Below are 56,570 nucleotides of genomic sequence, written 5' to 3'. Positions count from 1 at the left end.
CTAGCCTGTCCGTGTAGATAATTAAAATAAACAACTATTCAATTTTCTCATAATTTTAGATTTCTAATAATTATCAAGAGACTATAGAACTTAAAATTATTTTTGAAAATCAATATTTATTATAAAATTTTATAAGACTGTTTAATTTTTAGAAAAATTATGATAGAATAAAACCTATAAAAATTTTAAGGAGATTATTATGAAAACAAATACACTTGCTCGTGTCAATGCTATTTTTGGTCTTATTTCAGGAATTGTATTGCTTTTAGCGCCAGCTATCATGTTTATGATGGCTGTTGGAGCTGCTGCGGCAACTGAAGATGCAGATGTAGCAGTTGGGACATTGACAGGGCTCTCAATTATTTTGTTATTGGTTAAAATTGCTGTTTTGGTATTGGGAATTGTTGCTATTGTTTATTATAAAGATGATGAACGTGTTACGAATGCACCTTCTGTTTTGCTCATTGTAGGTGGTGCGGTCGGCTTGATTCCATTTTTGGGATGGGTAGGTGGAATTCTAACCATTATTGGTGGTTCACTCTACTTTGGAACATTGAAAAAATTTGTAATTGAAGAGTAGTAGTTTTTTAATTATTTAGGAGAGACTGCTTCATTTTCTGTTGAGAACAATTATGATAATATAATAAAGAGAAGGCTGAGAAGCTCTTCTCTTTTTCGTTGATTTTCACTAGCTTTTTTGTGAAAAATTGTGTAAAATGGAATAGATAAACGAGGACAACCTCGAAAAATAAAAGGAGAATCCATCTAATGGTAAAATTGGTTTTTGCTCGCCACGGTGAGTCTGAATGGAACAAAGCTAACCTTTTCACTGGTTGGGCTGATGTTGATTTGTCTGAAAAAGGAACACAACAAGCGATTGACGCTGGTAAATTGATCAAAGAAGCTGGTATCGAATTTGACCAAGCTTACACTTCAGTATTGAAACGTGCGATCAAAACAACAAATTTGGCTCTTGAAGCTGCTGACCAACTCTGGGTTCCAGTTGAAAAATCATGGCGCTTGAACGAACGTCACTATGGTGGTTTGACTGGTAAAAACAAAGCTGAAGCTGCTGAACAATTTGGTGATGAGCAAGTTCACATCTGGCGTCGTTCATACGATGTATTGCCTCCTGCAATGCCTCATGATGACGAATACTCAGCTCACACTGACCGTCGTTACGCTTCACTTGACGACTCAGTCATTCCAGATGCTGAAAACTTGAAAGTGACTTTGGAACGTGCCCTTCCATTCTGGGAAGATAAAATCGCTCCAGCGCTTAAAGATGGTAAAAACGTATTCGTAGGTGCTCACGGTAACTCAATCCGTGCCCTTGTAAAACACATCAAACGCTTGTCAGATGACGAAATCATGGACGTGGAAATCCCTAACTTCCCACCATTGGTATTCGAATTTGACGAAAAATTGAACGTAGTTTCTGAATACTATCTTGGAAAATAATCTATAAACAGAAAGCCTAGATTACTAGGCTTTTTTGTTTTTGCTTCCAGTTTCCAACTAGTTGAAAAAGCGTTATAATGATAGTAAAGAGTGACTTAATTGTAAGAAAGAGAGAAGGGCGATGGCTTATATTGAAATGAAACACAGCTACAAGCGTTACCAGGTTGGGGATACGGAGATTGTGGCTAATCGCGATGTGAATTTTGAAATCGAAAAAGGGGAGCTGGTTATTATCCTTGGTGCTTCTGGTGCTGGAAAATCAACCGTTCTCAATCTTTTAGGAGGTATGGATACCAATGATGAGGGGGAGATTTGGATTGATGGTGCCAATATTGCTAACTATAGTTCGTACCAACGAACAAACTATCGTCGTGAAGATGTAGGTTTTGTTTTTCAATTTTACAATCTGGTCTCTAATCTGACAGCCAAGGAAAATGTGGAACTGGCTTCAGAAATCGTGACAGATGCCTTGGATCCAGAGCAAGTGCTCAAAGACGTAGGGCTAGGTCATCGCCTCAATAACTTTCCAGCCCAGCTTTCTGGAGGGGAGCAACAGCGAGTCTCCATTGCACGCGCTGTAGCCAAAAATCCTAAAATTCTCCTCTGTGATGAACCGACAGGTGCCTTGGATTACCAGACGGGGAAGCAAGTCTTGAAGATTCTCCAAGACATGTCTCGTCAAAAAGGAGCGACGGTGATTATCGTGACCCACAATGGCGCGCTAGCCCCTATTGCAGATCGGGTGATTCACATGCGCGATGCCACGGTTAAGAGTATGACGATCAATGAACGTCCACAGGATATCGAAACATTGGAGTATTAGCATGAAAAAAACATATCGAAAAGACTTGCTCCAGTCAGTGACGACTTCAAAGGGACGCTTTGTTTCTATCTTAACCTTGATGATGCTGGGTTCTTTAGCCCTAGTTGGCCTCAAAGTAGCCAGTCCAAACATGGAACGTACGGCAGAAGATTATCTCCGTAAAGCCAATACTCTGGATTTGGCCGTGATAGCTGATTATGGCTTGGATAAAGAAGACCAAGACGAACTAAAGACACTTCAAGGAGCAAGTGTTGAGTTTGGCTATATGGCTGACTTAACCGTTGAAAATAGTGAAGAAGCGGTTCGACTTTATTCCAAACCCGAGAGCATTTCAACCTTCCAAGTGACAGAAGGGCGACTGCCAGAAGCTAATGAGGAAATTGCCTTGGCTGATTTCTGGAAAGACCGCTATCAGATTGGACAGACTATCACCTTTAGCAAGAAAGAAGAAGGGAAGTCCGTCATAAAATCTCAAACTTTCACAATTACTGGATTTGTTCAGTCGGGTGAGATGCTTTCTCAAGAAGACTTGGGAGGGGCTAGTAGTGGAAATGGAAGTTTGACTGGTTATGGAGTAATTTTACCTAGTCAGTTTGACTCAGATGTGTATAGTATTGCGCGTGTACGCTATGATGATTTAAAAAATCTGGATGCTTTTTCATCAGACTATAAGACCAAACGATCCCAACATCAGGAAGAGTTGCAAGACTTACTTGCCGATAATGGTCAAAAAAGATTGGCAAGTATCAAAGCAAATGGGCAAAAGAGCTTGGAAGATGGGAAAGAACAGCTCCAAACTGCTGAAAGCAACCTTGAAAATGGCAAGAGTCAGTTAGAGCAGGCCGAAAGTCGCTTGAAAACGCAAGAAGAACAAGCGACTGCTTTACCAGAACCGCAAAAGAGTCAAATCGAGGGACAGCTGACAAAAGCTAAGGAAGAATTGGCGACTAAAAAAGAAAAACTGGCTCAGACAGAGAGTGATCTATCTAAGGAAAAAGAGAAGCTAGAACAGCGCCAGAAAGAGCTTGATGAACTGGCAGAGCCGAAATACCACGTATACAATCGCCAAACCATGCCAGGTGGTCAAGGTTACCTCATGTACAGTAATGCATCGTCAAGCATTCGATCAGTCGGAAATATCTTCCCAGTGGTGCTTTATATGGTCGCCGCAATGGTGACCTTTACAACGATGACTCGCTTTGTAGATGAAGAGCGTACCAATGCTGGTATTTTCAAGGCCCTAGGTTACCGTAACCGAGATATAGTTGCCAAGTTTGTTCTCTATGGTTTTCTTGCAGGAACTGTGGGAACCGTTATAGGAACGTTTCTTGGACATTATCTCCTTGCAGGCGTGATTTCGGATGTTATAACAGCTGGACTGGTCGTTGGGAAAAGTCAGGAGTATTTTTACTGGTCTTATAGCCTCCTTGCCCTAGCCTTGAGTTGGGTATCCAGTGTCTTGCCAGCTTATCTGGTGGCGCGGAGGGAATTACATGATGAAGCAGCCCAACTTTTGCTTCCCAAACCTCCCGTTGAAGGATCAAAGATTCTGCTGGAACGGTTGAGCTTTATTTGGAGTCGTTTGAGCTTCACTCATAAGGTTACAGCGCGAAATATTTTCCGTTATAAGCAACGAATGTTGATGACCATTTTTGGAGTTGCGGGTTCGGTTGCTCTCCTATTTGCAGGTCTTGGCATTCAGTCTTCTGTGGGAGGAGTTGTGGAGCGTCAATTTGAACAAATCCAGCAATACCAGATGATTGTGGCAGAAAAGAGCAGTGCGACGGAGCAAGAAAAAGCAGATTTAGAAAGTGCCTTGCAAGCGGACCGTATCCATGCTTATCAAAAGATTTACTCTAAATCCATTGAAAAAGATTTCAAAGGAAAAGCAGGACTGCAGACTATCACCATAATGGTCACAAGCAGAGAAGACTTCAAGCCCTTTATCACATTAGAGGAAAATGGGCGAGAGATGCAGGTCACTGATGGAGCCGTCGTGAGTCAAAAACTAGCTCAACTAGCAGGTGTTAGGGTTGGAGACAAGCTGGAGCTTGATGGGAAAGAAATCAAGGTATCAGCTATTTCTGAAAACTATGTTGGACACTTTGTTTATCTCAACCGAGCGACTTACGAACAAGTCTACGGTACCAGTCCGAAAGACAATACCTACCTAGTAAAATTAAAAGAGCCAACACCATCCAATACGGAGAAAGAAGCTGCCGCCTTTATGGAAAAAACTGCTGTTTCAGGGGTGGTCCAAAATGCAACGGCCATCCATCTCTTTGAATCCGTGGCCAATTCTCTCAATAAAACCATGGCAATCCTTGTCCTTGTTTCCGTCTTGCTAGCCATTGTCATTCTTTACAACCTCACCAATATCAATGTGGCAGAACGTATTCGTGAACTTTCCACTATCAAGGTTCTCGGTTTCCACAATAAAGAAGTGACCCTCTATATCTACCGTGAGACCATGGTGCTGTCCCTTGTTGGGATTGTTCTCGGTTTGGTAGCTGGCTACTATTTACATCAATTTTTAATTCAAATGATTTCACCTACCACCATACTTTTTTATCCACGAGTAAGCTGGGAAGTCTATGCTCTTCCAATCGTCGCAGTGACTGTGATCTTAGCCTTACTGGGTCTCTTTGTCAATCACCACTTGAGAAAGGTGGATATGCTCGAAGCCCTGAAATCAGTAGAGTAATTCAAGGTTTTAAACAGTAAATTAGTTGACAAAGTCTCTGCTTCTTGGTAGAATAAGAACTGTCGTAAAGACAAATAACTTCTTCTTGGTTACAGGCATGCCAACCTGTCACTCGGATGAAGCCAAATAAAAAGGAGAAACATCATGGCAATCTCAAAAGAGAAAAAAAATGAAATCATCGCACAATATGCACGTCACGAAGGTGATACAGGTTCAGTAGAGGTTCAAGTTGCTGTCCTTACTTGGGAAATCAACCACCTTAACGAACACATCAAACAACACAAAAAAGACCACGCTACATACCGTGGATTGATGAAGAAAATCGGTCGCCGTCGTAACTTGCTTGCATACTTGCGTAAGAACGACGTTAACCGTTACCGTGAGTTGATCAACTCTCTAGGACTTCGTCGCTAATCATGATGCTAAGGGCGTAAGAAATCCGTATGAAAATAGGGAAACGACACCGTGTTCGATGAACACAAGGAGTTTCATCTTTTTCACTAGGATTTTAGCCCGAGCTCAAATCAGCTCTCTGACTTCAGAGAGCTTTTTGTTTTTATCCGCTTACTTAGGCCGTGTTCAGTTGAGCATATCTTGATAATGAAGCTACTCTAAATTGGGTAGCTTTTTTACTTTTGTCACCTTACCTCGATATACTCAAGTATAATCTTCGGTTACGGTTCCTAGCACTGTAAGGTAAAATAAACCAGATTTTCTCCCTTCGGGGAGATTTTTTATTTCGCTAAAATTTTCGTACAATCTTCGGCTTGTCGCCTAGTCTATAAACGTTTTAGCCCGAGCTCAAATCAGCCCTCTGATCTCAGAGGGCTTTTTCTATATATATTTCCATCCTTGTTCATTTAATGAAAATATGGTATACTTTTTATGAGAATTTTCTAAATTTTTAAGATTCTATCAAAGGAGGTTTGCATGCTTTCCAAATTTTCTGGAAGCCGACGGGACCTGCAATTCGTGTTACTTTTAGGTGTTTTGCTAGCTGTTTTAGGGTTTTCGCTCTTTCTAGCTGTTTCTATGGGATCCGTTGCGATTGATCTAGGCGATACCTATCGGATTATTTTGAGCAGGTTGGGGTTTCCTCTTGAGATAGGAGAGGTTTCCAAGTCCACTCTTGCCATTGTATGGAACATGAGATTCCCCCGAGTGTTGCTGGGTCTGATAGTAGGGGCTGGTCTTTCCATGTGTGGTAGCGTAATGCAGTCTACAGTGAACAATCCCATCGCTGAGCCCTATGTCTTAGGCATCTCTGCGGGTGCAACTCTAGGGGCAACCTTGAGCATCATTCTTGGTTTAAAAGTGATGATTAACCTTGGAGCTTTTCTTGGAGCTATTTTGGCAACAATTGCTGTCCTCATCATTGCCTCTATGCAGGGAAGGATGACGACTTCTAGTCTGATTTTATCAGGAACAGTGGTCAATGCTCTTTTTCTGGCATTTTCCAACTTTATTATCTCAGTTGGTGCTAATGCTGACAGTGTGATGACCATTAAGTTTTGGACCATGGGCTCGCTTGCTGGGACTTCCTGGTCTGACTTAGTCCTGCCAACTATAGTAGTAGGAGTGGCCTTTCTATTTTTCTCTACTCAGTATCGTGTTTTTAATGCGATGATGATGGGAGATGAGGCTGCTTTAACTTTGGGAATTCCCTTACGCTTTTATTGGTATCTTTATGTGACCATGGTGGCTGTGCTGACAGCAGTCTTGGTGGCTACTTGTGGGATTATTGGATTTGTTGGTCTAATTACTCCTCACTTAGCTCGAGGGTTAGTGGGAACGAATTACAGGAGGCTTTTTCCTATTGCGACCTTACTGGGGGCCCTCTTTGTTGTCTGGGCAGATGTACTTTCTCGTGTCATCATTCCAAATGCTGAGCTTCCAATTGGTATTTTCACAGCCTTGGTAGGTGCTCCCTTCTTTATCTACATTGTTGGAGGTAGGCGAAGGGAGGTGAGGGTCTGATATGGACTTGATTTGTAATGATGTTCACTTTGGACTAGGAGAGAAAAAAATCTTAAAAGGAGTTTCTCTTAAGGTTGAGGGGCATCAATTTCACACGATACTGGGACCAAATGGAAGTGGAAAAACCAGCCTGCTTAAACTCCTCTATCGTCAGGAAAAGGCGGACAAAGGCTTGATAAGCCTAGATGGAAAGCCGCTGGAGCATTGGTCACTCAAAGAAACAGCCAAGCAGATGGCAGTTGTAACCCAGTTCAATCAATTGCAGTTTGATTGTACAGTTGAGGAAATCGTCTTGCTGGGAAGAACTCCCCACCTCTCTTTTCTACAGAAGGAAAGGGAAAGGGATTATGCTCTCGTTCAAGATGCTCTCGTCAAGGTGGATATGCTTGAGAAGAAAACTCGTCTCTATTCGTCCTTGTCAGGGGGGGAGAAACAACGAGTTTTATTAGCCCGCGCCTTGGCGCAAGAACCGACTCTCTTGCTCTTGGACGAACCAACCAATCACCTAGATATCAAGTACCAGCTAGACTTGCTGGCCATTGTGAAGAATCTCAAGGTCAATGTTCTAGCTGTCCTGCATGATATTCAACTTGCTTGTCGCTATTCGGATTATCTCTATCTGATGAAAGAGGGAGAAATCCTTTACCAAGGGACTCCAAAGGAGATCATCACCCCTGAGTCATTGAAAACTGTATACGGAGTTCAAAGTCAGGTTACTTGGACCGAGGATCAGCAAGCCATGATTCACTATTTATAAAAATGAAAAGGAAAACAAGATGAAAAAAACACTAAGCATTTTACTCGTAACAGTAGCTACCCTAACCATGGCAGCTTGTGGTAACACTACTACAGAAAAAGCTACCACACAGTCCAGCACAGAAACAAGTCAAAAGGCTAGCACAGAGACGACTTATCCACTCACGGTCAAGACCTATGATGCTAAGGGGAATGAAGTCGAACAAGTCTTTGACAAGGCACCTGAAAAAGTTATCACCAACAATCTTTCAACAACTGAAATCTTGTTAGAGTTAGGCTTGAAGGATAAAATTGCTGGCATGCTCAACCCTGACAATGCTGTAACAGACAAATACAAGGACGCGATTGCGACTATTCCTCAAATTGGCGATAAAAAAACAGTCTCACAAGAGACAGTGCTTTCTTATGAACCAGATGCTGTGATGGGTCGAAACATGATGTTTTCTGAAAAATCTTTGGGGACAGTTAGCACTTGGAATGAAAACAAAATCCCAGTTTATACACAAAAAGCTTCTCTCTCAACGATTCAGCAAGATTTGGGAAATATTGTAGAAGACGTTAAAAATCTTGGAATGATTTTCAATGTTCAGGACAAGGCCAATGAATACGCAGCCCAATTACAAGCTAAAATTGACGCTGTTAAGAAAGCAAACCCAGCAAGTCAAGGTGAAAAGAAAAAGGCTTTGATAATGGTTGCTTATAATGACGACACCTTCGGTGCCTACAAGTCTGCTTTGCAAGAAAGCCTGCTAAATCAACTTGGTTATACAAACGTTGCAACGGGAACATCAGGCTTGACCTTGGAAAATCTCGTGTCAATGGATCCTGAATTGATTATCTATGTAACCAGCGACCGCAATAAAAAGTTGGATGCTAACGCAGTAGAGTTGATGAAGAAAAATGCTGTTTTGGAAAACGTTCCTGCAATTAAGAATCAAAAGATCATGACCATCTCTTATGATGAGTTGATGGATTATGGTCCAGCAGTGATTGATTCCCTTGAGAAAATCAATGACTTTATCAATAAATAATGAGTTTGATTGGGAAGGAATCCAAGTTAGGGTCAGTCTTCCTTCGACCTATGATCCCAACCAAACCTATCCAGCTATTCTCCTGAATGATGGAAACTTGGATTTTCTATCTTCCCTTTCAGAATCTGTGATTTTAGTGGGCTTGACCTCCAAAAATCGCCTAGACGACTACACTCCCTGGAAGGCATCGGCTCTGAGAGAGGGGGCTCCAGATTTTGGTGGTCAGGCAAATGCCTATCATGGTCATTTATTTGGAGGTCTTTTAGACAAGTTGCAGTCGCTTTATCGCCTGGACAAAAATCGCCTTGCTTATGGGGGTTACTCACTAGGTGGTTTGGCGGCTGTATACAGTCTTTTCCATTTTGACAAGGTCTCCTGTATCTTCTCTATCTGCGGTTCCTTTTGGTATCCTGATTTTACGACTTATTGCAGAGATGAAAAGGTGAAAAATTTGGACTGTTTGCTGTATTTACAGAACGGTCAAACAGAAGGAGCCCATCATACCAATCGCTTGGCTCAAGCACCAGCCTATGCTGAGCAGATCCATACCAGTCTTCAGCAACGCTATCCGACTGGTCAGTTTGTCTTTGATCCTTATGGGCATCATGAGCAAGTAGCTGAGCGATTTGTGTCTTTTTCTAACTGGTTGGCAAAGAAATGGGAGATTGAATAAAGTAAGAGAAGAGACAAGGCAAAAATTAAATTTGAGGGGAAAATTCAGTAAAACTTTCTATAATAAAACGCATAATATTGAACTCTCTGAATTTCTTATATTATGCGTTTTTATGATTTTAGAGTTTCTTTGAATGCAGAAAAATACATGTTCTATAATGAAAAGTGACTGGATTGTCATTGGAAAGAAGCAGACGAGATTTATTAAGAATATTATAGGATTGATGAAATGATAGATATTTGTAGAAAATCACACACTTTAATCTCAGTCATTTTTATATTACTAACACTAGGAATATGTATTTTTGAAGACTGATATTTTTATCATGAATTTATTCGATAAAAGAAAATATTCCTTTATTTCTAAAGAAAGAGGGACAAAATCTTTTTGGGATGATAGAGTAGAATATGAAATTTGCTCTTAATATATTAAAAGAGAAGACCAAGAGGCCCTCTCTCATTGTTAACTATTTTTCTCTTATTAGAGTTGGCAAAGAGTCTAAATGGTGCAAAACTCCTTTCCTCTACCTTCTATATGAAAAGGATCTCCTTAATCTTTTTTCTTAACACCAACAGTCAAACCAGAGGCTACTGCAATTAAGGCAACTCCAAGTACGGATAAATTAGAAGATGCCTTTTCACCAGTTTTGGGTAATTCAGATACTTTATTAGAAAGCGTAGAAGTATGATAAACTGCCTTTGTGCTTCCGATAGGTTTTGGTTTAAGTACGACATGCGCCTCTGTTAAGAAGTCATATTTCTCTGTTACGATGCGGTAAACACGTCCTTCTTGGACAGTCTTAACAACATGATTTGTAAAATCACGATTTAAAAGACTAGAAAATTCTTGATTAATATTAAGATAAAGCCCTTTTGTCCCCTCAACTAAAGGTTTGAAGGTCGATTCTGTGTATCTCATCCCTACAACTGATAGAGAAATATCTGCTGCTTTAAGAGCTTTCAGAGTCTCTTCTACTGTTGGAATGCCTGGAGTACGGAAATCAATACTTTCATCAGTAATTAAGAATGCAAAACGACGATTATTAGAAGCTGTAGACCAATCATAATCTTTTGAGGTTGCAATATGATGTAGAGGGACTGTAGGCTCTTCTGTTCCGCCGTATGTTCGAATAGATCTAAGCGCCTTAATATACTCCTCTACATTCTTAGTGAATTTAGATCTATTAAAATCGAAATATTGAACATTGTCAGCAGCCTCATACGCGATTAAGCCAAGACGAGCATCAACTTTTTTATTAGCCAAATCACGGACAAAGTTCTCGATATTCTGTACAACATTTTGAATAGAAGAATCCATTGAAACTGACTTATCAATAGTAAAGACGATATCTGCAGAACCAGCCGCTTGTTTAGTAATTATTACATCTGCTTCTTTCAAAACTTTTTCAAATGTAGTTTTCTTGATAGTTTGAGTAACATTAGCTACATAGTCATCTGTATTAACGTGATCTGTAACAGTCTTTGTTGTTGTAACAGGTGTCTTTTCTCCAACGGCAGTTCCCTTAGCAGCTAAATGAGTTGTTTCAACACTTACAGAAGTCTCTGCTTTGGCAGTTGCTTCTGTACCAGCTGTGTTTTCTTTAGTATCTACCTTGGCGTCCGTTGAAGTAGTAGTTACTTTAACTATATCACCAGGTTGAGCTTTATCAAGTGGTACTACAGAGACATTAACTTTATCTTGAATCTCCTTAACTGTTTCGGAAATTTGTTGATTAGTTTGAGTAGTTTTAGTGGAAAGTTCATTTGAACCTACTTGAGCAAGATCATTAGCAACTTGACTTGGATTCTTTACCTCATCAGCATCAACTTGTCCCATTGCTGTAAAGGCAGACGCTAGAGCAACCGTCAATAAAACAGACTTGCACTTCCCGAATAAAGAATGTTTATGATTCATTATAAAAATCCTCCCCTTTTTAATAATATAATATCAAAATCAAAGTAATTTGTCAAAAAAATTTCTATATAGAATGTAGAGTTTTCTTCTGATTATACAGGGATAAAGATCATAAAAATGCATAGCAACAAGTGTCCAAAAACATTGATGCTATGCATTTCTTATGGAAAGGCTTGCTGGATTTTCTCTTAAAATCGAGTTTTTGTGCAGCGGTTCTCATTGTCTTAACCAAGAGCCTCTCTCTTCTTATCTGGATTCCAGATAAAGCTTGCAACGAAGGTAAAGATAATCGTTAGAATACCCACAACCACAGCAAGGATGAGGGCAGGGATTCGGACAAACCACCAGAGTGGGTTTGGTTTTTTATCATTGTGCCATTGCTTGGTTTCTTCGTCCAAACGTTGGAATTCTGCTTGGATACGGTCTGCAACCATTTCGATTCCTTCATCATTCATTTTCTTGATGTCTGAGATGTCAATAGGATTTCCAAAGTTCATATCCACACGCTCACGGCTAACCAAGCCCTTCAAGGTCATGGGACCGGTGTAGGTAACAGGCATGATACGAACCTTGGCCATTTTGGCAATCAAGGCAACTCCACCCTTAACATCGTTTGAGTGACGGCTCCCACTTGGAAACATGATGAGAGAGCGGTCGCTTTTTTTGAGGACGTTGATAGGGTACTTGATGGCAGAAGCGCTAGGATTTTCCCGGTCGATAGGAAAGGCGCCACACATACGGATCCACCAGCCAAAGATACGGTTGTTAAACAGCTCTTTTTTGGCCATAAAGATGAACTGTTTTGGCTTGGTCGCAAAGGCCATGTAAACAGGATCCCACCAGGTACGGTGAGGTGCGACGAGGATATAGTTTTCGTCTCGGCTAGGGATTTTATCAGTATTGTGATAGTGGGCATTGCCATTGATGGACCACAAGATCAGCATGACTAGTCCACGCAAATAAGTATAAAACATGAGATCTCCTTCGATTGTATTGCTTTTATTATTATACCTTATCAAAAGACTACTGGCAAACTTTTTCAGTTGTCAGCCAACAGTTTTTGGATGAGATTAGAATTCTGCTAGAAAAAATGATATGATAGAATTTATGGATAAAAATAAGATAATGGGATTAACCCAAAGAGAAGTCAAGGAAAGACAGGCTCAAGGTTTGGTCAATGACTTTACCGCTTCGGCCGGTACCAGTACTTGGCAAATCTTTAAACGAAATGTTTTTACACTTTTTAACGCTTTAAACTTTGCTATTGCTTTGGCGCTAGCTTTTGTGCAGGCTTGGAGCAATCTGGTCTTCTTTGCCGTTATTTGCTTTAACGCTTTTTCTGGAATTGTGACAGAGCTACGGGCCAAACACATGGTGGACAAGCTCAATCTCATGACCAAGGAAAAGGTCAAAACCATCCGTTATGGCCAGGAAGTCGCCCTTAATCCAGAAGAATTGGTCCTAGGAGATGTCATTCGTTTGTCTGCGGGAGAGCAAATCCCTAGTGATGCTCTGGTTCTGGAAGGATTCGCAGAAGTCAATGAAGCCATGTTGACGGGGGAGAGTGATTTGGTGCAAAAGGAAGTGGATGCTCTGCTTTTATCAGGGAGTTTCCTAGCCAGTGGCGCAGTTTTGGCTCAAGTCCACCATGTCGGAGCAGACAACTATGCTTCCAAACTCATGCTGGAAGCTAAGACAGTGAAACCCATTAACTCCCGTATCATGAAATCGCTGGACAAACTAGCTGGTTTTACTGGGAAGATTATCATTCCCTTTGGTTTAGCTCTCTTGTTAGAAGCCTTGATGTTAAAAGGTTTGCCCCTCAAGTCATCCGTTGTAAATTCATCGACAGCCCTTTTGGGAATGTTGCCCAAGGGAATTGCCCTTTTGACCATTACTTCGCTTTTGACAGCGGTGATCAAGCTGGGCTTGAAAAAGGTTTTGGTGCAGGAGATGTACTCTGTTGAGACCTTGGCGCGCGTGGATATGCTCTGTCTGGACAAGACGGGCACCATAACCCAAGGAAAGATGCAAGTGGAGGCTGTTCTTCCACTGACGGAAACTTATGGTGACGAGGCTATTGCCAGTATTCTAACCAGCTACATCGCTCATAGTGAGGATAAAAATCCAACAGCCCAAGCCATTCGTCAGCGTTTTGTGGGAGAAGTTGCTTATCCTATGATTTCGAATCTTCCCTTCTCAAGCGACCGCAAGTGGGGTGCTATGGAATTGGAAGGTCTAGGAACGGTTTTCTTAGGGGCGCCTGAGATGTTGTTGGACTCTGAAGTCCCTGAAGCCAGAGAGGCCTTGGAGAGAGGGTCACGAGTCTTGGTCTTAGCCCTCAGTCAGGAAAAACTAGACCATCACAAACCACAGAAACCATCTGATATTCAGGCTCTGGCCTTGCTGGAGATTTTGGACCCCATTCGAGAAGGAGCAGCTGAGACGCTAGACTATCTCCGTTCTCAGGAAGTGGGACTCAAGATTATCTCTGGTGACAATCCCGTTACAGTGTCCAGTATTGCCCAGAAAGCTGGTTTTGCCGACTATCACAGCTATGTAGATTGTTCGAAAATCACGGATGAGGAATTGATTGCCATAGCTGAGGAAACAGCAATTTTTGGTCGTGTTTCCCCTCATCAAAAGAAACTCATCATCCAAACGCTGAAAAAAGCAGGGCATACAACAGCTATGACAGGGGACGGAGTCAATGATATTCTGGCTCTTCGTGAGGCGGATTGTTCTATCGTGATGGCTGAGGGAGATCCTGCGACTCGTCAGATTGCCAATTTGGTTCTCTTGAACTCAGACTTCAACGATGTTCCTGAGATTCTCTTTGAAGGTCGTCGTGTGGTCAATAACATTGCCCATATCGCACCGATTTTCTTGATTAAAACTATCTATTCCTTCCTGTTAGCAGTTATCTGTATTGCCAGTGTTTTACTAGGACGGTCTGAGTGGATCTTGATTTTCCCTTTCATTCCGATTCAGATTACCATGATTGACCAGTTCGTGGAAGGTTTCCCGCCATTTGTCTTGACTTTTGAGCGAAATATCAAGCCTGTTGAACCAAACTTCCTCAGAAGATCCATGCTTCGCGCCCTACCAAGTGCCCTCATGGTCGTGTTTAGCGTCCTTTTTGTGAAAATATTTGGAGCGAGTCAAGGTTGGTCTGAGTTAGAAATCTCAACCCTCCTCTATTATCTCTTGGGGTCAATTGGTTTCTTATCTGTATTTAGAGCCTGTATGCCATTTACCCTCTGGCGTGTTCTCTTGATTGTCTGGTCTGTAGGAGGCTTCCTAGCCACAGCTCTCTTCCCAATGATTCAAAAGTTGCTTGAAATTTCAACCTTAACTGGACAAACGTTGCCTGTTTATGGGGCCATGATGCTGGTATTTACGGTGATTTTCATTCTAACTAGTCGTTACCAAACTAGAAAATAAAGAAAGACTGCAATCTGTGGATTGCGGTTTTTTTAGGTACAAGATTGCTAGCTGAAATATGGTATAATAAGAGGTAATAGAGTTTTGGAAAGTGAGAGAAGATGATTTCAAAGAGATTAGAAATGGTAGCTTCCTTTGTACCTCAGGGGGCCATTCTACTAGATGTTGGAAGTGACCATGCTTATCTACCGATCGATTTGGTAGAGAAAGGCCATCTAGAGCATGCCATTGCAGGTGAGGTTGTGGAAGGACCCTACCAGTCTGCGGTCAAGAATGTTGAATCTCATGGGTTAAAGGAGAAAATCCAAGTCCGTTTAGCCAATGGCTTGGCAGCCTTTGAAGAGGAAGACCAAGTGTCGGTCATCACCATCGCTGGTATGGGAGGTCGTTTGATTGCTACCATACTGGAAGAAGGTTTGGAAAAGTTAGCTAATGTAGAACGTTTGATTCTACAGCCTAATAATCGTGAAGACGACTTGCGCATTTGGTTGCAAGATAACGATTTTCAGATTGTGGCAGAAAGCATCCTAGAAGAAGCTGGCAAGTTCTACGAGATTTTGGTGGTGGAAGCAGGACAAATGAAGTTGTCAGATATCGATATCCGTTTTGGCCCCTTCTTGTCCAAAGGAGTCAGCCCAGTCTTCGTCAAAAAATGGCAAAAAGAAGCTGCTAAGTTAGATTTTGCCCTTAGTCAAATCCCAGGAAAAAATCTGTCAGAGAGACAGGTTCTAATAGATAAAATTCAAGCCATCAAGGAGGTTCTCCATGCTAGCAAGTGAAGTGATTAACGCGTATGAAGGCTTTTGCCCTCAGGAATTTTCTATGGAGGGAGACAGTCGTGGTCTGCAAATCGGTACTCTAGACAAGGAGATCCAAAGGGTTATGGTTGCTCTCGACATTCGTGAAGATACGGTGGCAGAGGCCGTTGAAAAGGGTGTGGACTTGATTATCGTCAAGCACGCGCCGATTTTCCGTCCTATCAAGGACTTGGTAGCTAGTCGTCCGCAAAATCAGATTTACATTGACCTAATCAAGCATGACATCGCAGTTTATGTCAGCCATACCAATATTGACATTGTTGAAAATGGTCTCAATGACTGGTTCTGTCAGATGATAGGTATTGAGGAGACGACTTATCTTCAGGAAACAGGCCCAGAACGTGGGATTGGGCGGATTGGAACGATTCAGCCTCAGCCTTTTGGGGTATTGGCCCAGCATGTCAAGCAAGTCTTTGGTCTAGATAGCCTTCGAATGGTGCATTATCAAGAAAGTGATTTGCAGAAGCCTATTTCAAGAGTGGCCATCTGTGGCGGTAGTGGTCAATCTTTCTATAAGGATGCTTTAGCTAAGGGGGCAGATGTCTACATTACTGGTGACATCTACTACCACACTGCCCAGGATATGTTGTCTGATGGCTTGTTGGCCTTGGACCCAGGTCACTATATAGAAGTGCTTTTTGTGGAAAGAGTCGCAGCACTTCTTACTCAATGGAAGGAAGAGAAAGGCTGGGACATTGATATTTTACCTAGTCAAGCATCGACCAATCCTTTCCACCATATCTAGTTAGAAAGTGAAAACAATGAAAAAAGTTGCTATTATCGGAGCAGGAATTGTGGGAGCAACAGCAGCCTACTACCTCTCACAAGAAAGTGACCTAGAGGTGATTGTTTTTGACCATGGACAAGGTCAAGCTACCAAGGCCGCGGCGGGAATTATCAGTCCTTGGTTTTCCAAACGTCGTAATAAAGCCTGGTACAAGATGGCACGCTTGGGGGCTGACTTTTATGTGGATTTGTTGGCTGATTTAGAAAAGTCTGGCCAGGAAATTGACTTTTACCAATGTTCGGGAGTTTTTCTCTTGAAAAAGGATGAATCCAAGCTAGAAGAACTCTATCAACTAGCCATAGAGCGAAGAGAAGAGTCTCCCTTGATAGGCCAGTTAGCCATTTTAGACCAAGCGTCTGCAAATGAGTTTTTTCCTGGTCTGCAAGCATTTGACCGCCTGCTCTATGCTTCTGGTGGAGCGAGAGTAGATGGTCAACTCTTAGTGACTCGTTTGCTAGAAGCTAGTCAGGTCAAACTGGTCAAAGAAAAAGTAACTCTGACACCTTTAGCATCAGGTTACCAGATTGACGAAGAGGTATTTGATCAGGTTATTTTGGCGACGGGAGCTTGGTTGGGACATCTGTTAGAGCCTTTAGGTTATGAAGTAGATATTCGTCCCCAAAAAGGACAACTCCGAGATTATCAACTTACCCAAGACATGGAAGCTTACCCTGTTGTCATGCCAGAAGGGGAGTGGGATTTAATTCCTTTTGCAGGCGGGAAATTGTCCCTAGGAGCTACTCATGAAAATGACATGGGATTTGACTTGACAGTGGATGAAAGCTTGCTCCAACAAATGGAGGATGCGGCCTTGCCTCACTATCCAGCCTTGGCAGGAGCGAAATCATCGGGTGAGCGTGTGGGAATCCGTGCCTACACCAGTGATTTCTCACCTTTCTTTGGACAGGTGCCAGGCTTAGCAGGTGTCTATGCGGCTAGTGGACTAGGTTCATCAGGCCTCACAACGGGTCCTATCATCGGTTACCATTTAGCTCAACTGATTCAAGACAAGGAGTTGACCTTGGACCCTCTAAACTACCCAATTGAAAACTATGTCAAACGAGTAAAAAGAGAATAGAATTTTACTGAAATTTTAGCCTCCCCTCTAGGATGGCAAATGACATTCCCTATCAAAAATGGTAAAATAAGAAAAAATAATCCGAGAATCGAGGAAAGAAGATGCAAGAAAAGATTTTGGTGACGGGTGGAGCAGGTTTTATCGGAACCCACACAGTTATTGAGTTAATCCAAGCAGGTCATCAGGTTGTTGTGGTGGATAACCTTGTCAACAGCAATCGAAAAAGTTTAGAAGTTGTTGAAAGAATTACAGGAGTTGAAGTGCCTTTCTATGAGGCAGATATCCGTGATACAGATACTCTTCGTGACATTTTCAAACAAGAAGAACCAACAGGAGTCATTCACTTTGCTGGCTTGAAGGCTGTCGGTGAATCTACCCGTATTCCTCTTGCCTACTATGACAACAATATCGCTGGAACTGTTAGTCTTTTGAAGGTCATGGAAGAAAACAACTGTAAAAACATTATTTTCAGTTCTTCTGCGACAGTTTACGGAGATCCTCATACAGTGCCAATCTTGGAAGATTTCCCACTTTCAGTGACCAATCCATATGGCCGCACTAAGCTTATGCTTGAGGAAATTTTGACGGATATTTACAAAGCAGACTCGGAATGGAATGTGGTCTTGCTTCGTTACTTTAACCCAATCGGAGCGCATGAAAGTGGAGACTTGGGAGAAAATCCAAACGGTATTCCAAACAACCTCTTGCCTTATGTCTCACAAGTAGCAGTGGGCAAACTAGAGCAAGTGCAAGTATTTGGAGATGATTACGATACAGAAGATGGAACCGGGGTTCGTGACTATATCCATGTCGTAGACCTAGCCAAAGGTCACGTTGCAGCTCTTAAAAAACTCCAAAAAGGTTCAGGTCTTAATATTTATAACCTTGGAACAGGTAAAGGTTACTCTGTTCTTGAAATTATCCAAAACATGGAAAAAGCGGTGGGACGTCCTATTCCTTACCGCATCGTAGAACGTCGCCCAGGTGATATCGCTGCCTGCTACTCAGACCCAGCAAAAGCCAAAGCCGAACTTGGCTGGGAAGCAGAACTCGATATTACTCAAATGTGTGAAGACGCATGGCGTTGGCAAAGCAAGCATCCAAATGGATTTGAAGACTAAGATGATGATTTCAATCATTGTCCCATGTCTAAACGAAGAGGAAGTACTTCCTCTTTTTTATCAGTCTGTTGAAGCACTCCTTCCAGAATTGGGGGCAGAAGTCGAATATGTCTTTGTAGACGATGGTTCAAGCGATGGCACTTTGGAGCTTTTGAAGGCTTATCGGGTGCAAAATTCTGCGGTACATTATATCTCTTTCTCGCGAAATTTTGGGAAAGAAGCAGCTCTGTATGCAGGCTTGCAGCATGCAACTGGAGACTTGGTGGTCGTGATGGATGCAGACCTTCAGGATCCTCCCAGTATGCTACTTGAGATGAAAGCCTTACTAGACCAGGATGCGAACTTGGACTGTGTTGGGACACGGAGAACCAGTCGGGAGGGTGAACCCTTTTTTCGCAGTTTCTGCGCTGACATCTTTTACCGCCTCATGCAAAAAATCAGTCCAGTGGCTCTGCCCTCAGGTGCCCGTGATTTTCGCATGATGAGAAGATCTGTGGTAGATGCTATTTTATCCTTGACAGAGTCCAATCGTTTTTCTAAGGGACTCTTTGCTTGGGTCGGTTTTCGAACATACTACCTAGACTATCCAAATGTCGAAAGACAGGCTGGCAAGACCAGTTGGAGTTTTAGACAGCTCTTTTTCTACTCGATTGAAGGGATTCTCAATTTTTCAGATTTTCCCTTGAGTATAGCCTTTGTAGCGGGACTCCTATCTTGTTTTATTTCTTTTATGATGACTGTTTTTGTGGTGTTTCGAACCCTTATCTTGGGGAATCCGACATCTGGTTGGACCTCTTTGATGGCTGTCATTCTCTTTCTTGGAGGGATTCAACTCCTGACCATTGGGATTTTGGGAAAATATATCAGTAAGATCTATATGGAAACCAAAAAAAGACCACTCTATCTCGTCAAAGAAAAAAGTGATCTTTCTGTTTTTAAAGGAAAAAATAACCGGAAAAGACTATAATTTTACCTTGAAATATGCTAAACTAGTAGATGTGGGAATAAAGAGAAAAAATCATCAACATTCATTCCCTGTACATTACGATGGATCTTTGAGAAGTGCTCGTGTAGGACAATGTTTGATGGCCTCCAGAACATCGCTGGTCTCAGCGATTTCTCTTTGTAATTCAACAGGATCATCGTAAAAGCGAACAATACCATTATCATGGTAATCAAAGAGTTCAGAATAGGTTTGGCAAAGCCCGCAGGCGATGCAACGTTCAGGTATAAGTGTGAGTTTCATATTTATATTGTAATAAGAAAATGAAAAAAATACAAGGAGTAAGGTATGGCAAAAGAACCGTGGCAAGAAGATATTTATGACAACAGAGAAGAAGAAACAAGATTAGAGCGTCGTCACCGTAAACAAAAAGGAAAAGGTGTTGTTGCCAATCGTGTCTTGACCATTCTAGCTAGCCTCTTCTTTGTAATCGTTGTAGCGATGGTTGTCGTATTGATTTACCTTTCTACTGGAGGAAGTAACCGCACGGCAGCTTTGAAGGATTTTTATGATTCTTCAGCTCCATCGTCAACCTCTAAAGTGGAAGAGTCTACTTCCTCTACTAGTAAAGCTCAAGAAACGAAAGAATCAACTCCTTCAGAAAGTAGTTCTGAAGAACACACAGATGGAGAAGGAACGCTTACTGTGCAACCTGGAGAAGGAGAAGCAGCTCTTGCTCAGCGTGCAGGAATTTCCATTGCCCAGCTAGAAGCTCTGAATCCTTCTCATATGTCATCAGGAACTTGGTTTGCCAGCCCTGGTGATGTCATCAAGACTAGATAGGAGTCGGAAATGAAGACAATTCAAATTGCTATTGATGGTCCTGCTTCCAGTGGTAAGAGTACGGTTGCAAAGATTGTCGCCAAGGATTTTGGTTACACTTATCTCGACACGGGCGCTATGTACCGTGCTGCAACTTATATAGCACTCAAGCACCAGTTGGATGCAGGAAATGTAGACCAACTTCTTGAGCTTCTTAACCAACACCCTATTAGTTTTGGACGTTCGGAGGCAGGCGAACAACTTGTTTTTGTAGGAGATGTTGATATTACTCATCCGATTCGTGAAAATGAAGTGACCAACAAGGTTTCAAGCATCGCTGCCATTCCTGAAGTGCGTGAGAAATTGGTTTCTCTCCAACAGGAAATTGCTCAGCAAGGTGGTATCGTCATGGATGGGCGTGATATCGGGACAGTTGTTTTACCACAAGCTGAACTCAAGATTTTTCTAGTAGCCTCTGTTGAAGAAAGAGCAGAGCGTCGCTACAAGGAAAATATTGCTAAAGGGATTGAGACTGACTTGGAAACGCTGAAAGAAGAGATTGCGGCACGTGATTACAAAGATAGTCATCGCGAAACATCTCCTCTCAAACAAGCGGAGGATGCAGTTTACCTTGACACAACTGGATTAAGTATCCAAGAAGTGGTCGAAAAAATTAAATCAGAAGCAAAAAAACGCATGTCCGAGTGACAGGTGAAGCAGGCTAAGGCTAGCCTGCTTCTTTTCTCTCTTTGGGAGCATTTGAAAACAGTCTTTTTGGGAGATTTTTGATAAAATAGTAGTATCAATGAAAAGGATGGAAGCATGACAAAGAAAATCATAGCCATTTGGGCCCAAGATGAGAAAGGTGTGATTGGTAAAGAAGATCGTCTTCCTTGGCATTTGCCAGCAGAATTACAGCATTTTAAGGAAACAACTTTAAATCACGCCATCTTGATGGGGCGAGTGACCTTTGATGGAATGGGACGTCGTCTGCTTCCCAAACGCCAAACCTTGATTTTGACACGAAACAGTGACGAAGTCGTGGATGGTGCGCTCGTGTTTCAAGATGTGAAGTCTGTTTTAGCTTGGTATCAGAGTCAGGACAAGAATCTCTATATCATAGGTGGAAAACAGATTTTTCAGGCTTTTGAGCCTTATTTAGATGAAATCATCGTGACACAGATTCATGCTCAGGTGGAGGGAGATACCTATTTCCCTGAGGAGTTTAACTTGTCTCGTTTTGAGACAGTCGCAAGCAAATCTTATACCCGAGATGAGAAAAACGACTATGATTTCACCATCGAATACCGAGAAAGAAAGGAAGTCTAATGGAGCGCAGTATATTTGGATTTTTTACAGCTTTTTTGTGTGTAATCTGTATTTTGACTGGAGCACAGGCTTTTCGTAAGAAGCGCTATGGACTATCTGCCTTACTCTGGTTGAATGCTTTTACCAATCTGGTAAACAGTGTCCATGCTTTTTATATGACCTTATTTTAGATAGAAAGAAAATATAGAACGGAAGGAAATCATGCCTACAAATAGGAAAAATGATATGATGGTTTATTGCTCATTTTGTGGCAAAAGCCAAGAAGAAGTAAAGAAAATAATCGCTGGGAACAATGCCTTTATCTGTAATGAATGTGTGGAATTGGCTCAGGAAATTATTCGGGAGGAGTTGGCTGAGGAAGTCTTGGCAGACTTGTCTGAAGTACCAAAACCAATCGAGCTCCTCAATATCTTGAACCATTATGTGATCGGTCAAGATCGTGCCAAACGTGCCTTGGCAGTAGCAGTTTACAACCACTACAAACGTATCAATTTCCATGATACGCGTGAAGAGTCAGAAGATGTGGATTTGCAGAAGTCAAACATCTTGATGATTGGCCCAACTGGTTCTGGGAAAACTTTCTTGGCCCAGACTTTGGCTAAGAGCTTGAACGTGCCTTTTGCTATTGCAGATGCGACAGCTCTGACTGAGGCTGGTTATGTGGGTGAGGACGTGGAAAATATCCTCCTCAAACTCTTGCAGGCAGCTGACTTTAACATCGAACGTGCAGAACGTGGGATTATCTACGTTGATGAAATTGACAAAATTGCCAAGAAGAGCGAGAATGTGTCTATCACACGTGACGTTTCGGGCGAAGGGGTACAACAAGCCCTTCTCAAGATTATTGAGGGAACTGTAGCCAGCGTACCGCCTCAAGGTGGACGCAAACATCCGCAACAAGAGATGATTCAGGTGGACACTAAAAATATCCTCTTCATCGTGGGTGGTGCCTTTGATGGCATCGAAGAAATCGTTAAACAACGTCTGGGAGAAAAAGTCATCGGTTTTGGCCAAAATAACAAGGCGATTGACGAAAACAGCTCCTACATGCAAGAAATCATCGCTGAAGACATTCAAAAATTCGGTATTATCCCTGAGTTGATTGGACGCTTGCCTGTCTTTGCTGCTCTTGAGCAATTGACAGTAGATGACTTGGTTCGCATCTTGAAAGAACCAAGAAATGCTTTGGTCAAACAATACCAAACCTTGCTTTCTTATGATGACGTTGAATTGGAATTTGACGATGAAGCCCTTCAAGAGATTGCCAATAAGGCTATAGAGCGTAAAACTGGTGCGCGTGGTCTTCGCTCCATCATTGAAGAAACCATGCTAGATGTTATGTTTGAAGTGCCAAGTCAAGAAAATGTGAAATTGGTCCGCATCACGAAAGAAGCTGTCGATGGAACGGAAAAACCAATCCTAGAAACAGCCTAGAGGTGACTATGGGAATCAATACACACAATGCTGAAATCTTGCTTAGTGCGGCCAATAAGTCCCACTATCCGCAGGATGACCTGCCAGAGATTGCCCTTGCAGGGCGTTCAAATGTTGGCAAGTCTAGCTTTATCAACACCATGCTCAACCGCAAGAATCTGGCCCGTACATCTGGGAAACCAGGTAAAACCCAGTTGCTCAACTTCTTTAATATTGATGACAAGATGCGTTTTGTGGATGTACCAGGTTACGGCTATGCCCGCGTTTCCAAAAAGGAACGTGAAAAGTGGGGGCGCATGATTGAGGAGTACCTGACAACTCGTGAAAATCTCCGTGCCGTGGTCAGTCTGGTAGATCTCCGTCACGACCCGTCAGCAGATGATGTGCAGATGTACGAATTTCTCAAGTATTATGAGATTCCGGTTATCATCGTTGCGACCAAGGCGGACAAGATTCCTCGTGGTAAGTGGAACAAGCACGAATCAGCAATCAAAAAGAAATTAAACTTTGACCCAAGTGACGACTTCATCCTCTTTTCATCTGTCAGCAAGGCAGGGATGGATCAGGCTTGGGATGCAATATTAGAAAAATTGTGAGGGAAAGAAATGGCAAAAACAATTCATACAGACAAAGCTCCAAAAGCAATCGGACCATATGTTCAAGGAAAAATCGTTGGCAATCTTTTGTTTGCGAGCGGTCAAGTTCCCCTATCTCCTGAAACTGGAGAAATTGTAGGAGAAACGATCCAAGAACAGACAGAACAAGTCTTGAAAAATATCGGTGCTATTTTGACTGAAGCAGGAACAGACTTTGACCATGTTGTCAAAACAACTTGCTTCTTGAGCGATATGAATGACTTTGTTCCTTTTAACGAGGTTTACCAGACTGCCTTTAAAGAGGAATTTCCAGCTCGTTCAGCTGTAGAGGTTGCACGTCTTCCTCGTGATGTAAAAGTCGAAATTGAAGTGATCGCAGAGATTGGATAAGCTAGTTGAAGTTTGGCTCTGCCAAACTTTTTTTGATATAAGGAGAGATAGATGACAAAGAAACAACTTCACCTGGTAATTGTGACAGGGATGAGTGGCGCAGGGAAAACGGTAGCCATTCAGTCCTTCGAGGATTTGGGATATTTCACTATTGATAATATGCCGCCAGCCCTCTTGCCAAAGTTTTTGCAGTTGGTTGAAACTAAAGATGATGATCACAAACTGGCCTTGGTAGTGGACATGCGTAGCCGTTCCTTCTTTTCAGAGATTCAGTCTGTTTTGGATGAATTGGAAAACCAAGACGATTTGGACTTCAAAATCCTCTTTTTAGACGCAGCAGATAAGGAATTGGTGGCACGCTATAAGGAAACTAGACGAAGTCACCCTCTAGCAGCTGATGGTCGGATTTTAGATGGCATCAAGTTGGAACGTGAACTCTTAGCACCTTTGAAAAACATGAGTCAAAATGTAGTGGATACAACAGAACTCACTCCGCGTGAACTGCGTAAAACCATTGCAGAGCAATTTTCAGACCAAGAGCAAGCTCAGTCTTTCCGTATCGAGGTCATGTCTTTTGGATTCAAGTATGGTATCCCTATTGATGCAGACTTGGTTTTTGATGTCCGTTTCTTGCCAAACCCATACTACCTCCCTGAACTTCGTAATCAGACAGGTGAGGATCAAGCAGTTTATGACTATGTGATGAATCATGAAGAGTCTGAAAATTTTTATCAGCACTTACTCGCCTTGATTGAGCCCATTTTGCCAAGTTACAAAAAAGAAGGCAAGTCTGTTTTAACCATTGCAGTAGGATGTACAGGTGGACAACACCGTAGTGTTGCCTTTGCAAAACGAATCGCTGAGGACCTTGCTAAAAACTGGCCTGTCAATGAAAGCCATCGTGACAAAGACCGAAGAAAGGAAACGGTAAACCGTTCATGAGAAAACCAAAGATAACGGTAATTGGTGGAGGAACAGGTATCCCCGTCATTTTGAAAAGCTTGCGAGAAAAGGATGTTGATATCGCAGCCATCGTAACGGTAGCTGATGATGGTGGATCTTCTGGTGAGCTAAGAAAAAATATCCAACAGCTGACACCACCAGGTGATCTTCGCAATGTTCTGGTAGCCATGTCGGATATGCCTAAATTTTATGAGAAAGTTTTTCAGTACCGCTTCTCAGAAGAGGCTGGAGCTTTTGCGGGTCATCCGCTAGGAAATATTATCATTGCTGGCCTATCTGAAATGCAAGGATCCACTTATAATGCCATGCAGCTGCTAAGTCTCTTTTTCCACACAACAGGAAAAATCTACCCATCGAGCGATCAGCCTCTGACACTGCATGCAGTCTTTAAAGACGGTTCTAAGGTGGCAGGTGAGAGCCACATTGCAGATCATCCAGGTATGATCGACCATGTCTATGTGACCAATACCTTGGATGATGAAACACCCCAAGCCAGCCGTCGAGTGGTCAATACTATCCTCGAGAGTGATATGATCGTCTTGGGGCCTGGTTCCCTCTTTACATCGATTTTGCCAAATATTGTCATTGAGGAGATTGGGCAGGCTCTCTTGGAGACCAAGGCGGAGATAGCCTATGTCTGCAATATTATGACCCAGCGTGGGGAAACAGAGCACTTTTCAGACAGTGACCACGTGGAAGTTCTCCACCGTCATCTAGGGCGTCCCTTCATTGATACGGTTCTGGTGAATATCGAGCAAGTTCCTAGAGAATACATGAATACCAACCGTTTTGATGAATATTTGGTTCAGGTAGAGCATGATTTTGCTGGTCTTTGCCAGCAGGTCCCTCGTGTGATTTCATCCAACTTCCTTCGTTTGGAAAATGGAGGAGCCTTCCACGATGGGGATTTGATTGTGGATGAATTGATGCGAATTATACAGGTGCGAAAATGAGTTTTACAGTTGCAGTAAAAGAGGAAATTCTTGGTCAACATCATCTAAGCAGCCATGAATTGTCTGCCATCATCAAGATGTCTGGCAGTATCGGTCTCTCTACTTCAGGCTTGACCTTGTCAGTCGTGACTGAAAATGCCAAGTTAGCTCGTCATCTCTATGAGTCCTTTCTCCATTTTTATGACATCAAGTCAGAGATTCGTCACCATCAGAGAAGCAATCTTCGTAAGAATCGTGTCTACACGGTCTATACCGATGAGAGAGTGCAGGAGCTTTTAGCTGATTTGCGGCTTGCGGATTCCTTCTTTGGTTTGGAGACGGGTATCGATCCCGATATTTTAGCAGATGAGGAGGCTGGACGTGCTTACTTATGTGGGGCCTTTCTGGCAAATGGTAGCATCCGAGATCCGGAGTCTGGCAAGTACCAGTTGGAGATTAGTTCCGTTTATATGGACCATGCCCAAGGATTGGCCTCTCTCCTTCAGCAGTTTTTGCTGGACGCTAAGGTTATTGAGCGAAAGAAAGGTGCAGTTACCTATCTCCAGCGGGCAGAAGACATTATGGACTTCTTGATTGTCATCGGAGCCATGCAGGCGCGTGATAATTTTGAGCGCGTTAAGATTTTGCGAGAAACTCGTAACGATCTCAATCGGGCTAATAATGCCGAGACAGCCAATATCGCTCGAACGGTTTCTGCCAGTATGAAGACCATCAACAATATCAGTAAAATCAAAGATAGAATGGGTTTGGAAAATTTACCAGTGGATTTGCAGGAGGTAGCTCAGTTGCGAATCCAGCACCCAGACTATTCTATCCAGCAGTTGGCAGATAGCCTGAGCAATCCCTTGACCAAAAGTGGCGTCAACCACAGACTGAGAAAAATAAACAAGATTGCAGATGAATTATAAAACCACGGATTATTCTATCCGTGGTTGTTTTTTATAAACTTGTTGAGTGTTTTGGTTGCACTTTTTGCTCAGGGTCTATGTAGTTGATGGCATTGTTCACAGCTGTTGGTGCTTCACCCAGTCCTGTCGCAATCAGGTCAATTTTTCCGTCATAGTAGCAACAGTCCCCAATGGCGTAGATACCTGCTTGACTGGATTCTTGTTTGCTATTGACGATAATCTTGTGACGGTTGAGGTCCAGACCCCAATTTTTAAGATTACCGACAGATGATTTGAAACCATAGTTGACAAAGAGGTGGTCTACCTCGATAGTTTCAGTTTCATCTGATTTAACTTTTGTGATTTCCAGTTTATCGAGTGTTTTTCCATCTCCAAGGAGTTGGCTAGGAACGAACGGTGTCTTAATGGTTACAGATGATTCTTGCAGGGCTTGCACACTGTGTTCCAAGGCGCGGAAGTTATCTCTGCGGTGAACGAGAGTGGTTGGGGCAATTTTTTCAAAAGCTAGAGCCCAGTCCACTGCTGAATCTCCCCCACCAAGGATGGTTACTTTCTTCCCAGCGTATTGCTGAATGTTGGAAACGTGGTAGTGGATGTTTTCATAGTCCTCAACACTCTCTAATTCAAGCGGTCGTGGTTTAAAGGCGCCACCACCCATGGCAATGATGACGGTTTTAGTCAGGTGGCTTCCTTTGTTGGTTTGAATTGTAAAACCTTCTTCTTGTTTCTCGATTTCAAGAACGGTTTCGTTGAGGTGAACAGGTGTTTCAAAGCCGTTTAGCTGCTCAATCAAGCGATTGGTCAACTCTTCTCCAGTAAGGTTTGAGAAACCTGGCACATCAAGGATTTGCTTTTCAGGGTAGAGGATGGCTGGTTGACCACCGAGCTGGGGAAGGGAGTCGATGATTTGGACTTTGGCTTGGCGTAGGTGGGCGTAAAAAGCAGCAAAGAGGCCGACGGGACCGCCACCTACAATGGTAATATCATAGAGTTGAGACATGATTTCTCCTTCGTTTTTTCTAGTCAGTTTATTTTATCATATTTTTAATCAAATTAAAATGAAGTGGGATAGGGAAAAAATTGTTAGAAAATGGTATAATAGAACGGAACGTGTTTTGATAAGGAGGGAACCAGGGATGAATTTTCAGCAATTTTCCAACTTGCAATACTGGACGAGTTTGTTTTCAAGCCCTTGGAGTATCGTCATCAATCTGATTGATATTTTGATTGTGACTTATATTTTGTATCATTTTACAAAGGCCATTGCAGGTACTAAAATCATGATCTTGGTGCGGGGAGTTTTGGTCTTCATTCTAGCTCAAATTCTCTCCAATATGATTGGTTTAACAACTATTTCTTGGTTGATCAATCAAATCATCACCTATGGGGTTATTGCAGCAGTAGTCATCTTTTCACCAGAGATTCGGACGGGTCTAGAGCGGTTGGGTCGGGCAACGGATTTCTTTACCAATGCTCCGATTAGTGCAGAAGAGCAGATGATTCGTGCCTTTGTCAAATCAGTCGAGTACATGAGCCCGCGTAAGATTGGTGCGCTAGTAGCAGTGCAGCGAGTGAGAACCTTGCAGGAATACATCTCGACGGGGATTCCCCTAGATGCAAAGATTTCAGCTGAATTGCTCATCAATATTTTTATTCCTAACACTCCCTTGCACGATGGAGCGGTCATTATCCGAGAAGATCGGCTTGCTGTTACCTCAGCTTACTTGCCACTAACTGAAAATACAGAGATTTCCAAAGAGTTTGGAACGCGTCACAGGGCGGCGATTGGTTTGTCGGAAGTATCAGATGCTCTTACCTTTGTGGTTTCGGAGGAAACAGGTGGCATCTCAATCACCTATAATGGAGTCTTTAAGCACGATTTGACCTTGGAAGAGTTTGAATCTGAATTGAGAAGAATCCTACTTCCAACATCAGAGGAAAAACATGGTCTGAAAGAGCGTTTGCTAGGAGGATTGAAACATGAGAAAAAATAGTCTTTATATTATTTCTTCCTTCTTTTTCGCTTGCATCCTCTTTATCTATGCGACTTCTACAAACTATCAGAATAATAATAGTGCTAGACAGGTACGGACGGAAACCTATACTAATACAGTACTCAATGTACCGATCGATATTCAGTATGACAGTGATCAGTACTTTATTAGTGGTTTTACATCTGAAGTGACGGTCTTTCTGACAGGGTCAAACAGAGTTGCATTGGCGAGCGAAATGCAGGAAAGTACGCGCAAATTCAAGGTGACAGCTGACTTGACAAATGCTGGTGTTGGAACAATAGAAGTTCCTCTAAACATAGAAAATCTACCAAGTGGTTTGACCGCTGTTGCGACACCACAAAAGATAACAGTGAAGGTCGGTAAAAAAGCAAAACGAGACAATGTAATCGTTGTGCCGGAGATTGATCCTAGCCAGATTGATTCTCGTGTGAAAATCGATACAGTTACTGTGTCAGATGAAAGAGTAACGGTTATTAGTGATGAAGAGACTCTCTCTAGAGTAGATCGTGTCATTGCCATCTTGCCTACAAGTGAACGGATAACAGGTAACTACTCGGCCTCTGTTCCACTACAAGCAGTTGATAAAAATGGAAATGTTTTGCCAAGTGTCATTATGCCATTTGATACGACTATGAAAATTACAACAAAAACAGCAGCGTCTAGTTCGAGTAACTCGTCAACAAGTTCCTCAGAGGGAAGTTCGTCTTCAACGAGTTCAGAAACGAAATCAGATTCGTCTAAACAATAATAAATAATAGAAAAGGATGATAAATAAAATGGGTAAATATTTTGGGACCGATGGAGTCCGTGGAGAAGCAAACGTAGAACTGACGCCAGAATTGGCCTTTAAACTGGGACGTTTTGGTGGATATGTTCTTAGCCAACACGAAACAGAAGCCCCTAAAGTCTTTGTAGGACGTGATACACGTATCTCAGGAGAAATGTTAGAATCTGCCTTGGTGGCAGGTCTCCTCTCTGTAGGGATTCACGTCTACAAACTCGGTGTCCTTGCAACACCAGCAGTAGCATACTTGGTCAAAACTGAGGGAGCCAGTGCAGGTGTCATGATTTCCGCTAGCCACAACCCAGCCCTTGATAATGGAATTAAATTCTTTGGTGGGGATGGCTTCAAACTTGATGACGACAAAGAAGCAGAAATCGAAGCCTTGCTAGATGCTGCTGAAGATACTCTTCCTCGTCCAAGTGCAGAAGGTTTAGGAACCTTAGTGGACTATCCAGAAGGCTTGCGTAAGTATGAAGGCTACCTTGTTTCAACTGGAGCTCCTCTTGAGGGAATGAAAGTGGCCTTGGACACAGCAAACGGTGCAGCATCTACAAGCGCCCGTCAGATTTTCGCTGATCTTGGAGCTCAGTTGACAGTTATCGGTGAGACACCAGATGGTCTTAATATCAACTTGAATGTGGGTTCTACACACCCAGAAGCTCTTCAAGAAGTGGTCAAAGAAAGTCAGTCAGCTATTGGTTTGGCCTTTGACGGAGACAGTGACCGCTTGATTGCTGTTGATGAAAATGGCGACATCGTCGATGGTGATAAGATCATGTACATCATCGGAAAATACCTTTCTGAAAAAGGCCAGTTGGCTCAAAACACCATCGTGACAACGGTTATGTCTAACCTTGGGTTCCATAAGGCCTTGGAAAGTGCTGGCATTAACAAGGCAGTGACTGCTGTTGGTGACCGCTATGTCGTTGAAGAAATGAGAAAATCAGGCTACAATCTTGGTGGTGAACAGTCTGGTCACGTTATCTTGATGGATTACAATACAACAGGTGATGGTCAATTATCAGCTGTCCAATTGACCAAAATCATGAAAGAAACAGGCAAGAGCTTGTCTCAACTAGCATCAGAAGTGACGATTTACCCACAAAAACTGGTCAATATCCGAGTGGAAAATGCCATGAAAGAAAAAGCCATGGAAGTGCCAGCCATCAAGACAATCATCGAGAAGATGGAAGAAGAAATGGCAGGGAACGGCCGTATCCTTGTCCGCCCAAGTGGAACAGAACCCCTCTTGCGCGTCATGGCAGAAGCCCCAACAACAGAAGAAGTGAACTACTACGTAGATACGATTGCGGATGTAGTTCGAGCTGAAATCGGAATTGACTAAAGCCTAGAAAACTAGATGAAAAGATAAAAATGTGGTACAATTGCATAGTAAATTGTAGCAATGGGAGAGAAAAATGAATCTTAAACGAGAACAAGAATTTGTTAGCCAGTATCATTTTGATGCTCGCAACTTTGAATGGGAAAATGAAAATGGAGCCCCTGAAACCAAGGTAGACGTGAACTTTCAGTTGCTCCAACATGACCAAGAAAACCAAGTGACTTCGCTTGTTGTTATCTTGAGTTTTATGATTGTCTTTGACAAATTTGTCATCAGCGGAACAATTTCTCAAGTTAACCATGTGGAAGATCGAATTGTCAACGAACCAAGCGAATTTAACCAAGAAGAAGTCGAAACCTTGGCACGTCCATGTTTGAACATGCTCAATCGTTTGACGTATGAAGTAACAGAAATCGCCTTGGATCTTCCAGGGATCAATTTGGAGTTTTAGTCATGAAATTAGCTGTCATTACAGATTCTTCAGCCTATTTAGAGGAGAAGACGCTGCAAAGAGAGAATCTTTTTATCTTGGATATTCCTGTCAATATCGATGGAGAGGAGTATGTAGAAGGTTTTAATCTGACTGCTGAGGAATTTTATCAAAAAATGGCTCAGTCTGCAGAATTGCCTAAAACTAGTCAACCAAGTATTGCTAAACTGGATGAGATTCTAAGTTCCTTGAAAGATGAGGGCTATACCCATGTCTTAGGACTCTTTCTTTCGTCAGGAATTTCAGGCTTTTATCAGAACATCCAATACATGTTGGATGAGTATGATGGTTTGACCATTGCCTTTCCAGATACCCATATCACAAGTTCCCCTCTAGGATTTATGGTGGAGAGTGCCTTTGAATGGGCAGAACAAGGCGATGATTTTGCTCAGATTCAGGAGAAGTTGGCTATCCAAATTGCTGATAATTCAGCCTTTATCATAGTAGATGACCTTGATCATTTGGTTAAGGGAGGACGTTTGTCAAATGGGGCAGCTATCTTAGGGAATCTCCTCAGTATCAAGCCTATCCTTTACTTTAATGACCAAGGAGTGATTGAAGTTTACGAAAAAGTTCGTACGGAAAAGAAGGCAATCAAACGTTTGGTAGAAATCATCAAGGATTTGACAAAAGATGGGGACTACCGTATAACAGTCATTCATGGGAACGCTCCTCAAAAGGCGGCAGATTTGCGCCAACTCTTAATTGAGAGTGGTGTGGCTTCTGAGCTTCCAATTGTTAGCTTTGGTAGTGTCATTGGAACCCACCTTGGAGAAGGTAGTATCGCCTTGAGCTATACACCAATCGTTTAGATTGTTCTTACAGGCTTTGTATCTTAGACAGGAGTAGAGATGAGTATTCGAGTAATTATTGCCGGTTTTAAGGGAAAAATGGGCCAAGCTGCCTGCCAGATGGTCTTGGCTGATCCAGACTTGGACTTGGTCGCAGTTTTGGATCCTTTTGAGTCTGAGTCAGAATGGCAGGGAATTCCTGTCTTCAATGATAAGGCTGACTTGGTTGGTTTTGAAGCGGATGTTTGGGTAGATTTTACCACACCAGCCGTTGCCTACGAAAATACACGCTTTGCTCTCGAAAATGGCTTCGCTCCAGTAGTTGGAACAACTGGATTCACTAGTGAGGAAATTGCAGAACTAAAAGCATTTTCTCGTAAGCAAAATTTAGGTGGCTTGATTGCCCCTAACTTTGCCTTGGGAGCTGTCTTGCTCATGCAATTTGCGGCGCAGGCTGCCAAATATTTCCCAAATGTGGAGATTATCGAGCTCCATCATGACAAGAAAAAAGATGCTCCGAGTGGAACAGCCATTAAAACGGCTGAGTTGATGGCGGAAGTTCGGGAATCAATCCAGCAAGGTGCGCCTGATGAGGAAGAATTGATTGCAGGTGCTCGCGGTGCTGACTTTGATGGCATGCGCATCCATTCGGTCCGTCTACCAGGCTTGGTAGCCCATCAGGAAGTCATCTTTGGCAATCAAGGAGAAGGATTGACCCTCCGTCATGACTCCTATGATCGCAGCTCCTTCATGACAGGGGTGAATTTGGGAATCAAAGAAGTTGTCAAGCGTCATGAGCTTGTCTATGGATTAGAACACTTATTATGAGATTAACGCAAATGCCTTCTGAATTTCAGAAGGCTTTACCAGTATTAGAAAAAATTAAAGAAGCAGGCTTTGAAGCCTATTTTGTTGGGGGCTCTGTTCGAGATGCCCTCCTCAATCGTCCCATCCACGATGTGGATATCGCAACCTCTTCTTATCCAGAGGAGACCAAGCAGATCTTTCCGAGAACAGCCGATATCGGAATCGAGCACGGAACCGTCTTGGTTTTAGATGGGGACGAGGAGTATGAGGTGACGACCTTTCGGACAGAGGATGTCTATGTAGACTATCGCAGACCCAGTGCGGTTTCCTTTGTGCGTTCGCTAGAAGAAGACCTCAAGCGTCGTGATTTCACAGTTAACGCCTTTGCCTTGGATGAGACGGGAGAAATCATTGATTTGTTCGATGGTCTCAAAGATTTGAAAAACCAAGTCTTGCGAGCAGTTGGAGTGGCTAGTGAGCGTTTCAATGAAGATGCTTTGCGGATTATGCGTGGTTTCCGTTTTCAGGCCAGTCTTGGCTTTGAACTTGAGACAGAAACATTTAAAGCGATGAAGACTTTGACGCCGCTCTTGGAGAAGATTTCTGTGGAGCGTATCTTCGTTGAGTTTGATAAACTCTTGCTGGCACCTTTTTGGCGAGTTGGTCTGGCTTCCATGATTGAGAGTCGAGCTTATGACTATCTTCCAGATATGGCAGGAAGCCAAGACAAGCTCAACAGACTGTTTGATTTAGAGGCGGATTTCACTTTTGAATCTTCCGAACAAGCTTGGGCGGCTCTATTGTGGACTTTGGAGATTAAAGATGCGCAGCCATTTTTGAAGGCGTGGAAAACCTCACGCCAGTTTGCCAAGCAAGTACAAGATTTGCTGACTATTTTGGCTTTGCGAGAAGAAGGAGAGCTGAGCAAGCGCGATTGTTACCGCTTTGACTTGGATTCCCTTCTACAGGCTGAAAATCTTCGTCAGGCTCAAGGAAAAGCAGTCAACCCACAAGCCATCACAGAAACTTACCAGAGTTTGACCATTTATGATAAGAAAGAAATCCAGATCAACGGTGGTATTTTAATCAAGGAATATGGTTATCAACCTGGGCCAGATTTGGGAGAGGTTTTAACAGAGATTGAGTTTGCCATTGTTGATGGAGAGTTGGAAAATGACCGTCAAGCCATCCATGCTTACCTGAGGGAGAAAAAATGAGTGATTTTATCGTTGAAAAACTAAGCAAATCCGTTGGTGACAAGACCGTTTTTAAGGATATTTCCTTTATTATTCATGACTTGGACAGAATAGGTCTAATTGGTGTCAATGGAACGGGTAAGACCACCCTTTTAGATGTTCTTTCGGGTGTTTCTGTCTTTGATGGTGATGTCAGTCCCTTTTCGGCAAAGAATGACTATAAGATCGGTTACTTGACTCAGAATCCAGATTTTGATGATAGCAAGACGGTCTTGGATACGGTTCTATCCAGCGACCTCAAGGAAATCCAGTTGATTCGTGAGTATGAACTCCTCCTGCTCAACTACAGTGAGGACAAGCAGGCTCATTTGGAACGGGTCATGGCAGAGATGGACTCTCTCCAAGCTTGGGAAATTGAAAGCCAGGTCAAGACGGTTCTCAGCAAGTTGGGGATTCAGGACTTATCAACTCCTGTTGGCGAATTGTCAGGTGGTCTGAGAAGACGGATTCAGTTGGCGCAAGTTCTCCTAGGAAACCACGACCTCTTGCTTCTGGATGAGCCGACAAACCATTTGGATATTGCGACTATTGAGTGGCTGACCCTCTTTTTGAAAAATTCCAAGAAGACCGTTCTCTTCATCACACATGATCGTTATTTCCTAGACGCTTTGTCAACACGAATTTTCGAGTTGGACCGAGCAGGCTTGACCGAGTATCAGGGCAATTATCAGGACTATGTTCGCCTTAAGGCGGAACAGGATGAGCGCGATGCGGCTCTTCTCCACAAAAAAGAACAACTTTATAAGCAAGAATTGGCCTGGATGCGCAGACAACCGCAGGCGCGTGCGACCAAGCAACAAGCTCGTATCAATCGTTTCCACGACTTGAAAAAGGAAGTTTCAGATAATCCTACTGAGACAGACTTAACCATGAACTTTGAGACCAGTCGGATTGGTAAGAAGGTCATCGAGTTTAAAGATGTTTCCTTCGCTTATGAGAACAAGCCCATTTTACAAGATTTTAACCTCTTGGTGCAGGCCAAAGACCGTATCGGTATCGTTGGGGACAACGGTGTGGGAAAATCCACCCTGCTTAATCTGATTGCAGGAAGTCTTGCGCCGACTGAAGGTCAACTTATCATCGGTGAGACGGTTCGCATCGCCTATTTCTCTCAACAAATCGAAGGCTTAGACGAGAGCAAGCGCGTTATCAATTACCTGCAGGAAGTGGCAGAAGAAGTCAAGACCAGTGGTGGTTCTACGACTTCCATTGCAGAGTTGCTGGAGCAGTTCCTCTTCCCACGTTCGACGCATGGAACCTTGATTGAGAAATTGTCAGGTGGAGAGAAAAAACGCCTCTATCTCCTCAAATTACTCTTGGAAAAACCAAATGTTCTTCTTTTGGACGAGCCGACCAATGATCTAGACATTGCAACTTTGACAGTTTTGGAGAATTTCTTGCAGAGTTTTGCCGGCCCTGTCTTGACAGTTAGCCACGACCGTTATTTTTTGGATAAGGTAGCGACCAAGATTCTCGCCTTTGAGAATGGCAAGATTCGTCCTTTCTTTGGTCATTACACCGACTACCTTGATGAAAAAGCCTTTGAAACAGAGATGGCCAATCAAGTGCAAAAGGCAGAAAAGGAAAAAGTGGTCAAGGTCCGTGAAGACAAGAAACGCATGACCTACCAAGAAAAGCAGGAGTGGGCAAGCATTGAAGGTGATATTGAAGCCTTGGAAAATCGTATCGCTGCTATTGAAGAGGAGATGCAGGCAAATGGCTCTGATTTTGGTAAACTTGCGACACTTCAGAAAGAGCTCGATGAAAAAAACGAAGAACTCCTTGAAAAATACGAACGCTATGAATACTTAAGTGAGTTTGATAATTAGAAGAATAGAAAAATCCTATCGCAATGACAGGATTTTTCTATTCTTTTTTTGTCTCTTGATGAAAGATATTTTGCCAAGTCTCATGGCGACGCCAGATACTAGTGTGGACGATGCCATCTAACTCATAGCAAATGAGCTTGGTTTTCTGACTAATGGAGGTGATTTGAATATCCTTAATCGCAGCACTAAGTTCTTTTTCAGACTTATAAGCCTCTTTATCCATCTGCTCTCCATCTTGACGGATATAGCGAAAGTCCTCAGCAAGGAGTTCTTCTAGCTGATTTCCTTGGTCAATCAACTGCTCACGCATGAGAAGTTTTTTATAGACATTGTCCAAAATCTCGTCCTCAGGTATGGGAGCTGGCTCGATATGGACATCGGTATCAAAGACTCCAAAACGCTCTTCCAGCATGGACTCGACTTGGTCTGCAATTTCGTGACTTTCATAGACTGATAAGTCAGGATTCATCTCCAGAGTGATATCAAGGTAGATATTGCTACCGTAGGTACGCCCTCTTTGGGACTTGACCTTACTAATCTTTGGAATCTCCATGATGGCCTTTTGGTAGTCCTCTAGAAGACGGTCATCAAAGCCATCTGAAAGACTGAAGGAAGACTCGATAAAGATATCGTAGGCTGTCTTTAAGATAAAGAAAGTGATGATGATAGCGACCAATTTATCTACGATCGGATAATTGAAACTGCTGGCTAGGATAGCAATGGAAGTCCCAAGCGAGGTCACAGCATCGGAAAGATTGTCCTTGGCAGCTGCCTTGAGAGCCTTGGATTTGGATTTCTTACTGAGGCGAGTATTATAGAGATAAACGGCAAACATGACCGCTGCAGAAATGATTCCTAGAAATGCTCCCAGAGGATCGATAATTGTTTGTTCCCGACTGAGAATTTTTTGAATGGTGTCCCGAAGCACATCAAAGCCAACGTAGAACATGATGATGGAAGTAATCAAACTAGCCAAATCTTCAATCTTCCAGTGACCGAAACGATGGTCACGGTCTGCGGGTTGGCGAGCCATACGAATGCCAATCAGAAGAGCAACATTTCCGATAATATCTGATACGTTGTTGAAACCATCCGCTACCAAACTGGAAGAATGTAGGAGGTGGCCAGTCGCTAATTTTGTCGCAGACAAGAGGAGGTAGGTCGAAATGCTGATAATGGCACCACGTTCCGCCAACTTGAGATTTGACATGGATTGATTCATCGGACTTCCTTTCATATGATTCGATTATTCTTTCATTATACTGGTTTTCATGGGAAAATTCAAATTTAGTCTTGTTCCATCGGATTTTAATGATTGAAAACTTTTCAAAATTTGGTATAATAGTACTACTCAAGGGAGTAGCTGGCAGAAACCTGTGATAGTGTCGTCATTCCGAATTGTGTACTGCAAAGTATACCTTCCGGCCCTATCTTAAACAGCGAGACTTGTTATGATTAACAAGTCTCTTTTTGTTTGTCATAAAACAAAAAGAGAACTTGTTTTGCACACAATGTCAAGGAGGAGACGCATGTCAAAAGAACAAAAACGCCAAGCGTTTTATATTCAAAGTCCTGAAGAGATCTTGAAGTCGGTTGAAGCAACTGAGCAAGGCCTTTCGTCAAGCGAAGCGCAGAAACGCTTAGCAGAATATGGGCGCAATGAACTCGAAGAGGGTGAGAAAAAATCTCTCTTGGTTAAATTCATCGAACAGTTTAAGGATTTGATGATTATTATTTTGGTGGCTGCAGCCATCTTGTCTGTCATAACTTCTGGTGGGGAAGATATTGCAGATGCCATCATTATCCTAGCCGTTGTTATCATCAACGCAGCCTTCGGTGTTTACCAAGAAGGAAAAGCGGAAGAAGCCATCGAAGCCCTTAAATCCATGTCCAGTCCAGCTGCTCGCGTTATCCGTGATGGGCACATGGCTGAGATTGATTCAAAAGAATTAGTACCAGGTGATATCGTTGCCCTTGAAGCAGGTGATGTTGTACCAGCGGATCTACGTTTGTTAGAAGCCAACTCTCTTAAAATCGAAGAAGCAGCCCTAACAGGTGAGTCTGTTCCAGTCGAAAAAGACTTGACCGTCGAGCTCTCTGCAGATGCTGGTATTGGTGACCGTGTCAATATGGCCTTCCAAAACTCAAACGTTACCTACGGTCGTGGTCTTGGTGTTGTTGTCAATACAGGTATGTACACTGAAGTGGGTCATATCGCTGGCATGCTCCAAGATGCGGATGAGACGGATACACCACTTAAACAAAACTTGAACAACCTTTCTAAGGTCTTGACCTATGCTATTTTGGTTATTGCCCTTGTTACTTTTGTAGTTGGAGTCTTCATTCAAGGCAAAGATCCACTTGGTGAGTTGATGACATCTGTTGCGCTTGCTGTTGCAGCCATCCCAGAAGGACTTCCTGCTATCGTGACCATCGTTCTTGCCCTCGGTACTCAAGTTTTGGCAAAACGAAACTCTATCGTTCGTAAGTTGCCAGCGGTAGAAACACTGGGTTCAACAGAAATCATCGCTTCTGATAAGACTGGTACGCTTACCATGAACAAGATGACAGTCGAGAAAGTCTTCTATGACGCAGTTCTACATGACTCAGTTGATGAGATTGAACTTGGCTTGGACATGCCGCTTCTTCGTTCAGTTGTCTTGGCCAATGATACCAAGATTGATGCAGAAGGAAACCTGATCGGGGATCCAACGGAAACAGCCTTCATCCAGTATGCCTTGGACAAGGGTTACGATGTTAAAGGATTCTTAGAGAAATATCCTCGTGTAGCTGAATTGCCGTTTGACTCAGATCGTAAACTCATGTCAACGGTTCACCCATTGCCAGATGGCAAATTCCTAGTGGCAGTCAAAGGGGCTCCAGATCAACTCTTGAAACGTTGTGTTGCTCGTGATAAGGCTGGAGATGTTGCTCCGATTGATGAGAAAGTTACTGAATTAATCCATACAAACAACTTTGAAATGGCTCACCAAGCCTTGCGTGTCCTTGCAGGTGCTTATAAGATTATTGACAGCATTCCAGAAAATCTCACTTCTGAAGAGCTAGAAAACAACTTGATCTTCACTGGATTGATTGGGATGATTGACCCTGAACGTGCTGAAGCAGCAGAAGCTGTTCGTGTAGCTAAGGAAGCGGGAATCCGTCCGATCATGATTACGGGTGACCATCAAGACACAGCAGAAGCTATTGCCAAACGTTTGGGAATTATTGATGCAAATGATACAGAAGGCCACGTTTTAACTGGTGCTGAGCTCAACGAACTGTCAGATGAAGACTTTGAAAAAGTAGTTGGTCAATACTCTGTTTATGCCCGTGTGTCTCCAGAACACAAGGTTCGTATCGTCAAGGCTTGGCAAAAACAAGGTAAGGTTGTTGCTATGACAGGTGACGGTGTTAATGATGCGCCAGCTCTGAAAACAGCCGATATCGGTATCGGTATGGGAATCACTGGTACAGAGGTTTCTAAGGGGGCTTCTGACATGATTCTTGCAGATGATAACTTTGCGACTATTATCGTCGCAGTTGAAGAAGGACGTAAGGTCTTCTCAAACATTCAAAAGACTATTCAGTACTTACTTTCTGCCAATACTGCTGAAGTATTAACTATCTTCTTATCAACCTTGTTTGGTTGGGACGTCTTGCAGCCAGTTCATCTTTTGTGGATCAACTTGGTAACAGATACCTTCCCAGCTATCGCTCTTGGTGTTGAACCTGCTGAGCCTGGTGTCATGAATCATAAACCACGTGGACGAAAGGCAAGCTTCTTCTCAGGTGGTGTTTTGAGTTCTATCATCTATCAAGGTGTACTCCAAGCAGCTATTGTTATGAGTGTTTATGGACTTGCAATTGCTTACCCAGTTCATGTGGGTGACAATCATGCCATTCATGCGGATGCCCTTACTATGGCCTTTGCAACCCTTGGTTTGATTCAACTATTCCATGCCTACAACGTTAAGTCTGTTTACCAATCCATCTTGACTGTTGGTCCATTTAAATCTAAGACCTTCAACTGGTCAATCTTGGTATCCTTCATCCTCTTGATGGCAACAATCGTCGTAGAACCGCTTGAAGGTATCTTCCACGTAACCAAACTAGACTTGTCACAATGGGGTATTGTTCTAGCTGGAAGCTTCTCAATGATTATCATTGTCGAAATTGTTAAGTTTGTTCAACGTAAACTTGGTCTTGATAAGAACGCGATTTAAAAAGAAAGTCATCTTCGGATGGCTTTTTTTGCATTTGAGGGAAAGGACTAGAAGTCGCTCCCTTTTGTGCTATAATAAAGTAAAGTAGCAAGGAGTGAAAGAGGATGGAAAAGAAAATTGTCCGAGATGTCTTATTTTTGTCGCAAGTTTCGAAAGCTGCAAGTCAGGAAGACCTTTATCTGGCTAAGGATTTACAGGATACCCTGCTGGCTAATCGCGAGACCTGTGTTGGTCTGGCAGCCAATATGATTGGTGTGCAGAAGCGTGTCATTATCTTTAATCTTGGCTTGGTTCCCATGGTCATGTTTAATCCCGTTCTCCTTTCCTATAAAGGACCTTACGAGACAGAGGAAGGTTGTTTGTCTTTGACTGGGGTGCGACCGACGACTCGTTATGAAACGATTACGGTTTCCTATCGTGATAGTAAGTGGCAGGAGCAGATCATTACGTTAACAGGTTTTCCAGCTCAGATCTGCCAACATGAACTGGATCATTTGGAAGGACGGATTATTTAGGAGGAATTCAGATGAAACGCATACTATTTGAACTTGTTTTTATCGCAACGACTTGGTATATCTTTTTGCCGCCACTTAATCTTACTAGTTGGGAATTCATCTTCTTTCTTTGTGGGCATCTGGTGGTGATGGGTATTTTGTTTAGTTTCCGCAAGGATACCAATCTCCTTAAAACTGTTCATGTACGTCATGGCAAGGCTGCCAAAGATCTCAATCTAGAAGGATTCCTTTTTACCAAACTTAGTAGAGGATTGTTTCTGACTGCAGCTATCATCTTTGCCCTTGCTGGTCTGGTAAGTCTAGTGACCTCTAGCTTTTTCCAAGCAAAAAATTATGCTAATGTGGTGTCTATCACAGAAAAAGATTTTAAAGATTTTCCTAAGAGTGATACCAGTAAGGTTCCAATCCTAGATCGGAGCACTGCAGAAAAGATTGGAGACCGTTATCTAGGCTCTCTGACGGATAAGGTCTCCCAGTACGTAGCAGCGGATACTTATACCCAGCTGACGGTTGATGGCAAACCCTATCGGGTAACACCATTAGAGTATGCCGATCCCATCAAATGGTTCAATAATCAGTCCAAGGGAATTGGCGAGTATATCAAGGTTGATATGGTGACAGGAAATGCGGAATTGGTAGATTTAAAAACGCCAATGAAGTATTCAGACTCCGAGTACTTTAACCGCGATGTCAAACGCCATCTTCGGATTAAGTACCCAACCAAGATTTTTAAAACGCCCTCCTTTGAGGTGGATGATGAAGGCAATCCCTTCTATGTAGCAACCGTTTATCAAAAGCAGTTTGGTCTAGGAGTTCCTCGTCCTTCGTCTGTTATTATCTTAGACGCCACCAATGGAGAAACCAAGGAATACAGCTTGGATGAAGTACCAGAATGGGTGGATCGTGTCTATCCAGCAGAAGAAACAATCGAGCAAATCAACTACAACGGCAAGTATAAAGACGGCTTCTGGAATGCCTTGATTTCTAAGAAAAATGTTACCCAAACGACAGAGGGCTATAACTATCTTTCTATCGGAAATGACATTTATCTCTACACTGGGGTGACTTCAGCCAATGCTGACGAAAGTAATCTAGGATTTATCCTTGAAAATATGCGCACTGGTGAAATCACCAAGTATAATCTAGCTTCAGCAACCGAAGAATCAGCCCGTGCTTCCGCAGAAGGAGCCGTGCAAGAGAAGGCCTATAAAGCGACCTTCCCTATCCTTGTCAATCTCAATGATAAACCGCTCTACATCATGGGATTGAAGGACAATGCAGGCTTGGTCAAGGAGTATGCATTGGTCGATGCCGTGGAGTACCAAAACGTCATCGTAGCAGCTACGGTAGATGAACTCCTCAGCAAATATGCCAATAAAAATGACCTTGAGCTGGATAATGAAACGGTAGAAAATATTAAGGGTATCGTCTCAGACCTTAAATCAGCTGTTATCAAGGGTGATACCGTCTACTTCTTTAAAGTTGATGGCAAGATATACAAGGTCAAGGCTTCTGTGTCAGACGACCTCCCTTACCTCGAAAATGGCCAATCCTTCGAAGGTCAAGTTGGAAAAGATAACTATCTCAAGACCTTTAAAGTCAAGTAAAAGAAACCTCGGTATGAACCGAGGTTTTTAAGATAAAATTCTTGGTCGCGGTTGAAAAATATGCTACACTAACAATATGAAAATTTTAATCCCAACAGCAAAAGAAATGAACACAGACCTTCCTTGTATCGAAGCGCTCCCTTTGAGGAAAGAAAGTCAGGCAGTCCTTGACTTACTGGCGCACTACTCAGCTAGTGAATTAGAGACTTTTTATAAAGTATCTGCTGAGAAAGCAGAAGAAGAGTACGGCCATATTCAAGCTTTAAAAGATCACAGGGCTAAACATTATCCAGCTTTGAAACTCTTCGATGGTCTCATGTATCGTCACATCAAACGAGATGAGTTAACCGAGGCTGAACAAACCTATCTTGAAAATCATGTCCTAATTACCTCGGCTTTATACGGTGTTGTCCCCGCCTTGTCGCCCATGGCTCCACACCGTTTGGACTTCTTGATGAAGTTAAAAGTTGCTGGTAAGACTTTAAAGAGCCATTGGAAGTCAGCCTACGATGAGGCGCTACAGGATGAGGATTTGATATTCTCCCTCCTATCATCAGAGTTTGAAACCGTATTTTCGAAGGAAATTAGAGAAAAGATGGTGAACTTCAAATTTATGGAGGACAAGGCAGGTCAGCTGAAAATCCACTCAACTATTTCCAAGAAAGCGCGTGGGGCTTTTTTGACAGCCTTGATAGAAGGGCAAGTCCAAACAGTCGAACAAGCTCGCAAGCTCCGCTTTGCCGGCTTTGACTACCGACCTGATTTATCAAGTGATTTAGAACTCGTCTTTGTGAAACAAGCATAAAACCAGCTCATTCGAGCTGGTTTTTGCTGGATTAGTTGATGGCTGCAAGAAGGTCGTCAGCTTGTTTTGCAAGTGATGAAGCAGTTGCTTCTTCTAACACCAATTTTCCGTCTGCCCAAGCAGAGTCATTGATACGAGCAGCTGTAAAGTCACCAACGACTTGTGTACGGATAAATGGCAAGAGGTCTTTATAAATCGCAAAGAGTTGATCGTGACCGGCATTGGCTACAGACGAGACAGTAACAAACTTGTCTTGGAGGGCAGAAACGCCACGTGTATCAGACAAGTCAAGGGCACGAGAGAGCCAGTCAAGCAAGTTTTTCACTGTTCCAGGGATAGAGAAGTTGTAGACTGGAGAGAAGATCCAGATAGCATCCGCAGCAAGGACAGCCTCGCGAGCAGCAGCTACAGCTGGATGAGTTGGAACTTCAAGATCTTGGCTGAAGAGGGGAACAGCTGAGTAATCAAGATAGCTAACTTCCGCTTTTTCGGCAAGTGCTTTCTCAGCTTCGAGGGCCATTTGGTGGTTGAAAGAACCTTGGCGAAGTGAACCGACGACAAATAATACTTTTTTAGACATGATATGTCTCCTTTAGTTTAAAATTCAAAGAGCGAACCCTTTTGTTACCATCTATGTTACAACAAATAATACTAATTAGCAATAATTTTGCTCACAAATCTTTAAATTTTTTTAAAATCCGGATCAAGTCTTCCTTTTCGCCATCTTCTAAGATACTAAGTGCTTCTACGATAGAATCGACATGGTCAGGAAGAACCTCTTCGATTTTTCTGCGTCCTGCAGGTGTTAATTTCAGGAAAAAAGAGCGACGATCCTTGGGGTCGCAAGTTCTAGAAATCCACCCATCTCGAACCATGTTTCGAATAACAACAGTCATGTTTCCAGAAGTGGCCAACATTTTTTCAATCAAATCCTGAATACGCAGTTCTCCCTTGCTATAGAGGGTTTCCAGAACGGAAAATTGAGTAGGGGTTAGTCCGTTTTCTTTGGCAGCCTTGGTTTCATAAGGTTTAAAACTTCGCATCGCTTTATTGAGAACGATAGCCGTTTTTAAGTCTAGTTGATTTTGGGAAATTTTTTCTTTCAAATATTGTTTCATAAGGTTATTTTATCAATAATTAGGCAGAATAACAAGAACTTATATTTTATAGGAAAAGATTCTTAGAATGTTCCTGTCTTCACTTGTAATAAAGGAGGAGAGATGGTAAAATAGACGAGTGAAACTAAGACAGAAAAAAGCAAAAAACAAGCTACTTATACAATACGGAATCGGCATTTCTCTGGTGCTACTAGTGCTGACTGGATCCTTTCTTTACCTGATTTCGCTTAGCATGAAACCCTATCAAGATGCTAGAGTTGAGGGAGAAAAACTGGCCAAGCAGTATGCAGAATTGGAAAAAGCAGATCAGGTTGATTTTTTTAATGGTTCGGAAGCTTATTACAGCCTTCTGGGACATAATAAAAAGCAAGAGGTCATTGCCGTACTGATTGAAAAGAATGACCATAAAATTTATGTTTATCAGCTTGATAAGGGGATTTCTCAAGACAAGGCAGCGACGATTTCGAGGGAAAAAGGAGCTAACGACATTGACAAGATTACTTTTGGTCGTTATCAGGATAAGCCGATTTGGGAAGTTAAGTCAGGAAACCAGTTCTATCTGGTCGACTTTGAAACAGGAGTAGTGATCCGATAAGGAGGGCATATGAAACTATCCAAACGTGTACTAGAAATGGAAGAAAGTGTCACTCTAGCCAGTGATGCAAGAGCCAAAGCATTAAAAGCTCAAGGAAAAGATGTTCTTTTCTTAACCTTGGGACAGCCAGATTTTCATACTCCTGAAAACATTCAGGATGCGGCGGTGGAAGCGATTCGTGACGGACGAGCTTCCTTTTATACAGTTGCTTCAGGCCTACCAGAGTTAAAAGCGGCGGTTAATACCTATTTTGAACGCTATTATGGGTATTCTGTAGCGGCTAACGAGGTTACTTTTGCCACTGGTGCCAAGTTCTCTCTCTACACCTTCTTTATGGCTGTGGTTAATCCAGGTGATGAGGTCATCATTCCTACACCATACTGGGTCAGCTATGGAGACCAGGTCAAAATGGCAGAAGGAGTGCCAGTCTTTGTCCAGGCGAAGGAAGACAATCATTTTAAAGTAACAGTAGAGCAGCTAGAAGCAGCGCGAACAGATAAGACCAAGGTCTTGGTTCTCAATTCACCATCGAATCCGACCGGTATGATCTACTCTCGCGAGGAACTTTTGGCTATCGGAAATTGGGCTGTTGAACATGATGTCCTTATCCTAGCAGATGATATTTACGGTCGTCTGGTTTATAACGGGAATGAATTTGTTCCAATTTCTAGTCTGTCAGAAGCCATTCGTCAGCAAACCATCGTGATTAACGGTGTATCTAAGGCCTATGCCATGACTGGTTGGCGGGTAGGTTATGCTGTGGGAAATCCTGAAATTATCGCTGCTATGAGCAAATTGACAGGACAAACGACTTCAAATCTGACAGCAGTATCTCAATATGCAACGATTGAGGCGCTGACTGGACCGCAAGACTCTGTTGAAACCATGCGCCAAGCCTTTGAAGAACGTTTGAATACCATTTATCCTCTCTTGTGCCAAGTGCCAGGATTTGAAGTTGTCAAGCCCCAAGGAGCCTTCTATCTCTTCCCAAATGTTAAAAAAGCGATGGAAATGAAGGGTTATACCGATGTGACAGATTTTACAACGGCTATTCTCGAAGAAGTTGGTCTTGCCTTGATTACAGGAGCTGGATTTGGAGCACCAGAAAATGTTCGTCTCAGCTATGCTACAGACTTGGATACATTAAAAGAAGCTATTCGTCGCTTGCATCAATTTATGGAAAAATAAAACTTAGAATCTTCGTCATTCTGACGAAGATTTTTTGTATCGAAAATCTCGCGATTTTTCTCTAGTAGAACCTAGCTATCGCAGTCTATTTATGGTAAAATAGTGGGTAATGATGTCTTCGGACAAGTTAAACGAAAAAAGGAAGATAGATTATGACAAAACGTGTAACAATTATCGATGTAAAAGACTACGTTGGTCAAGAAGTGACCATCGGAGCTTGGGTTGCCAACAAATCAGGAAAAGGGAAAATTGCCTTCTTGCAATTGCGTGATGGAACAGCCTTCTTCCAAGGTGTAGCATTTAAACCAAACTTTGTAGAAAAATTTGGTGAAGAAGTGGGACTTGAGAAGTTTGATGTCATCAAACGATTGAGCCAAGAAACTTCTGTTTATGTGACAGGTATTGTCAAAGAAGACGAACGTTCTAAGTTTGGTTATGAGCTCGATATCACAGATATCGAAGTCATCGGTGAATCACAAGATTACCCAATCACTCCAAAAGAACACGGAACAGACTTCTTGATGGACAACCGTCACTTGTGGCTCCGTTCTCGTAAGCAAGTAGCAGTCATGCAAATCCGTAACGCTATCATCTATGCAACCTATGAGTTCTTTGACAAGAATGGCTTCATGAAATTTGATAGCCCCATTCTTTCAGGAAATGCTGCAGAAGATTCAACTGAACTCTTTGAAACAGACTACTTTGGAACACCAGCCTACTTGAGCCAATCAGGTCAGCTCTATCTTGAAGCGGGTGCTATGGCCCTTGGTCGTGTCTTTGACTTTGGTCCAGTATTCCGTGCTGAAAAATCAAAAACACGTCGTCATTTGACTGAGTTCTGGATGATGGATGCGGAGTACTCCTACTTGACACACGACGAGTCACTTGACTTGCAAGAAGCTTATGTGAAAGCTCTTCTTCAAGGTGTTCTTGACCGTGCGCCTCAAGCCTTGGAAACTTTGGAACGTGATACAGAGCTCTTGAAACGCTACATTGCAGAGCCATTCAAACGTATCACTTACGATCAAGCTATTGACCTTTTGCAAGAGCATGAAAATGATGAAGATGCTGACTATGAGCATTTGGAGCATGGAGATGACTTTGGTTCGCCACACGAGACTTGGATTTCAAACCACTTTGGTGTACCAACCTTCGTTATCAACTACCCAGCAGCCATCAAGGCCTTCTACATGAAACCAGTTCCTGGAAATCCAGAGCGCGTGCTTTGTGCAGACTTGCTTGCTCCTGAAGGGTATGGAGAAATCATCGGTGGTTCTATGCGTGAGGAAGATTACGATGCCCTTGTCGCTAAGATGGAAGAACTTGGAATGGACCGTACAGAGTATGAATTCTACCTTGACCTTCGTAAATACGGTACTGTACCACACGGTGGCTTTGGTATCGGTATCGAGCGTATGGTAACCTTCGCAGCTGGAACAAAACACATCCGTGAAGCTATTCCATTCCCACGTATGTTGCACCGTATTAAACCATAAAAAAACTAAAACGCCGTAATAGGCGTTTTTTCAAAGTAGAAGAAAGAAGAGGTGGAGATCATGTAAAGCACAGCTTAACAAGTGACAGACACAAGGATATATACACTTGTTAAAGGAGAAATGATGTTTAAACCAAATTATCGGAAGAATATCGGTCTCATGGCTGGGGTAGAATTTTTTGCCTTTTTGGGCATTACTAGCTTTTGGATTCTATTTCTCAGTCAAAATGGGATGTCACTTTGGCAGGTTGGTTTGTTGGAAAGTATTTTTCATGCCACCAGTGTCATTTGTGAAATTCCCTCTGGAATGTTAGCTGATCGCTATTCATATAAAACCAATCTTTATCTCAGTCGGATTGCTGGGATTGCGTCGTCTATTCTCATGTTAGTAGGGCAAGGTAATTTTTGGATTTACGCACTCGCTATGGTGGTGAGTGCCTTGTCTTATAATTTTGATTCGGGCACGAGTGCAGCCATGGTTTATGATTCGGCCGTGGAGGCTGGATTAAAAGAGCGCTACTTGTCTATCTCAAGTTTTATGTCAGGAGTAGCAGAAGGAACTCGGTCTTTGGGGACCGTTTTAGCGGGATTTTTTGTCCATGGTCAATTGCACTTGACCTACTATATCATGATTGCTACTTCGATTATCGTTCTTTTCCTAACTTGGATGCTAAAAGAGCCTAGTGTTAAAGCACAAAAATCTGAGCGTCTGACCATGAAAAAGATTATGTTGACTGTCAAAGAGGAGTTGCAGAGAAATCCCAGTCTTTTTGGTTGGATGATTCTGTCCCAAATCATTGGGACACTGATGTGCATGTTTTATTTTTACTATCAAAATCAACTGCCGGACTTAGAAGGATGGCAGATTTCGATAGTCATGTTAATCGGTAGTGTTTTGAATATCTGGGCAGTTTATCTAGCGAGTAAGATTGGAAAGAGGTATTCAGCCTTAAAGCTCTTTCCCATTCTTGTACTCTTGACGGGAGTGACCTACTTACTTTCCTACTTTGGAACGCCACTGATTTATATTTTGATTTATTTGATTAGTAACGCCTTATATGCTCTCTTTCAACCGATTTTTGACAACGATTTACAAAAGCGACTCCCAAGTGAGGTACGTGCAACCATGCTAAGTGTCTACTCCATGATGTTCAGCCTGAGTATGATTGTTATTTTTCCTCTGACGGGATGGCTGATTGATGCTCTAGGTTTTGTAGAAGCCTTTATTTACTTAGGATTATTTTTAGTAATAGTCGGCTTTTCACTATTCTTCATTTTGAAAGAGATGGCCAGAGCTTTAGAACTGAAAGAGAATGTTATTTCTAAGCAATAGAGTTATTTTTCATTTTTATCTTTTTTCTCTTGCTATCTACTAGTATTTCTAGTATAATAGTTAATTGTGAGCAAACCTCACTTACCCCTTGCAAAGTCTTGGGGTCATTAGACCAAAAGGAGGAACATATCAATGGCTAAATACGAAATTCTTTATATCATTCGTCCAAACATTGAAGAAGAAGCGAAAAACGCTTTGGTAGCACGTTTTGACTCTATCTTGACTGACAACGGTGCAACTGTTGTTGAATCAAAATCATGGGAAAAACGTCGTCTTGCATACGAAATCCAAGATTTCCGTGAAGGACTTTACCACATCGTTAACGTTGAAGCTAACGACGACGCAGCTCTTAAAGAGTTTGACCGTCTTTCAAAAATCAACGCTGACATTCTTCGTCACATGATCGTCAAACTTGACGCGTAAGAAGGTAAATTATGATTAACAATGTTGTACTTGTAGGGCGTATGACACGTGACGCTGAGTTGCGTTATACCCCATCAAATGTAGCAGTTGCGACTTTTACTCTTGCAGTAAACCGTACATTCAAGAGTCAAAATGGCGAACGTGAGGCTGATTTCATCAATGTCGTTATGTGGCGCCAACAGGCTGAAAATCTTGCTAACTGGGCTAAAAAAGGCTCTCTTATCGGGATCACTGGTCGTATCCAGACTCGTAGTTACGATAACCAGCAAGGACAACGTGTCTACGTAACAGAAGTCGTGGCTGACAATTTCCAAATGTTGGAAAGCCGTAGCGTGCGTGAAGGACATACAGGTGGGGCTTATTCTGCACCAACTGCTAGTTATACAGCACCTACACAATCAGTACCTGACTTTTCACGTGATGAAAATCCATTTGGAGCAACCAATCCGTTGGATATTTCAGATGATGATTTACCATTCTAATGGACAATTAAAACTATAAAGGAGAAAAAACATGGCTCAACAACGTCGTGGCGGATTCAAACGCCGTAAAAAAGTTGATTACATCGCAGCAAACAAAATTGAATATGTTGATTACAAAGATACTGAGCTTCTTAGCCGTTTCGTTTCAGAACGTGGGAAAATCCTTCCACGTCGTGTAACTGGAACTTCAGCTAAAAACCAACGTAAAGTAACAACAGCTATCAAACGTGCTCGCGTAATGGCTTTGATGCCTTTCGTAAACGAAGATTAAAGAAAAAAAAGACCCCAACGGGTCTTTTTTTCAGATTCGGTTGGCCCTCTTTTTCAGCTCCGTACGGGCCTTTTTATCAGGTCCTATGAATCTCTTTTTCAGACTTTACAGGACTCTATTAGAAAGGGCTCTCTTTTGATCTAGTAAGATTCTTTTGCCTTACTAGGTTTTTTCTTTTAATTTTTATTATCGTGTTATAATGGTAGGAGAAAGCTTTAAAGGAGCATCTTATGAAGACGACATGTTCAATTAGAAAAATGCAAGAATATGACATTAAAAATCTATCTCAAGGATTTATCAGCCAAGGTTGGCCCGGTAGAGAGGAAATTTTGGCTAGATATTTTCTGGAACAGAAAAGCAAGGAGAGAGAAGTCTTAGTTGCAGAGATTGATGGTGTTGTAGCGGGTTACATTACCATTTTGCCCTCTGCTAAACATGGTCCTTTTGCAGAAGTCTATCCAGAATTATCAGATTTTAATGTGTTTGAGCCTTTTCGAAATCAAGGGGTTGGAAATCAACTGCTAGAAGAAGCTGAGAAACGAGTCAAGCTTATATCGAATAAGGTGACGCTTGGTGTTGGGCTCCATTTAGGTTATGGACCTGCTCAGAGATTGTACATCAAACGAGGCTATATTCCAGATGGTTCGGGAGTTTGGTATCGAAACCAACCGTTGGAAATGAATGCCACTATTCAAAATAATGATGATTTAGTTTTGTATCTATCCAAAGAATTTGAATAAGAGGTAGCAAATTTTTTGAAGATATGGGATTTCTTTACTTTATGGTATAATGGAAAGAGTTAGATTGAAAGAGGTAGAGAGATGGATGCGAAATTAAAATACAAGGCAAAGAAGATTAAGATTGTCTTCTTTGATATTGATGATACCCTGCGTACGTCAAAGACAGGTTTTATTCCAGCTACGATTCCCACGGTTTTTAAGCAGTTGCGAGAAAAAGGGATTTTGACTGGAATTGCTTCTGGGCGAGGCATTTTCGGTGTTGTTCCAGAGATTCGAGACCTCAAGCCGGACTTTTTTGTAACCTTAAATGGTGCCTACATAGAAGATAAAAAAGGAAATGTCGTTTATCAACATAAGATTGAGAAGAAAGATGTAGAAGAATACATTTCGTGGACTAAGAGAGAAGGAATTGACTATGGCTTGGTTGGAAGTCATGCTGCCAAACTATCCACTCGGACAGAACTGATCAGTCAGGCTATCAATCCAATTTATCCTGACTTGGATGTGAATCCAGATTTCCATGAAAAAGAAGACATCTATCAGATGTGGACTTTTGAAGATAAAGGAGATGACTTGAGCTTGCCGAACAGTCTCTCAGATAAACTTCGCATGGTTCGTTGGCATGAGCATTCGTCTGATATTGTGCCGATTTCAGGCTCCAAAGCGACAGGTGTGGAAAAGGTTGTGGAACACCTAGGATTGAAACCAGAGAACGTCATGGTCTTTGGAGATGGACTCAACGACTTGGAACTCTTTGATTATGCTGGAATCAGCGTTGCAATGGGAATTTCTCATGAAAAAATCAAAGAAAAAGCAGATTATATTACAAAAGCACTAGAAGAAGATGGCATTTTTGATGCCTTAGAAGGATTTGGTATGGTAGAAAAAGAATTGCATTTCCCACAAGTAGAAATTGAAACAGTAGAAGGTCCGCTGGCGACCATTAAGACAAATCACGGAGACTTGCGTATCAAGCTTTTTCCTGAACATGCTCCCAAAACAGTAGCAAACTTTGTTGCTCTTTCAAAAGACGGTTACTATGATGGTGTGATTTTCCACCGAATTATCAAGGACTTTATGATCCAAGGTGGAGACCCAACTGGTACTGGTATGGGGGGAGAATCAATCTACGGCGACTCTTTTGAAGATGAATTTTCTGAAGAACTTTATAATATCCGTGGTGCCCTTTCTATGGCCAATGCGGGTCCAAATACCAATGGTAGCCAGTTCTTTATCGTGCAAAACCAACACTTGCCATACTCTAAGAAAGAGATTGCGCGTGGTGGTTGGCCTGAACCGATTGCAGAAATCTATGCGGAACAAGGTGGAACTCCTCACCTTGACCGTCGCCATACTGTTTTTGGGCAATTGGTAGATGCAGCATCTTTTGCTGTCTTAGATACCATTGCAGCTGTTGAGACTGGTGCAATGGACAAACCAGTTGAAGATGTGGTTATTGAAACGATTGAAATTGAGGACTAGGATGAAAATTGGTGATAAGCTAAATGGGCGTATTACAGGAATTCAGCCCTATGGTGCCTTTGTCGAATTAGAGACAGGGGTGATTGGGCTGATTCATATTTCAGAGATTCGGACAGGATTTATCGAAAATATCTATGAAGTTTTGAAAATTGGTGATGAGGTTCAAGTACAGGTGGTGGATTTTGACGAATACACTGGAAAAGCCAGTCTTTCTATCCGTACTTTGGAGGAAGAGAAACATCAATTGCCAAGACGGAGACGTTTTTCAAATGATCGGATCAAGTACGGATTTGCACCACTTGGGCGAATGATGCCGATCTGGACAAAGGAAGCCCTCAACAATCTGAAAGAGAAAAACTAGTCTATTAGATTTCGTATCTTTTATTAAAATCGTATATGCAAGAACAATTATTAAAACCAGGAGAGCGAATCAATCAGCTCTTTTCGACAGATATCAAAATCATTCAAAATAAAGAGGTGTTTAGCTATTCGGTGGATAGTGTACTCTTGTCGCGCTTTCCGCGCTTTCCTAAACGGGGCTTAATTGTGGACTTTTGTGCAGGAAATGGGGCAGTAGGGCTTTTTGCCAGCACTCGTACTCAAGCGCAGATATTATCTGTAGAGATTCAGGAGCGCTTGGCAGATATGGCGGAGCGTTCGGTTCAGTTGAATGGCTTGGAAGAGCAGATGCAGGTCATCTGTGATGATTTGAAAAATATGCCTGCCCACATTCAAGGAAGTAAGGTGGATATGATTTTGTGCAATCCACCTTATTTCAAGGTGGATCCACATTCCAATCTCAACGAGAGTGAACACTACCTCCTAGCAAGACACGAAATTGCAACTAACCTAGAAGAAATTTGTCGAAGTGCTCAGAGTATTCTCAAATCCAATGGCCGTTTGGCCATGGTTCATCGTCCAGATCGGCTCTTGGATATCCTAGACATGCTCAAACGCCACAATTTGGCACCTAAGCGCCTGCAATTTGTCTATCCTAAACGAGAGAAGGAGGCCAATATGCTCTTAATCGAAGCTATCAAGGATGGATCGACAAGTGGCTTCAAGGTCCTGCCACCACTCATTGTTCACAATGATGATGGTTCTTATACGCCAGAAATTCAAGAGATTTATTATGGATTATAAGGCTTATATGTATGTGCTGGAGTGTCGTGATGGTTCCTATTATACCGGTTATACGACGGACGTGAGAAGACGCCTCGCTGTCCACAATAGTGGGAAGGGAGCCAAATATACACGAGCTCGCTTGCCAGTCAAACTCGTCTATGCTCAAGGTTTTGCCAGTAAGGAAGAAGCCATGTCTGCAGAAGCTCTCCTCAAACGTAAGAAGAGACCACAGAAAGAACGATTTTTATCCGAAAATCAAGAGAAAAATCTAGTCAACCATATTGATATCTAATGAGGAGTCCTTTGCCTCCTCTTACTTTTGTCAAAAGAGGAAAAAAGTGCTAAAATAAGATGAATAAATTTAAAGAGGTATTATCATGTCTAAGATTCTAGTATTTGGTCACCAAAATCCAGACTCAGATGCCATCGGGTCATCTGTAGCCTTTGCCTATCTTGCAAAAGAAGCTTATGGATTGGACACGGAAGCAGTAGCTCTCGGTACTCCAAATGAAGAAACAGCTTTTGTTTTGAACTATTTTGGTGTGGAAGCACCGCGTGTTATTACATCTGCTAAAGCAGAAGGCGCAGAACAAGTCATCTTGACTGACCACAATGAATTCCAACAATCAGTGTCAGATATCGCTGAAGTAGAAGTTTACGGAGTTGTGGATCACCACCGTGTGGCTAACTTTGAAACTGCCAGCCCACTCTACATGCGTTTGGAGCCAGTTGGATCAGCTTCATCTATCGTTTACCGCATGTTCAAAGAACATGGTGTAGCAGTTCCTAAAGAAATCGCAGGTTTGATGCTTTCAGGTTTGATTTCAGATACTCTTCTTTTGAAATCTCCAACAACTCACCCATCTGATAAAGTGATTGCGCCTGAATTGGCTGAATTAGCTGGTGTCAACTTGGAAGAGTACGGTCTTGCTATGCTCAAGGCTGGTACAAACTTGGCTAGCAAATCTGCTGAAGAATTGATTGACATCGATGCTAAGACTTTTGAACTCAACGGAAATAAAGTTCGTGTTGCCCAAGTGAACACAGTTGATATTGCTGAAGTCTTGGAACGCCAAGCTGAAATCGAAGCAGCAATGCAAGCGGCTAATGCGGCAAACGGCTACTCTGACTTTGTCTTGATGATTACAGACATCGTCAACTCAAACTCAGAAATCCTTGCTCTTGGGTCAAACATGGACAAGGTCGAAGCAGCCTTTAACTTCAAACTTGAAAACAACCACGCTTTCCTTCCAGGTGCTGTTTCACGTAAGAAACAAGTGGTGCCTCAGTTGACTGAAAGCTTTAATGGCTAATAACCTGAGTGATAATCGAAACGTGGAAACACTTGTTTTCCATATAGCTAAAGGGGTTTCGGCTCCTTTTTTTCTAGGAGAGAAAGATGTTAGAAAATGGTGATTTGATTTTTGTGAAGGATCTTTCAGATATGGGGCAGGCTATCCAGGCTTCTACTGGGAACTATAGTCATGTAGCCATCTTTTTGGACGGTTTCATCTACCATGCTAGTGGGAAAGCTGGTGTCATTTGTCAAGAACCGGCTGAATTTTTTGAACCAACTCATCTTTACGATCTTTATGTCTATCCAGAGCTGGAAGCTGACTTGGTAAAAGAGAGAGCTAGCAAACATTTGGGTGCACCCTATAATGCCTCTTTTTATCCAGATGGGAATGGCTTTTATTGCTCCCAGTATATCGCTGAAATCCTACCGATTTTTGAAACTATTCCCATGAAATTTGGGGACGGGGAGCAGGAGATCAGTGATTTTTGGAGGGAATACTACAGGAAACTCGAACTTCCAGTGCCTCTGAATCAACCAGGGACCAATCCTAGTCAACTAGCAGCATCCCCCCTTTTAGAATGTAAAGAAAGGAATCTTCATGATTCAGATTTTTAATCCATCTCGTTTGACTCGGCAGCCATTTTTTATAGATTTGGTGGACTATCTGGACCAGCATGACGATGTGATCCTCCGAGAAATCAAGGCCCAGTTTCCAGATGTGGCAGTTGATAAACTCATGGAAGAGTATATAAAGGCAGGATTGATCCGAAGGGAAAATAAACGCTATTCCCTCAATCTCCCTTTTCTAGAATCAATAGATAGTCTGGTCCTTGACCAAGAAATTTTTGTCAGAGAGGATAGTCCAGTTTATCAAGCCTTGCTGGAGAAAACTTTTGAGACGGAATTGTGCAATCAAACCAATGCTGCCATTTTAGTCGAATCTACAGATTTTGCTAGAGAAAAGATGACCCTGTCTAACTATTTCTACAAGGTCAAGAATCAATATCCTTTGACAGAAAAACAGCAGGAACTCTATGCTATTTTAGGAGATGTTAATCCTGAGTACGCCCTCAAGTATATGACGACTTTTTTACTGAAATTTCTCAAAAAGGACCAGCTCATGCAGAAACGCCGTGATATCTTTGTGGAAAGTTTAGTCGTTTTAGGCTATGTTGTGCAAAACGAAGAAGGGAAGTATGAGTTGATTGTTGATTTCGACAAGGAACGGTTGACTTTCTATTTTCCTTAATTGCTACATTTTGAGCAGATTGTTTGACTTTGCTAAAGAATAAGCATAAACTGAATGTAAGCGATAACGTTTATCGTATTAAAAGCAAAGGAGACAGAGCTATGTCACTTGAAAATAAATTGGATCAAGCAACTGGTGCTATCAAAGAAGGATTTGGTAAAGTTACTGGCGATAGCAAGACAGAAGCAGAAGGCGCTGTAGAAAAAACAGTTGCGAAAGCAAAAGAAGTAGTTGAAGATGCTAAAGGTGCTGTAGAAGGTGCCGTTGAAGGTCTTAAAAATTCATTTAAGAAAGAAGACTAAAAAAATCAAGGGAATGCTTCCCTTGATTTTTTTATAGATAACGTTCTGCGATAGCCGCATCTCCAGGATAATCTTCTT

60 protein-coding genes (1 of these 60 cut by a window edge) are annotated in these 56,570 nt (G+C 42.3%); 52 read left to right on the top strand and 8 right to left on the bottom strand.

Annotated features, from left to right (window positions below; translation table 11 throughout):
- Positions 1-199: 199 nt before the first annotated feature.
- The 9 genes from I6G42_RS08785 to I6G42_RS08745 all read left to right on the top strand — a co-directional run bounded on the left by I6G42_RS08785 (position 200) and on the right by I6G42_RS08745 (position 9,425).
- Positions 200-580 carry a hypothetical protein gene (locus tag I6G42_RS08785; protein WP_038805546.1) on the top strand — a complete coding sequence of 127 codons (381 nt, stop codon included), beginning with the start codon at positions 200-202 and terminating at the stop codon, positions 578-580.
- Between the two features lie 188 nt (positions 581-768).
- Positions 769-1,461, top strand: a complete 693-nt coding sequence (locus I6G42_RS08780) for a phosphoglycerate mutase (RefSeq protein ID WP_038805544.1) — start codon at positions 769-771, stop codon at positions 1,459-1,461.
- A gap of 121 nt (positions 1,462-1,582) precedes the next feature.
- Entirely contained in the window at positions 1,583-2,284 is a 702-nt protein-coding gene (locus I6G42_RS08775; RefSeq protein ID WP_038805543.1) for an ABC transporter ATP-binding protein, read from the top strand.
- The gene (locus tag I6G42_RS08770) at positions 2,280-4,988 is read left to right on the top strand and encodes an ABC transporter permease (protein WP_173390510.1); all 2,709 of its coding nucleotides are present in this window, start codon (positions 2,280-2,282) and stop codon (positions 4,986-4,988) included. Before I6G42_RS08775 ends, I6G42_RS08770 begins: the two co-directional genes overlap by 5 nt.
- A 144-nt stretch (positions 4,989-5,132) precedes the next feature.
- Positions 5,133-5,402 carry a 30S ribosomal protein S15 gene (rpsO, locus tag I6G42_RS08765; RefSeq protein WP_001018251.1) on the top strand — a complete coding sequence of 90 codons (270 nt, stop codon included), beginning with the start codon at positions 5,133-5,135 and terminating at the stop codon, positions 5,400-5,402.
- 516 nt (positions 5,403-5,918) lie between these two features.
- Entirely contained in the window at positions 5,919-6,965 is a 1,047-nt protein-coding gene (locus I6G42_RS08760) for a FecCD family ABC transporter permease (RefSeq protein ID WP_038805540.1), read from the top strand.
- A gap of 1 nt (position 6,966) precedes the next feature.
- Positions 6,967-7,722, top strand: coding sequence for an ABC transporter ATP-binding protein (locus I6G42_RS08755; protein WP_038805539.1), 756 nt, complete (start codon positions 6,967-6,969; stop codon positions 7,720-7,722).
- 19 nt (positions 7,723-7,741) lie between these two features.
- Entirely contained in the window at positions 7,742-8,752 is a 1,011-nt protein-coding gene (locus tag I6G42_RS08750) for an ABC transporter substrate-binding protein (RefSeq protein WP_038805538.1), read from the top strand.
- On the top strand, positions 8,733-9,425 hold the full coding sequence (locus I6G42_RS08745) for an alpha/beta hydrolase-fold protein (RefSeq protein WP_038805537.1): 693 nt from the start codon (positions 8,733-8,735) through the stop codon (positions 9,423-9,425). The genes I6G42_RS08750 and I6G42_RS08745 overlap by 20 nt, the downstream gene beginning before the upstream one ends.
- A 549-nt stretch (positions 9,426-9,974) precedes the next feature.
- On the opposite strand, the gene I6G42_RS08740 is transcribed toward I6G42_RS08745, so the two are convergent.
- Together I6G42_RS08740 and I6G42_RS08735 are read right to left on the bottom strand one after the other, a co-directional pair.
- Positions 9,975-11,339, bottom strand: coding sequence for an LPXTG cell wall anchor domain-containing protein (locus I6G42_RS08740; protein WP_038805536.1), 1,365 nt, complete (start codon positions 11,337-11,339; stop codon positions 9,975-9,977).
- A 224-nt stretch (positions 11,340-11,563) separates the two neighbouring features.
- The gene (locus I6G42_RS08735; protein ID WP_038805535.1) at positions 11,564-12,313 is read right to left on the bottom strand and encodes a lysophospholipid acyltransferase family protein; all 750 of its coding nucleotides are present in this window, start codon (positions 12,311-12,313) and stop codon (positions 11,564-11,566) included.
- 133 nt (positions 12,314-12,446) lie between these two features.
- Between I6G42_RS08735 and I6G42_RS08730 the strand changes: the two genes are divergently transcribed.
- The 6 genes from I6G42_RS08730 to I6G42_RS08705 all read left to right on the top strand — a co-directional run bounded on the left by I6G42_RS08730 (position 12,447) and on the right by I6G42_RS08705 (position 19,554).
- Positions 12,447-14,783, top strand: coding sequence for a cation-translocating P-type ATPase (locus I6G42_RS08730; protein ID WP_038805666.1), 2,337 nt, complete (start codon positions 12,447-12,449; stop codon positions 14,781-14,783).
- 101 nt (positions 14,784-14,884) lie between these two features.
- Entirely contained in the window at positions 14,885-15,562 is a 678-nt protein-coding gene (locus tag I6G42_RS08725) for a tRNA (adenine(22)-N(1))-methyltransferase (protein WP_038805534.1), read from the top strand.
- Complete coding sequence (locus tag I6G42_RS08720) at positions 15,549-16,346, top strand: Nif3-like dinuclear metal center hexameric protein (protein WP_038805533.1); 798 nt, start codon at positions 15,549-15,551, stop codon at positions 16,344-16,346. Before I6G42_RS08725 ends, I6G42_RS08720 begins: the two co-directional genes overlap by 14 nt.
- Before the next feature lie 16 nt (positions 16,347-16,362).
- Positions 16,363-17,466, top strand: a complete 1,104-nt coding sequence (locus I6G42_RS08715) for an NAD(P)/FAD-dependent oxidoreductase (RefSeq protein WP_038805532.1) — start codon at positions 16,363-16,365, stop codon at positions 17,464-17,466.
- A gap of 101 nt (positions 17,467-17,567) precedes the next feature.
- Positions 17,568-18,587 carry a UDP-glucose 4-epimerase GalE gene (galE, locus tag I6G42_RS08710; RefSeq protein WP_038805531.1) on the top strand — a complete coding sequence of 340 codons (1,020 nt, stop codon included), beginning with the start codon at positions 17,568-17,570 and terminating at the stop codon, positions 18,585-18,587.
- A gap of 1 nt (position 18,588) precedes the next feature.
- Positions 18,589-19,554, top strand: coding sequence for a glycosyltransferase family 2 protein (locus I6G42_RS08705; protein WP_038805530.1), 966 nt, complete (start codon positions 18,589-18,591; stop codon positions 19,552-19,554).
- A 75-nt stretch (positions 19,555-19,629) separates the two neighbouring features.
- Here I6G42_RS08705 and I6G42_RS08700 read toward each other — a convergent pair whose 3' ends face one another.
- Positions 19,630-19,833: a ferredoxin gene (locus tag I6G42_RS08700; RefSeq protein WP_080641299.1), complete on the bottom strand. Its 204-nt coding sequence runs from the start codon at positions 19,831-19,833 to the stop codon at positions 19,630-19,632.
- 45 nt (positions 19,834-19,878) lie between these two features.
- Here I6G42_RS08700 and I6G42_RS08695 point away from each other — a divergent pair, with 45 nt between their 5' ends.
- The 9 genes from I6G42_RS08695 (at position 19,879) to whiA (ending at position 26,925) form a co-directional block, all read left to right on the top strand.
- Positions 19,879-20,373 carry an SAG1386/EF1546 family surface-associated protein gene (locus I6G42_RS08695; RefSeq protein ID WP_038805529.1) on the top strand — a complete coding sequence of 165 codons (495 nt, stop codon included), beginning with the start codon at positions 19,879-19,881 and terminating at the stop codon, positions 20,371-20,373.
- 9 nt (positions 20,374-20,382) lie between these two features.
- The gene (cmk, locus tag I6G42_RS08690) at positions 20,383-21,060 is read left to right on the top strand and encodes a (d)CMP kinase (RefSeq protein WP_038805527.1); all 678 of its coding nucleotides are present in this window, start codon (positions 20,383-20,385) and stop codon (positions 21,058-21,060) included.
- 114 nt (positions 21,061-21,174) lie between these two features.
- Positions 21,175-21,681 carry a dihydrofolate reductase gene (locus tag I6G42_RS08685; RefSeq protein ID WP_038805526.1) on the top strand — a complete coding sequence of 169 codons (507 nt, stop codon included), beginning with the start codon at positions 21,175-21,177 and terminating at the stop codon, positions 21,679-21,681.
- 201 nt (positions 21,682-21,882) lie between these two features.
- A complete protein-coding gene (gene clpX / locus I6G42_RS08680) occupies positions 21,883-23,115 on the top strand; it encodes an ATP-dependent Clp protease ATP-binding subunit ClpX (protein WP_002874765.1) in 1,233 nt (410 codons plus the stop codon).
- A gap of 8 nt (positions 23,116-23,123) precedes the next feature.
- Positions 23,124-23,711, top strand: coding sequence for a ribosome biogenesis GTP-binding protein YihA/YsxC (yihA, locus tag I6G42_RS08675; protein WP_038805524.1), 588 nt, complete (start codon positions 23,124-23,126; stop codon positions 23,709-23,711).
- A 9-nt stretch (positions 23,712-23,720) separates the two neighbouring features.
- Positions 23,721-24,101 (top strand): RidA family protein, encoded by a 381-nt coding sequence (locus tag I6G42_RS08670; RefSeq protein ID WP_038805523.1) that lies wholly within the window; start codon positions 23,721-23,723, stop codon positions 24,099-24,101.
- 51 nt (positions 24,102-24,152) lie between these two features.
- Complete coding sequence (rapZ, locus tag I6G42_RS08665) at positions 24,153-25,043, top strand: RNase adapter RapZ (protein WP_038805522.1); 891 nt, start codon at positions 24,153-24,155, stop codon at positions 25,041-25,043.
- Positions 25,040-26,017: a YvcK family protein gene (locus I6G42_RS08660; RefSeq protein ID WP_038805521.1), complete on the top strand. Its 978-nt coding sequence runs from the start codon at positions 25,040-25,042 to the stop codon at positions 26,015-26,017. The genes rapZ and I6G42_RS08660 overlap by 4 nt, the downstream gene beginning before the upstream one ends.
- Positions 26,014-26,925 carry a DNA-binding protein WhiA gene (whiA, locus tag I6G42_RS08655; RefSeq protein WP_038805519.1) on the top strand — a complete coding sequence of 304 codons (912 nt, stop codon included), beginning with the start codon at positions 26,014-26,016 and terminating at the stop codon, positions 26,923-26,925. The genes I6G42_RS08660 and whiA overlap by 4 nt, the downstream gene beginning before the upstream one ends.
- A 31-nt stretch (positions 26,926-26,956) precedes the next feature.
- Here the strand turns inward: whiA and I6G42_RS08650 are convergent, their stop codons facing one another.
- On the bottom strand, positions 26,957-27,925 hold the full coding sequence (locus I6G42_RS08650; protein WP_038805517.1) for an NAD(P)/FAD-dependent oxidoreductase: 969 nt from the start codon (positions 27,923-27,925) through the stop codon (positions 26,957-26,959).
- A gap of 136 nt (positions 27,926-28,061) precedes the next feature.
- Here I6G42_RS08650 and cdaA point away from each other — a divergent pair, with 136 nt between their 5' ends.
- The 8 genes from cdaA (at position 28,062) to I6G42_RS08610 (ending at position 36,239) form a co-directional block, all read left to right on the top strand.
- Positions 28,062-28,919, top strand: a complete 858-nt coding sequence (gene cdaA / locus I6G42_RS08645; protein WP_038805516.1) for a diadenylate cyclase CdaA — start codon at positions 28,062-28,064, stop codon at positions 28,917-28,919.
- Positions 28,906-29,688, top strand: a complete 783-nt coding sequence (locus tag I6G42_RS08640) for a YbbR-like domain-containing protein (RefSeq protein ID WP_038805515.1) — start codon at positions 28,906-28,908, stop codon at positions 29,686-29,688. Before cdaA ends, I6G42_RS08640 begins: the two co-directional genes overlap by 14 nt.
- A 28-nt stretch (positions 29,689-29,716) precedes the next feature.
- On the top strand, positions 29,717-31,069 hold the full coding sequence (gene glmM, locus I6G42_RS08635) for a phosphoglucosamine mutase (protein WP_038805514.1): 1,353 nt from the start codon (positions 29,717-29,719) through the stop codon (positions 31,067-31,069).
- Positions 31,070-31,142: 73 nt separating this feature from the next.
- Positions 31,143-31,517 carry a DUF1149 family protein gene (locus tag I6G42_RS08630; protein WP_038805513.1) on the top strand — a complete coding sequence of 125 codons (375 nt, stop codon included), beginning with the start codon at positions 31,143-31,145 and terminating at the stop codon, positions 31,515-31,517.
- A gap of 2 nt (positions 31,518-31,519) precedes the next feature.
- The gene (locus I6G42_RS08625; protein ID WP_038805512.1) at positions 31,520-32,368 is read left to right on the top strand and encodes a DegV family protein; all 849 of its coding nucleotides are present in this window, start codon (positions 31,520-31,522) and stop codon (positions 32,366-32,368) included.
- 39 nt (positions 32,369-32,407) lie between these two features.
- Positions 32,408-33,175 carry a 4-hydroxy-tetrahydrodipicolinate reductase gene (gene dapB, locus I6G42_RS08620; protein WP_038805511.1) on the top strand — a complete coding sequence of 256 codons (768 nt, stop codon included), beginning with the start codon at positions 32,408-32,410 and terminating at the stop codon, positions 33,173-33,175.
- Positions 33,172-34,371, top strand: coding sequence for a CCA tRNA nucleotidyltransferase (locus tag I6G42_RS08615; RefSeq protein WP_068981921.1), 1,200 nt, complete (start codon positions 33,172-33,174; stop codon positions 34,369-34,371). Before dapB ends, I6G42_RS08615 begins: the two co-directional genes overlap by 4 nt.
- Positions 34,368-36,239: an ABC-F family ATP-binding cassette domain-containing protein gene (locus I6G42_RS08610; protein ID WP_038805509.1), complete on the top strand. Its 1,872-nt coding sequence runs from the start codon at positions 34,368-34,370 to the stop codon at positions 36,237-36,239. The genes I6G42_RS08615 and I6G42_RS08610 overlap by 4 nt, the downstream gene beginning before the upstream one ends.
- A 37-nt stretch (positions 36,240-36,276) precedes the next feature.
- On the opposite strand, the gene mntE is transcribed toward I6G42_RS08610, so the two are convergent.
- A complete protein-coding gene (gene mntE, locus I6G42_RS08605; RefSeq protein WP_038805508.1) occupies positions 36,277-37,461 on the bottom strand; it encodes a CDF family manganese efflux transporter MntE in 1,185 nt (394 codons plus the stop codon).
- 307 nt (positions 37,462-37,768) lie between these two features.
- On the opposite strand from mntE, the gene I6G42_RS08600 reads away from it, so the two are divergent.
- The 4 genes from I6G42_RS08600 to yaaA all read left to right on the top strand — a co-directional run bounded on the left by I6G42_RS08600 (position 37,769) and on the right by yaaA (position 43,392).
- Positions 37,769-40,465 (top strand): cation-translocating P-type ATPase, encoded by a 2,697-nt coding sequence (locus I6G42_RS08600; RefSeq protein WP_038805507.1) that lies wholly within the window; start codon positions 37,769-37,771, stop codon positions 40,463-40,465.
- Between the two features lie 104 nt (positions 40,466-40,569).
- A complete protein-coding gene (locus I6G42_RS08595) occupies positions 40,570-40,980 on the top strand; it encodes a peptide deformylase (RefSeq protein WP_038805506.1) in 411 nt (136 codons plus the stop codon).
- 11 nt (positions 40,981-40,991) lie between these two features.
- On the top strand, positions 40,992-42,587 hold the full coding sequence (locus tag I6G42_RS08590; RefSeq protein ID WP_038805504.1) for a hypothetical protein: 1,596 nt from the start codon (positions 40,992-40,994) through the stop codon (positions 42,585-42,587).
- Between the two features lie 76 nt (positions 42,588-42,663).
- The gene (gene yaaA / locus I6G42_RS08585) at positions 42,664-43,392 is read left to right on the top strand and encodes a peroxide stress protein YaaA (RefSeq protein ID WP_038805503.1); all 729 of its coding nucleotides are present in this window, start codon (positions 42,664-42,666) and stop codon (positions 43,390-43,392) included.
- A gap of 31 nt (positions 43,393-43,423) precedes the next feature.
- Here the strand turns inward: yaaA and I6G42_RS08580 are convergent, their stop codons facing one another.
- A complete protein-coding gene (locus I6G42_RS08580) occupies positions 43,424-43,972 on the bottom strand; it encodes an NADPH-dependent FMN reductase (RefSeq protein WP_038805501.1) in 549 nt (182 codons plus the stop codon).
- Between the two features lie 91 nt (positions 43,973-44,063).
- Positions 44,064-44,510: a MarR family winged helix-turn-helix transcriptional regulator gene (locus I6G42_RS08575; RefSeq protein WP_080641298.1), complete on the bottom strand. Its 447-nt coding sequence runs from the start codon at positions 44,508-44,510 to the stop codon at positions 44,064-44,066.
- Positions 44,511-44,628: 118 nt separating this feature from the next.
- On the opposite strand from I6G42_RS08575, the gene I6G42_RS08570 reads away from it, so the two are divergent.
- The 16 genes from I6G42_RS08570 (at position 44,629) to I6G42_RS08495 (ending at position 56,492) form a co-directional block, all read left to right on the top strand.
- The gene (locus I6G42_RS08570) at positions 44,629-45,105 is read left to right on the top strand and encodes a DUF5590 domain-containing protein (RefSeq protein ID WP_038805500.1); all 477 of its coding nucleotides are present in this window, start codon (positions 44,629-44,631) and stop codon (positions 45,103-45,105) included.
- 9 nt (positions 45,106-45,114) lie between these two features.
- On the top strand, positions 45,115-46,293 hold the full coding sequence (locus I6G42_RS08565) for a pyridoxal phosphate-dependent aminotransferase (RefSeq protein ID WP_038805499.1): 1,179 nt from the start codon (positions 45,115-45,117) through the stop codon (positions 46,291-46,293).
- Between the two features lie 152 nt (positions 46,294-46,445).
- The gene (gene asnS, locus I6G42_RS08560; protein WP_000167158.1) at positions 46,446-47,789 is read left to right on the top strand and encodes an asparagine--tRNA ligase; all 1,344 of its coding nucleotides are present in this window, start codon (positions 46,446-46,448) and stop codon (positions 47,787-47,789) included.
- A 123-nt stretch (positions 47,790-47,912) separates the two neighbouring features.
- The gene (locus I6G42_RS08555) at positions 47,913-49,121 is read left to right on the top strand and encodes an MFS transporter (protein ID WP_038805498.1); all 1,209 of its coding nucleotides are present in this window, start codon (positions 47,913-47,915) and stop codon (positions 49,119-49,121) included.
- A 132-nt stretch (positions 49,122-49,253) separates the two neighbouring features.
- A complete protein-coding gene (gene rpsF / locus I6G42_RS08550) occupies positions 49,254-49,544 on the top strand; it encodes a 30S ribosomal protein S6 (protein WP_001151782.1) in 291 nt (96 codons plus the stop codon).
- A gap of 11 nt (positions 49,545-49,555) precedes the next feature.
- Positions 49,556-50,026, top strand: a complete 471-nt coding sequence (gene ssbA, locus I6G42_RS08545) for a single-stranded DNA-binding protein SsbA (RefSeq protein ID WP_000609594.1) — start codon at positions 49,556-49,558, stop codon at positions 50,024-50,026.
- A 31-nt stretch (positions 50,027-50,057) separates the two neighbouring features.
- On the top strand, positions 50,058-50,297 hold the full coding sequence (gene rpsR / locus I6G42_RS08540; protein WP_000068664.1) for a 30S ribosomal protein S18: 240 nt from the start codon (positions 50,058-50,060) through the stop codon (positions 50,295-50,297).
- A gap of 230 nt (positions 50,298-50,527) precedes the next feature.
- A complete protein-coding gene (locus tag I6G42_RS08535; RefSeq protein WP_038805497.1) occupies positions 50,528-51,037 on the top strand; it encodes a GNAT family N-acetyltransferase in 510 nt (169 codons plus the stop codon).
- A gap of 81 nt (positions 51,038-51,118) precedes the next feature.
- Positions 51,119-52,519 carry a bifunctional Cof-type HAD-IIB family hydrolase/peptidylprolyl isomerase gene (locus I6G42_RS08530; RefSeq protein WP_038805496.1) on the top strand — a complete coding sequence of 467 codons (1,401 nt, stop codon included), beginning with the start codon at positions 51,119-51,121 and terminating at the stop codon, positions 52,517-52,519.
- A 1-nt stretch (position 52,520) separates the two neighbouring features.
- The gene (locus I6G42_RS08525) at positions 52,521-52,880 is read left to right on the top strand and encodes a S1 RNA-binding domain-containing protein (protein ID WP_038805495.1); all 360 of its coding nucleotides are present in this window, start codon (positions 52,521-52,523) and stop codon (positions 52,878-52,880) included.
- Between the two features lie 35 nt (positions 52,881-52,915).
- Complete coding sequence (locus I6G42_RS08520; RefSeq protein WP_038805494.1) at positions 52,916-53,662, top strand: tRNA1(Val) (adenine(37)-N6)-methyltransferase; 747 nt, start codon at positions 52,916-52,918, stop codon at positions 53,660-53,662.
- Positions 53,652-53,936: a GIY-YIG nuclease family protein gene (locus tag I6G42_RS08515; protein WP_038805493.1), complete on the top strand. Its 285-nt coding sequence runs from the start codon at positions 53,652-53,654 to the stop codon at positions 53,934-53,936. The genes I6G42_RS08520 and I6G42_RS08515 overlap by 11 nt, the downstream gene beginning before the upstream one ends.
- 85 nt (positions 53,937-54,021) lie before the next feature.
- Positions 54,022-54,957, top strand: coding sequence for a manganese-dependent inorganic pyrophosphatase (locus I6G42_RS08510; protein WP_000036036.1), 936 nt, complete (start codon positions 54,022-54,024; stop codon positions 54,955-54,957).
- 86 nt (positions 54,958-55,043) lie between these two features.
- Positions 55,044-55,556, top strand: coding sequence for a YiiX/YebB-like N1pC/P60 family cysteine hydrolase (locus I6G42_RS08505; RefSeq protein ID WP_038805492.1), 513 nt, complete (start codon positions 55,044-55,046; stop codon positions 55,554-55,556).
- The gene (locus tag I6G42_RS08500; RefSeq protein WP_049477473.1) at positions 55,540-56,190 is read left to right on the top strand and encodes a DUF1803 domain-containing protein; all 651 of its coding nucleotides are present in this window, start codon (positions 55,540-55,542) and stop codon (positions 56,188-56,190) included. Before I6G42_RS08505 ends, I6G42_RS08500 begins: the two co-directional genes overlap by 17 nt.
- Positions 56,191-56,291: 101 nt before the next feature.
- Positions 56,292-56,492, top strand: a complete 201-nt coding sequence (locus tag I6G42_RS08495) for a CsbD family protein (protein ID WP_000051178.1) — start codon at positions 56,292-56,294, stop codon at positions 56,490-56,492.
- Between the two features lie 31 nt (positions 56,493-56,523).
- Here the strand turns inward: I6G42_RS08495 and I6G42_RS08490 are convergent, their stop codons facing one another.
- Positions 56,524-56,570, bottom strand: the final stretch of a protein-coding gene (locus tag I6G42_RS08490; protein WP_038805491.1) for a UDP-N-acetylmuramoyl-L-alanyl-D-glutamate--L-lysine ligase. Its footprint extends 1,399 nt past the window's final position; 47 of the gene's 1,446 nt are visible here — the last part of the coding sequence; the start codon falls outside the window, past its right edge; its stop codon occupies positions 56,524-56,526.

The sequence above is a fragment of the Streptococcus oralis genome (genome assembly GCF_016028255.1).
GTDB lineage: Bacteria > Bacillota > Bacilli > Lactobacillales > Streptococcaceae > Streptococcus > Streptococcus oralis_AC.
This window is presented reverse-complemented; position numbering and strand designations above follow the sequence as displayed.

Excerpts from the sequence above, each read along its gene's own strand:
- I6G42_RS08700 (WP_080641299.1), bottom strand. The coding sequence starts at position 19,833 with ATGAAACTCACACTTATACCTGAACGTTGCATCGCCTGCGGGCTTTGC.
- whiA (WP_038805519.1), top strand. The coding sequence starts at position 26,014 with ATGAGTTTTACAGTTGCAGTAAAAGAGGAAATTCTTGGTCAACATCAT.
- I6G42_RS08520 (WP_038805494.1), top strand. The coding sequence starts at position 52,916 with ATGCAAGAACAATTATTAAAACCAGGAGAGCGAATCAATCAGCTCTTT.
- rapZ (WP_038805522.1), top strand. The coding sequence starts at position 24,153 with ATGACAAAGAAACAACTTCACCTGGTAATTGTGACAGGGATGAGTGGC.
- I6G42_RS08720 (WP_038805533.1), top strand. The coding sequence starts at position 15,549 with ATGCTAGCAAGTGAAGTGATTAACGCGTATGAAGGCTTTTGCCCTCAG.
- yihA (WP_038805524.1), top strand. The coding sequence starts at position 23,124 with ATGGGAATCAATACACACAATGCTGAAATCTTGCTTAGTGCGGCCAAT.
- rpsO (WP_001018251.1), top strand. The coding sequence starts at position 5,133 with ATGGCAATCTCAAAAGAGAAAAAAAATGAAATCATCGCACAATATGCA.
- I6G42_RS08580 (WP_038805501.1), bottom strand. The coding sequence starts at position 43,972 with ATGTCTAAAAAAGTATTATTTGTCGTCGGTTCACTTCGCCAAGGTTCT.
- I6G42_RS08640 (WP_038805515.1), top strand. The coding sequence starts at position 28,906 with ATGAGAAAAAATAGTCTTTATATTATTTCTTCCTTCTTTTTCGCTTGC.
- I6G42_RS08515 (WP_038805493.1), top strand. The coding sequence starts at position 53,652 with ATGGATTATAAGGCTTATATGTATGTGCTGGAGTGTCGTGATGGTTCC.
- I6G42_RS08760 (WP_038805540.1), top strand. The coding sequence starts at position 5,919 with ATGCTTTCCAAATTTTCTGGAAGCCGACGGGACCTGCAATTCGTGTTA.
- I6G42_RS08650 (WP_038805517.1), bottom strand. The coding sequence starts at position 27,925 with ATGTCTCAACTCTATGATATTACCATTGTAGGTGGCGGTCCCGTCGGC.
- I6G42_RS08750 (WP_038805538.1), top strand. The coding sequence starts at position 7,742 with ATGAAAAAAACACTAAGCATTTTACTCGTAACAGTAGCTACCCTAACC.
- glmM (WP_038805514.1), top strand. The coding sequence starts at position 29,717 with ATGGGTAAATATTTTGGGACCGATGGAGTCCGTGGAGAAGCAAACGTA.
- I6G42_RS08670 (WP_038805523.1), top strand. The coding sequence starts at position 23,721 with ATGGCAAAAACAATTCATACAGACAAAGCTCCAAAAGCAATCGGACCA.
- I6G42_RS08625 (WP_038805512.1), top strand. The coding sequence starts at position 31,520 with ATGAAATTAGCTGTCATTACAGATTCTTCAGCCTATTTAGAGGAGAAG.
- rpsF (WP_001151782.1), top strand. The coding sequence starts at position 49,254 with ATGGCTAAATACGAAATTCTTTATATCATTCGTCCAAACATTGAAGAA.
- I6G42_RS08525 (WP_038805495.1), top strand. The coding sequence starts at position 52,521 with ATGAAAATTGGTGATAAGCTAAATGGGCGTATTACAGGAATTCAGCCC.
- cdaA (WP_038805516.1), top strand. The coding sequence starts at position 28,062 with ATGAATTTTCAGCAATTTTCCAACTTGCAATACTGGACGAGTTTGTTT.
- galE (WP_038805531.1), top strand. The coding sequence starts at position 17,568 with ATGCAAGAAAAGATTTTGGTGACGGGTGGAGCAGGTTTTATCGGAACC.
- I6G42_RS08615 (WP_068981921.1), top strand. The coding sequence starts at position 33,172 with ATGAGATTAACGCAAATGCCTTCTGAATTTCAGAAGGCTTTACCAGTA.
- mntE (WP_038805508.1), bottom strand. The coding sequence starts at position 37,461 with ATGAATCAATCCATGTCAAATCTCAAGTTGGCGGAACGTGGTGCCATT.
- I6G42_RS08785 (WP_038805546.1), top strand. The coding sequence starts at position 200 with ATGAAAACAAATACACTTGCTCGTGTCAATGCTATTTTTGGTCTTATT.
- I6G42_RS08775 (WP_038805543.1), top strand. The coding sequence starts at position 1,583 with ATGGCTTATATTGAAATGAAACACAGCTACAAGCGTTACCAGGTTGGG.
- I6G42_RS08495 (WP_000051178.1), top strand. The coding sequence starts at position 56,292 with ATGTCACTTGAAAATAAATTGGATCAAGCAACTGGTGCTATCAAAGAA.
- I6G42_RS08610 (WP_038805509.1), top strand. The coding sequence starts at position 34,368 with ATGAGTGATTTTATCGTTGAAAAACTAAGCAAATCCGTTGGTGACAAG.
- ssbA (WP_000609594.1), top strand. The coding sequence starts at position 49,556 with ATGATTAACAATGTTGTACTTGTAGGGCGTATGACACGTGACGCTGAG.
- I6G42_RS08685 (WP_038805526.1), top strand. The coding sequence starts at position 21,175 with ATGACAAAGAAAATCATAGCCATTTGGGCCCAAGATGAGAAAGGTGTG.
- I6G42_RS08735 (WP_038805535.1), bottom strand. The coding sequence starts at position 12,313 with ATGTTTTATACTTATTTGCGTGGACTAGTCATGCTGATCTTGTGGTCC.
- I6G42_RS08745 (WP_038805537.1), top strand. The coding sequence starts at position 8,733 with ATGACTTTATCAATAAATAATGAGTTTGATTGGGAAGGAATCCAAGTT.
- clpX (WP_002874765.1), top strand. The coding sequence starts at position 21,883 with ATGCCTACAAATAGGAAAAATGATATGATGGTTTATTGCTCATTTTGT.
- cmk (WP_038805527.1), top strand. The coding sequence starts at position 20,383 with ATGAAGACAATTCAAATTGCTATTGATGGTCCTGCTTCCAGTGGTAAG.
- I6G42_RS08730 (WP_038805666.1), top strand. The coding sequence starts at position 12,447 with ATGGATAAAAATAAGATAATGGGATTAACCCAAAGAGAAGTCAAGGAA.
- I6G42_RS08595 (WP_038805506.1), top strand. The coding sequence starts at position 40,570 with ATGGAAAAGAAAATTGTCCGAGATGTCTTATTTTTGTCGCAAGTTTCG.
- dapB (WP_038805511.1), top strand. The coding sequence starts at position 32,408 with ATGAGTATTCGAGTAATTATTGCCGGTTTTAAGGGAAAAATGGGCCAA.
- I6G42_RS08725 (WP_038805534.1), top strand. The coding sequence starts at position 14,885 with ATGATTTCAAAGAGATTAGAAATGGTAGCTTCCTTTGTACCTCAGGGG.
- I6G42_RS08565 (WP_038805499.1), top strand. The coding sequence starts at position 45,115 with ATGAAACTATCCAAACGTGTACTAGAAATGGAAGAAAGTGTCACTCTA.
- I6G42_RS08530 (WP_038805496.1), top strand. The coding sequence starts at position 51,119 with ATGGATGCGAAATTAAAATACAAGGCAAAGAAGATTAAGATTGTCTTC.
- I6G42_RS08590 (WP_038805504.1), top strand. The coding sequence starts at position 40,992 with ATGAAACGCATACTATTTGAACTTGTTTTTATCGCAACGACTTGGTAT.
- I6G42_RS08715 (WP_038805532.1), top strand. The coding sequence starts at position 16,363 with ATGAAAAAAGTTGCTATTATCGGAGCAGGAATTGTGGGAGCAACAGCA.
- I6G42_RS08505 (WP_038805492.1), top strand. The coding sequence starts at position 55,044 with ATGTTAGAAAATGGTGATTTGATTTTTGTGAAGGATCTTTCAGATATG.
- I6G42_RS08500 (WP_049477473.1), top strand. The coding sequence starts at position 55,540 with ATGATTCAGATTTTTAATCCATCTCGTTTGACTCGGCAGCCATTTTTT.
- yaaA (WP_038805503.1), top strand. The coding sequence starts at position 42,664 with ATGAAAATTTTAATCCCAACAGCAAAAGAAATGAACACAGACCTTCCT.
- I6G42_RS08740 (WP_038805536.1), bottom strand. The coding sequence starts at position 11,339 with ATGAATCATAAACATTCTTTATTCGGGAAGTGCAAGTCTGTTTTATTG.
- asnS (WP_000167158.1), top strand. The coding sequence starts at position 46,446 with ATGACAAAACGTGTAACAATTATCGATGTAAAAGACTACGTTGGTCAA.
- I6G42_RS08695 (WP_038805529.1), top strand. The coding sequence starts at position 19,879 with ATGGCAAAAGAACCGTGGCAAGAAGATATTTATGACAACAGAGAAGAA.
- I6G42_RS08535 (WP_038805497.1), top strand. The coding sequence starts at position 50,528 with ATGAAGACGACATGTTCAATTAGAAAAATGCAAGAATATGACATTAAA.
- I6G42_RS08755 (WP_038805539.1), top strand. The coding sequence starts at position 6,967 with ATGGACTTGATTTGTAATGATGTTCACTTTGGACTAGGAGAGAAAAAA.
- I6G42_RS08780 (WP_038805544.1), top strand. The coding sequence starts at position 769 with ATGGTAAAATTGGTTTTTGCTCGCCACGGTGAGTCTGAATGGAACAAA.
- I6G42_RS08575 (WP_080641298.1), bottom strand. The coding sequence starts at position 44,510 with ATGAAACAATATTTGAAAGAAAAAATTTCCCAAAATCAACTAGACTTA.
- I6G42_RS08705 (WP_038805530.1), top strand. The coding sequence starts at position 18,589 with ATGATGATTTCAATCATTGTCCCATGTCTAAACGAAGAGGAAGTACTT.
- I6G42_RS08555 (WP_038805498.1), top strand. The coding sequence starts at position 47,913 with ATGTTTAAACCAAATTATCGGAAGAATATCGGTCTCATGGCTGGGGTA.
- I6G42_RS08510 (WP_000036036.1), top strand. The coding sequence starts at position 54,022 with ATGTCTAAGATTCTAGTATTTGGTCACCAAAATCCAGACTCAGATGCC.
- I6G42_RS08600 (WP_038805507.1), top strand. The coding sequence starts at position 37,769 with ATGTCAAAAGAACAAAAACGCCAAGCGTTTTATATTCAAAGTCCTGAA.
- I6G42_RS08660 (WP_038805521.1), top strand. The coding sequence starts at position 25,040 with ATGAGAAAACCAAAGATAACGGTAATTGGTGGAGGAACAGGTATCCCC.
- I6G42_RS08630 (WP_038805513.1), top strand. The coding sequence starts at position 31,143 with ATGAATCTTAAACGAGAACAAGAATTTGTTAGCCAGTATCATTTTGAT.
- rpsR (WP_000068664.1), top strand. The coding sequence starts at position 50,058 with ATGGCTCAACAACGTCGTGGCGGATTCAAACGCCGTAAAAAAGTTGAT.